The organism is Mesorhizobium sp. M0159, from assembly GCF_040322295.1.
Taxonomy (GTDB): Bacteria; Pseudomonadota; Alphaproteobacteria; order Rhizobiales; family Rhizobiaceae; genus Mesorhizobium.
Window position 1 is genome coordinate 280,931 of record NZ_JAMYTF010000001.1, and the last position, 53,463, is coordinate 334,393.

62 protein-coding genes and 1 pseudogene (2 of these 63 only partly in view) are annotated in these 53,463 nt (G+C 63.2%); 30 read left to right on the top strand and 33 right to left on the bottom strand.

All coding sequences use genetic code 11. The features are described 5' to 3' along the window. Positions 1–491, bottom strand: the beginning of a protein-coding gene (locus tag NKJ32_RS01365) for a citrate/2-methylcitrate synthase (protein WP_352826660.1). 658 nt of this gene lie to the left of the window's left edge; only the first 491 of its 1,149 coding nucleotides appear in the window; the start codon lies at positions 489–491; the stop codon falls past the left edge of the window. A gap of 92 nt (positions 492–583) precedes the next feature. On the opposite strand from NKJ32_RS01365, the gene NKJ32_RS01370 reads away from it, so the two are divergent. The 6 genes from NKJ32_RS01370 to NKJ32_RS01395 all read left to right on the top strand — a co-directional run bounded on the left by NKJ32_RS01370 (position 584) and on the right by NKJ32_RS01395 (position 8,724). Next, the gene (locus NKJ32_RS01370) at positions 584–1,672 is read left to right on the top strand and encodes a citrate synthase/methylcitrate synthase (RefSeq protein WP_023678451.1); all 1,089 of its coding nucleotides are present in this window, start codon (positions 584–586) and stop codon (positions 1,670–1,672) included. A 184-nt stretch (positions 1,673–1,856) separates the two neighbouring features. Continuing rightward, on the top strand, positions 1,857–2,639 hold the full coding sequence (locus NKJ32_RS01375; RefSeq protein WP_023678452.1) for a 3-hydroxybutyrate dehydrogenase: 783 nt from the start codon (positions 1,857–1,859) through the stop codon (positions 2,637–2,639). A gap of 26 nt (positions 2,640–2,665) precedes the next feature. Continuing rightward, on the top strand, positions 2,666–3,796 hold the full coding sequence (locus NKJ32_RS01380; protein WP_023678453.1) for a patatin-like phospholipase family protein: 1,131 nt from the start codon (positions 2,666–2,668) through the stop codon (positions 3,794–3,796). A 279-nt stretch (positions 3,797–4,075) separates the two neighbouring features. Next, complete coding sequence (locus tag NKJ32_RS01385) at positions 4,076–5,287, top strand: efflux RND transporter periplasmic adaptor subunit (RefSeq protein WP_023678454.1); 1,212 nt, start codon at positions 4,076–4,078, stop codon at positions 5,285–5,287. A gap of 2 nt (positions 5,288–5,289) precedes the next feature. Next, positions 5,290–8,466 (top strand): efflux RND transporter permease subunit, encoded by a 3,177-nt coding sequence (locus tag NKJ32_RS01390; protein WP_023678455.1) that lies wholly within the window; start codon positions 5,290–5,292, stop codon positions 8,464–8,466. A gap of 99 nt (positions 8,467–8,565) precedes the next feature. After that, on the top strand, positions 8,566–8,724 hold the full coding sequence (locus NKJ32_RS01395; protein WP_023678456.1) for a DUF3309 family protein: 159 nt from the start codon (positions 8,566–8,568) through the stop codon (positions 8,722–8,724). A 66-nt stretch (positions 8,725–8,790) separates the two neighbouring features. Here NKJ32_RS01395 and NKJ32_RS01400 read toward each other — a convergent pair whose 3' ends face one another. After that, complete coding sequence (locus NKJ32_RS01400; RefSeq protein WP_023678457.1) at positions 8,791–9,750, bottom strand: NAD-dependent epimerase/dehydratase family protein; 960 nt, start codon at positions 9,748–9,750, stop codon at positions 8,791–8,793. A gap of 93 nt (positions 9,751–9,843) precedes the next feature. Between NKJ32_RS01400 and NKJ32_RS01405 the strand changes: the two genes are divergently transcribed. Continuing rightward, positions 9,844–10,755: a LysR family transcriptional regulator gene (locus NKJ32_RS01405; RefSeq protein ID WP_023678458.1), complete on the top strand. Its 912-nt coding sequence runs from the start codon at positions 9,844–9,846 to the stop codon at positions 10,753–10,755. On the opposite strand, the gene NKJ32_RS01410 is transcribed toward NKJ32_RS01405, so the two are convergent. From NKJ32_RS01410 to NKJ32_RS01425, 4 genes are all read right to left on the bottom strand, one after another. Continuing rightward, on the bottom strand, positions 10,713–11,894 hold the full coding sequence (locus NKJ32_RS01410; RefSeq protein WP_023678459.1) for an MFS transporter: 1,182 nt from the start codon (positions 11,892–11,894) through the stop codon (positions 10,713–10,715). The genes NKJ32_RS01405 and NKJ32_RS01410 overlap by 43 nt on opposite strands. 146 nt (positions 11,895–12,040) lie before the next feature. Beyond that, the gene (locus tag NKJ32_RS01415) at positions 12,041–12,502 is read right to left on the bottom strand and encodes a cupin domain-containing protein (RefSeq protein WP_023678460.1); all 462 of its coding nucleotides are present in this window, start codon (positions 12,500–12,502) and stop codon (positions 12,041–12,043) included. A 63-nt stretch (positions 12,503–12,565) separates the two neighbouring features. Then, the gene (locus NKJ32_RS01420) at positions 12,566–12,874 is read right to left on the bottom strand and encodes a DUF1244 domain-containing protein (protein WP_023678461.1); all 309 of its coding nucleotides are present in this window, start codon (positions 12,872–12,874) and stop codon (positions 12,566–12,568) included. 26 nt (positions 12,875–12,900) lie between these two features. Continuing rightward, the gene (locus tag NKJ32_RS01425) at positions 12,901–13,698 is read right to left on the bottom strand and encodes an N-formylglutamate amidohydrolase (protein ID WP_023678462.1); all 798 of its coding nucleotides are present in this window, start codon (positions 13,696–13,698) and stop codon (positions 12,901–12,903) included. A 285-nt stretch (positions 13,699–13,983) separates the two neighbouring features. Here NKJ32_RS01425 and NKJ32_RS01430 point away from each other — a divergent pair, with 285 nt between their 5' ends. Together NKJ32_RS01430 and pyk are read left to right on the top strand one after the other, a co-directional pair. Continuing rightward, positions 13,984–14,430, top strand: a complete 447-nt coding sequence (locus NKJ32_RS01430) for a DUF1036 domain-containing protein (protein ID WP_502894514.1) — start codon at positions 13,984–13,986, stop codon at positions 14,428–14,430. Next, a complete protein-coding gene (gene pyk / locus NKJ32_RS01435; protein ID WP_023678464.1) occupies positions 14,427–15,857 on the top strand; it encodes a pyruvate kinase in 1,431 nt (476 codons plus the stop codon). The genes NKJ32_RS01430 and pyk overlap by 4 nt, the downstream gene beginning before the upstream one ends. Positions 15,858–16,091: 234 nt before the next feature. Here the strand turns inward: pyk and NKJ32_RS01440 are convergent, their stop codons facing one another. Continuing rightward, positions 16,092–16,691, bottom strand: a complete 600-nt coding sequence (locus NKJ32_RS01440) for a tetratricopeptide repeat protein (RefSeq protein WP_352571998.1) — start codon at positions 16,689–16,691, stop codon at positions 16,092–16,094. 94 nt (positions 16,692–16,785) lie between these two features. Further along, on the bottom strand, positions 16,786–16,911 hold the full coding sequence (gene ykgO, locus NKJ32_RS01445; protein WP_006203764.1) for a type B 50S ribosomal protein L36: 126 nt from the start codon (positions 16,909–16,911) through the stop codon (positions 16,786–16,788). A gap of 237 nt (positions 16,912–17,148) precedes the next feature. On the opposite strand from ykgO, the gene NKJ32_RS01450 reads away from it, so the two are divergent. Beyond that, the gene (locus NKJ32_RS01450; RefSeq protein WP_352571997.1) at positions 17,149–17,571 is read left to right on the top strand and encodes a lysozyme inhibitor LprI family protein; all 423 of its coding nucleotides are present in this window, start codon (positions 17,149–17,151) and stop codon (positions 17,569–17,571) included. A gap of 91 nt (positions 17,572–17,662) precedes the next feature. Here the strand turns inward: NKJ32_RS01450 and NKJ32_RS01455 are convergent, their stop codons facing one another. The 12 genes from NKJ32_RS01455 to NKJ32_RS01510 all read right to left on the bottom strand — a co-directional run bounded on the left by NKJ32_RS01455 (position 17,663) and on the right by NKJ32_RS01510 (position 27,035). Next, positions 17,663–18,739, bottom strand: coding sequence for a 5-(carboxyamino)imidazole ribonucleotide synthase (locus tag NKJ32_RS01455; protein ID WP_352571996.1), 1,077 nt, complete (start codon positions 18,737–18,739; stop codon positions 17,663–17,665). Next, entirely contained in the window at positions 18,736–19,233 is a 498-nt protein-coding gene (gene purE / locus NKJ32_RS01460) for a 5-(carboxyamino)imidazole ribonucleotide mutase (protein WP_023678468.1), read from the bottom strand. Before purE ends, NKJ32_RS01455 begins: the two co-directional genes overlap by 4 nt. Positions 19,234–19,357: 124 nt before the next feature. Further along, on the bottom strand, positions 19,358–20,191 hold the full coding sequence (locus tag NKJ32_RS01465; RefSeq protein ID WP_352571995.1) for an anti-sigma factor family protein: 834 nt from the start codon (positions 20,189–20,191) through the stop codon (positions 19,358–19,360). Continuing rightward, complete coding sequence (locus NKJ32_RS01470; RefSeq protein WP_352817726.1) at positions 20,188–20,748, bottom strand: sigma-70 family RNA polymerase sigma factor; 561 nt, start codon at positions 20,746–20,748, stop codon at positions 20,188–20,190. The genes NKJ32_RS01465 and NKJ32_RS01470 overlap by 4 nt, the downstream gene beginning before the upstream one ends. A gap of 25 nt (positions 20,749–20,773) precedes the next feature. Beyond that, complete coding sequence (locus NKJ32_RS01475; RefSeq protein ID WP_352571994.1) at positions 20,774–21,121, bottom strand: cupredoxin domain-containing protein; 348 nt, start codon at positions 21,119–21,121, stop codon at positions 20,774–20,776. A gap of 11 nt (positions 21,122–21,132) precedes the next feature. Beyond that, positions 21,133–22,080 carry a metallophosphoesterase family protein gene (locus tag NKJ32_RS01480; protein WP_352754635.1) on the bottom strand — a complete coding sequence of 316 codons (948 nt, stop codon included), beginning with the start codon at positions 22,078–22,080 and terminating at the stop codon, positions 21,133–21,135. Between the two features lie 165 nt (positions 22,081–22,245). Continuing rightward, entirely contained in the window at positions 22,246–23,451 is a 1,206-nt protein-coding gene (locus tag NKJ32_RS01485; RefSeq protein ID WP_352571993.1) for an aminotransferase class V-fold PLP-dependent enzyme, read from the bottom strand. Between the two features lie 23 nt (positions 23,452–23,474). After that, positions 23,475–23,936: a RidA family protein gene (locus NKJ32_RS01490; RefSeq protein WP_023678474.1), complete on the bottom strand. Its 462-nt coding sequence runs from the start codon at positions 23,934–23,936 to the stop codon at positions 23,475–23,477. A 34-nt stretch (positions 23,937–23,970) separates the two neighbouring features. Further along, positions 23,971–24,765 carry an amino acid ABC transporter ATP-binding protein gene (locus NKJ32_RS01495; protein ID WP_023678475.1) on the bottom strand — a complete coding sequence of 265 codons (795 nt, stop codon included), beginning with the start codon at positions 24,763–24,765 and terminating at the stop codon, positions 23,971–23,973. 4 nt (positions 24,766–24,769) lie between these two features. After that, positions 24,770–25,420: an amino acid ABC transporter permease gene (locus NKJ32_RS01500; protein ID WP_023678476.1), complete on the bottom strand. Its 651-nt coding sequence runs from the start codon at positions 25,418–25,420 to the stop codon at positions 24,770–24,772. A 1-nt stretch (position 25,421) separates the two neighbouring features. Then, positions 25,422–26,087: an amino acid ABC transporter permease gene (locus NKJ32_RS01505; protein ID WP_023678477.1), complete on the bottom strand. Its 666-nt coding sequence runs from the start codon at positions 26,085–26,087 to the stop codon at positions 25,422–25,424. 66 nt (positions 26,088–26,153) lie between these two features. Beyond that, entirely contained in the window at positions 26,154–27,035 is an 882-nt protein-coding gene (locus NKJ32_RS01510) for a transporter substrate-binding protein (protein ID WP_031212143.1), read from the bottom strand. Between the two features lie 128 nt (positions 27,036–27,163). Here NKJ32_RS01510 and NKJ32_RS01515 point away from each other — a divergent pair, with 128 nt between their 5' ends. Continuing rightward, positions 27,164–27,967, top strand: coding sequence for an IclR family transcriptional regulator (locus NKJ32_RS01515; RefSeq protein ID WP_352589863.1), 804 nt, complete (start codon positions 27,164–27,166; stop codon positions 27,965–27,967). A gap of 34 nt (positions 27,968–28,001) precedes the next feature. Here NKJ32_RS01515 and NKJ32_RS01520 read toward each other — a convergent pair whose 3' ends face one another. Continuing rightward, on the bottom strand, positions 28,002–28,205 hold the full coding sequence (locus tag NKJ32_RS01520) for a YdcH family protein (RefSeq protein ID WP_023678480.1): 204 nt from the start codon (positions 28,203–28,205) through the stop codon (positions 28,002–28,004). 239 nt (positions 28,206–28,444) lie between these two features. Between NKJ32_RS01520 and NKJ32_RS01525 the strand changes: the two genes are divergently transcribed. From NKJ32_RS01525 to NKJ32_RS01555, 7 genes are all read left to right on the top strand, one after another. Further along, the gene (locus NKJ32_RS01525) at positions 28,445–28,624 is read left to right on the top strand and encodes a YdcH family protein (RefSeq protein ID WP_023678481.1); all 180 of its coding nucleotides are present in this window, start codon (positions 28,445–28,447) and stop codon (positions 28,622–28,624) included. Positions 28,625–28,824: 200 nt separating this feature from the next. Further along, entirely contained in the window at positions 28,825–30,078 is a 1,254-nt protein-coding gene (ispG, locus tag NKJ32_RS01530; protein WP_352589860.1) for a flavodoxin-dependent (E)-4-hydroxy-3-methylbut-2-enyl-diphosphate synthase, read from the top strand. Between the two features lie 4 nt (positions 30,079–30,082). After that, positions 30,083–30,937 (top strand): lytic transglycosylase domain-containing protein, encoded by an 855-nt coding sequence (locus NKJ32_RS01535; RefSeq protein WP_023678483.1) that lies wholly within the window; start codon positions 30,083–30,085, stop codon positions 30,935–30,937. Positions 30,938–31,097: 160 nt separating this feature from the next. Continuing rightward, positions 31,098–32,294, top strand: coding sequence for a phosphoglycerate kinase (locus NKJ32_RS01540; protein WP_023678484.1), 1,197 nt, complete (start codon positions 31,098–31,100; stop codon positions 32,292–32,294). 140 nt (positions 32,295–32,434) lie between these two features. After that, positions 32,435–33,460 carry a class I fructose-bisphosphate aldolase gene (locus tag NKJ32_RS01545; protein WP_352644525.1) on the top strand — a complete coding sequence of 342 codons (1,026 nt, stop codon included), beginning with the start codon at positions 32,435–32,437 and terminating at the stop codon, positions 33,458–33,460. 150 nt (positions 33,461–33,610) lie between these two features. After that, positions 33,611–34,351, top strand: coding sequence for a DUF899 domain-containing protein (locus NKJ32_RS01550; protein WP_023678486.1), 741 nt, complete (start codon positions 33,611–33,613; stop codon positions 34,349–34,351). Positions 34,352–34,433: 82 nt separating this feature from the next. Further along, the gene (locus tag NKJ32_RS01555) at positions 34,434–35,165 is read left to right on the top strand and encodes an SGNH/GDSL hydrolase family protein (protein WP_023678487.1); all 732 of its coding nucleotides are present in this window, start codon (positions 34,434–34,436) and stop codon (positions 35,163–35,165) included. 13 nt (positions 35,166–35,178) lie between these two features. Here NKJ32_RS01555 and NKJ32_RS01560 read toward each other — a convergent pair whose 3' ends face one another. Beyond that, positions 35,179–35,340 carry a hypothetical protein gene (locus NKJ32_RS01560; RefSeq protein ID WP_352454847.1) on the bottom strand — a complete coding sequence of 54 codons (162 nt, stop codon included), beginning with the start codon at positions 35,338–35,340 and terminating at the stop codon, positions 35,179–35,181. Between the two features lie 202 nt (positions 35,341–35,542). On the opposite strand from NKJ32_RS01560, the gene NKJ32_RS01565 reads away from it, so the two are divergent. The 3 genes from NKJ32_RS01565 (at position 35,543) to NKJ32_RS01575 (ending at position 36,997) form a co-directional block, all read left to right on the top strand. Then, a complete protein-coding gene (locus NKJ32_RS01565; RefSeq protein ID WP_023678489.1) occupies positions 35,543–35,710 on the top strand; it encodes a hypothetical protein in 168 nt (55 codons plus the stop codon). 141 nt (positions 35,711–35,851) lie between these two features. Further along, positions 35,852–36,259, top strand: a complete 408-nt coding sequence (locus tag NKJ32_RS01570; protein ID WP_023678490.1) for a hypothetical protein — start codon at positions 35,852–35,854, stop codon at positions 36,257–36,259. A gap of 18 nt (positions 36,260–36,277) precedes the next feature. Next, positions 36,278–36,997, top strand: coding sequence for a helix-turn-helix transcriptional regulator (locus NKJ32_RS01575; RefSeq protein WP_023678491.1), 720 nt, complete (start codon positions 36,278–36,280; stop codon positions 36,995–36,997). Positions 36,998–37,055: 58 nt separating this feature from the next. Here the strand turns inward: NKJ32_RS01575 and NKJ32_RS01580 are convergent, their stop codons facing one another. The 3 genes from NKJ32_RS01580 to NKJ32_RS01590 all read right to left on the bottom strand — a co-directional run bounded on the left by NKJ32_RS01580 (position 37,056) and on the right by NKJ32_RS01590 (position 39,388). Next, complete coding sequence (locus NKJ32_RS01580; protein WP_023678492.1) at positions 37,056–37,751, bottom strand: DUF1013 domain-containing protein; 696 nt, start codon at positions 37,749–37,751, stop codon at positions 37,056–37,058. 353 nt (positions 37,752–38,104) lie between these two features. After that, positions 38,105–38,245 carry a DUF1127 domain-containing protein gene (locus tag NKJ32_RS01585; RefSeq protein ID WP_023678493.1) on the bottom strand — a complete coding sequence of 47 codons (141 nt, stop codon included), beginning with the start codon at positions 38,243–38,245 and terminating at the stop codon, positions 38,105–38,107. A gap of 132 nt (positions 38,246–38,377) precedes the next feature. Further along, complete coding sequence (locus tag NKJ32_RS01590) at positions 38,378–39,388, bottom strand: NAD(P)H-quinone oxidoreductase (protein WP_036238914.1); 1,011 nt, start codon at positions 39,386–39,388, stop codon at positions 38,378–38,380. 124 nt (positions 39,389–39,512) lie between these two features. Here NKJ32_RS01590 and NKJ32_RS01595 point away from each other — a divergent pair, with 124 nt between their 5' ends. The 3 genes from NKJ32_RS01595 (at position 39,513) to NKJ32_RS01605 (ending at position 41,370) form a co-directional block, all read left to right on the top strand. Beyond that, positions 39,513–39,707 (top strand): DUF1192 domain-containing protein, encoded by a 195-nt coding sequence (locus NKJ32_RS01595; RefSeq protein ID WP_023678495.1) that lies wholly within the window; start codon positions 39,513–39,515, stop codon positions 39,705–39,707. A 96-nt stretch (positions 39,708–39,803) separates the two neighbouring features. Beyond that, the gene (locus tag NKJ32_RS01600; RefSeq protein WP_023678496.1) at positions 39,804–41,051 is read left to right on the top strand and encodes an MFS transporter; all 1,248 of its coding nucleotides are present in this window, start codon (positions 39,804–39,806) and stop codon (positions 41,049–41,051) included. A 31-nt stretch (positions 41,052–41,082) separates the two neighbouring features. Further along, positions 41,083–41,370 carry an ArsR/SmtB family transcription factor gene (locus tag NKJ32_RS01605; RefSeq protein ID WP_023678497.1) on the top strand — a complete coding sequence of 96 codons (288 nt, stop codon included), beginning with the start codon at positions 41,083–41,085 and terminating at the stop codon, positions 41,368–41,370. A 143-nt stretch (positions 41,371–41,513) separates the two neighbouring features. On the opposite strand, the gene NKJ32_RS01610 is transcribed toward NKJ32_RS01605, so the two are convergent. Both NKJ32_RS01610 and NKJ32_RS01615 read right to left on the bottom strand, forming a co-directional pair. Next, positions 41,514–42,170, bottom strand: a complete 657-nt coding sequence (locus NKJ32_RS01610) for a glutathione S-transferase family protein (RefSeq protein ID WP_352457946.1) — start codon at positions 42,168–42,170, stop codon at positions 41,514–41,516. A 61-nt stretch (positions 42,171–42,231) separates the two neighbouring features. Next, a pseudogene (locus tag NKJ32_RS01615) lies at positions 42,232–43,082 on the bottom strand (alpha/beta fold hydrolase). A 97-nt stretch (positions 43,083–43,179) separates the two neighbouring features. Here NKJ32_RS01615 and NKJ32_RS01620 point away from each other — a divergent pair. From NKJ32_RS01620 to NKJ32_RS01630, 3 genes are all read left to right on the top strand, one after another. Then, complete coding sequence (locus tag NKJ32_RS01620; protein ID WP_352451127.1) at positions 43,180–43,704, top strand: winged helix-turn-helix transcriptional regulator; 525 nt, start codon at positions 43,180–43,182, stop codon at positions 43,702–43,704. A 75-nt stretch (positions 43,705–43,779) separates the two neighbouring features. Then, the gene (locus tag NKJ32_RS01625) at positions 43,780–44,010 is read left to right on the top strand and encodes a hypothetical protein (RefSeq protein WP_023678501.1); all 231 of its coding nucleotides are present in this window, start codon (positions 43,780–43,782) and stop codon (positions 44,008–44,010) included. Positions 44,011–44,107: 97 nt separating this feature from the next. Next, positions 44,108–44,539, top strand: coding sequence for a GlcG/HbpS family heme-binding protein (locus NKJ32_RS01630; protein WP_023678502.1), 432 nt, complete (start codon positions 44,108–44,110; stop codon positions 44,537–44,539). A 10-nt stretch (positions 44,540–44,549) separates the two neighbouring features. Here the strand turns inward: NKJ32_RS01630 and NKJ32_RS01635 are convergent, their stop codons facing one another. The 3 genes from NKJ32_RS01635 to NKJ32_RS01645 all read right to left on the bottom strand — a co-directional run bounded on the left by NKJ32_RS01635 (position 44,550) and on the right by NKJ32_RS01645 (position 46,231). Further along, on the bottom strand, positions 44,550–44,951 hold the full coding sequence (locus NKJ32_RS01635) for a hypothetical protein (protein WP_023678503.1): 402 nt from the start codon (positions 44,949–44,951) through the stop codon (positions 44,550–44,552). A gap of 199 nt (positions 44,952–45,150) precedes the next feature. Further along, entirely contained in the window at positions 45,151–45,333 is a 183-nt protein-coding gene (gene rpmF, locus NKJ32_RS01640; protein WP_006203806.1) for a 50S ribosomal protein L32, read from the bottom strand. A 139-nt stretch (positions 45,334–45,472) separates the two neighbouring features. After that, entirely contained in the window at positions 45,473–46,231 is a 759-nt protein-coding gene (locus NKJ32_RS01645) for a biosynthetic peptidoglycan transglycosylase (protein WP_031212144.1), read from the bottom strand. Positions 46,232–46,310: 79 nt separating this feature from the next. Here NKJ32_RS01645 and NKJ32_RS01650 point away from each other — a divergent pair, with 79 nt between their 5' ends. Further along, positions 46,311–47,228 carry a polyprenyl synthetase family protein gene (locus NKJ32_RS01650; protein ID WP_352457948.1) on the top strand — a complete coding sequence of 306 codons (918 nt, stop codon included), beginning with the start codon at positions 46,311–46,313 and terminating at the stop codon, positions 47,226–47,228. 169 nt (positions 47,229–47,397) lie between these two features. On the opposite strand, the gene NKJ32_RS01655 is transcribed toward NKJ32_RS01650, so the two are convergent. The 3 genes from NKJ32_RS01655 to tkt all read right to left on the bottom strand — a co-directional run bounded on the left by NKJ32_RS01655 (position 47,398) and on the right by tkt (position 52,665). Then, complete coding sequence (locus NKJ32_RS01655) at positions 47,398–49,287, bottom strand: potassium/proton antiporter (protein ID WP_352696829.1); 1,890 nt, start codon at positions 49,285–49,287, stop codon at positions 47,398–47,400. Positions 49,288–49,504: 217 nt separating this feature from the next. Further along, entirely contained in the window at positions 49,505–50,515 is a 1,011-nt protein-coding gene (gene gap / locus NKJ32_RS01660; protein WP_023678507.1) for a type I glyceraldehyde-3-phosphate dehydrogenase, read from the bottom strand. Positions 50,516–50,673: 158 nt separating this feature from the next. Beyond that, positions 50,674–52,665 carry a transketolase gene (gene tkt / locus NKJ32_RS01665; protein WP_352696827.1) on the bottom strand — a complete coding sequence of 664 codons (1,992 nt, stop codon included), beginning with the start codon at positions 52,663–52,665 and terminating at the stop codon, positions 50,674–50,676. A gap of 260 nt (positions 52,666–52,925) precedes the next feature. Here tkt and NKJ32_RS01670 point away from each other — a divergent pair, with 260 nt between their 5' ends. Together NKJ32_RS01670 and NKJ32_RS01675 are read left to right on the top strand one after the other, a co-directional pair. Beyond that, entirely contained in the window at positions 52,926–53,198 is a 273-nt protein-coding gene (locus NKJ32_RS01670) for a DUF4164 domain-containing protein (RefSeq protein ID WP_006200774.1), read from the top strand. A gap of 4 nt (positions 53,199–53,202) precedes the next feature. Beyond that, on the top strand, positions 53,203–53,463 hold the 5' portion of the coding sequence (locus NKJ32_RS01675) for a cell division protein ZapA (protein WP_254816554.1). The gene runs 105 nt beyond the window's last position; the window shows 261 of its 366 coding nt (coding positions 1–261); the start codon lies at positions 53,203–53,205; the stop codon falls past the right edge of the window.

Consider the following 53,463-nt stretch of genomic DNA (forward strand, 5'->3'; position numbering starts at 1 on the left):
GCCGCATCGTGGTTGAGCGAAGCCGATCTTCGGCCGAGCGAAGGCCGGCCGTTGGCGGCCAACGCGGCCAATTCCGCGAAGGCAGCCGGCCGGCCAGTTGCGCCGTTGCCATGGCGGCTCGCCGAGACGAACGACACTGGTGCGCCAGATGCCCAAAGCAGGTTTGCCGTCTGCTCCAGCGTGGCAGCCTCGCAGAGAGCAACCGCATCCTGGCCGCGATAGACAAGGCGGCCATGCAAAACGGTCGAGATCGTGGTGGCGATCGCCGGCTCACCCCAGGCAATTGCACTTTCGGCGATTGCCTGGGGATTTCGGCCACGAGCCCGGCGGCTCGCCAGCGCCGCGATATCGTCGGCGCGATACTGGCTGCGGCGTGGATCCGCCCGGTCCGGCCGCACGCCGATGCGTCCGCGGCTGACATAGGCATAGAGGGTCTGGGCTCGCACCTTGAGACGCTCCAGGGCTTCGTCCCGCGTCAGCCACTCCGTCATGTCAGCCTTGTCATGTTGATTCCGTTGATCAAGATTGATGGTCCAGTCACCAACCCTTATCTTCCACCCGGAAAGGGTCAAGGAGAAAACCAATGGCGAATGGGCTCGATGATGTGGTGGCGGCGGAAACGGTGCTCTCCGATGTTGACGGTCTTGGTGGCCGCCTGACCATCCGGGGCCATTCGTTGCCCGAACTGGCAGGCCGCTGGAAATACGCCGAGGTGGTTCATCTGCTGTTCGACGGCTTTTTCGACGATCTTCCCGACGGCAGGGAGCTGGCGAACGCGATCGGTCGGGCGCGCAGCGAAGTGTTCGAGCAGATCAAACCCTTGCTGCCGTTTCTCGCATCCGTCGATATCTACAGCGCGATGCGCGCCGGTATTGCCCTGCTGCCGGATGGTGACAAATTGTCGGACGCGCTGCGGCTGGTTGCGGCACCTGCCGTGCTGACGCCGGCCTTGCTGCGCTTGCAGCGCGGCGAAAGCCCGATTGCGCCCGATAGCAAGGCCGATCATGCAGCCGACATGCTGCGGATGCTGACCGGCATTGTGGCCTCGCCTAAATTGGCGAAGGCGCTCGATGCCTATCTCGTGACGGTTTGCGACCACGGCCTCAACGCATCGACCTTCGCCGCGCGCGTGGTCGCTTCGACGCAGGCCGGGCTTACTTCGGCGGTGCTGGCCGGGCTCGGAGCGCTCAAGGGGCCGCTGCATGGCGGCGCGCCAGGTCCGGTGATCGAGATGCTGGATGCGATCGAGGTGCATGGCGACGCCGCCGGCTGGCTGCGTGGCGAGATCGCGCGTGGCGGCCGCATCATGGGCTTCGGCCATCGCATCTATCGCGTGCGCGATCCGCGTGCCGACGTGCTGAAAGCCGTCGTGCGCCAGCTCGGCGCCGAGGGCGAAAGCGGCCACCGGCTGGCCTTCGCCGAAAGCGTGGAGCAGGCGGCGCTCGAAGTGCTCCGCATCGCCAAGCCGTCACGCTCGCTCCAGACCAACGTCGAGTTCTTCACAGCGCTCCTGCTGGAAGCGGCGGGCTTTCCGAAAGAGGCGTTCACCAATGTCTTTGCTGCCGGGCGCGTCGCCGGCTGGATTGCCCATGCGCGCGAGCAGCAAACGAGCGGACGGCTGATCCGGCCGCAGTCGCGCTATATCGGGACGGTGCCGGACCTCGTCGCCTGACGAGCTTTCAGCGCATGCTTTGCGAAACGAGGCGACGACCTCTCTTAGGGGACGAGAGAGGTCTACATGACAAAAATTTCATGTCATTGCTCCACACATCCGCTGTTCTTGGGTGACAGAGAGCCTATATGCTGCAGTGCAGCATGGTTCCACGGGAGCCCGCCTCGAAAGGAATAAAGCCGCCTTGACCGCCAGAAAAACCGCCATCGTCACCGGTTCCACCTCGGGCATCGGCCTGGCCATTGCCCACGCGCTCGCGGCCGAAGGCTGCAACGTCGTCGTCAATTCCTTTTCCGACACCGCCGACGACCGCGCCATCGCAGACGCGATCGCGAAGCACCACAAGGTGAAGACCGCCTATGTCAAAGCCGACATGTCGAAGCCGGCCGAGTGCCGGGCTTTGGTGGCGAAGGCAGCCGAGGCATTCGGCTCGGTCGACATCCTGATCAACAATGCCGGCATCCAGCATGTCGCGCCGGTGGAAAGCTTCCCGATCGAGAAGTGGGATGCGATCATCGCCATTAACCTGTCATCGGCCTTCCACACCATCGCAGCCGCCATCCCGTTGATGAAACAGGCCGGTGGCGGCCGGATCGTCAACGTCGCCTCGGCCCACGGCCTTGTCGCCTCGCCGTTCAAGTCGGCCTATGTCTCGGCCAAGCATGGCATTATGGGCTTGACCAAGACTGTCGCCCTGGAACTGGCGCGCGACAAGATCACCTGCAATGCCATTTGTCCGGGCTATGTGTTGACGCCGCTGGTCGAGGCGCAGATCCCCGACCAGATGAAGGCCAACAAGATGGACCGCGAGACGGTGGTCCGTGAGGTAATGCTCGAAAAGCAACCGACCAAGGAGTTCGTCACCGTCGAGCAGGTTGCGGCGGCCGCGGTGTTCCTATGCTCGGATGCGGCGGCGCAGATCAACGGCGCGCACATCTCTGTCGATGGCGGCTGGACCGCTCAGTGAGGCTTCCAGCGGTCAAGGGCCACGCCATGCCGAAAAATGGCAAGGCGGAAGAGCCAAAGAAGATCAATGTCGCGCTGCAAGGCGGCGGTTCGCACGGGGCGTTTTCCTGGGGCGTGCTCGATCGGCTGCTCGAGGACGGGCGCCTCGACATAACGGCGGTTTCGGGCACCAGCGCCGGCGCCATGAATGCCGTGGCGCTGGCCGACGGCTTTGTCCGCGGCGGTGTCGAGGGCGCGCGGCGGAAGCTCGACGATTTCTGGCGTGCGGTGGCGGCAAAGGGCCGCTTCAGCCCGGTACAGCGCATGCCTTGGGACGTCGCCTGGGGCAATTGGTCGATCGAGAACACGCCCGGCTATTTCCTGTTCGATACGATGTCTCGGGTATTTTCGCCCTATGTCGCCAATCCGCTCGCCATCAATCCGCTGCGCGACGTGGTCGAACGTGAGATCGATTTCGACAATGTGCGCGCCTGCAAGTCGATGGAACTGTTCATTTCCGCTACCAATGTCGAGACCGGCCAGTTGCGGGTCTTCTCGGACGGCGAGATCGACCTCGACACGGTGATGGCGTCGGCCTGCTTGCCGCAATTGTTCCGTGCCGTCGAGATCAAGGGCGTGCCCTATTGGGATGGCGGTTATGGCGGCAACCCGGCACTGTTCCCGTTCTTCAAGACGGCGGCCACCGAGGACGTGCTTTTGGTGCAGATCAATCCGGTGGTCCGCGAGGGAACGCCGAAGAGCGCCAATGAGATCCAGAACCGCATCGACGAGATCACCTTCAATGCCGGGCTGTTGCGCGAATTCCGCTCGATCGCCTTCGTCAAGGAACTGATCGCCGCCGGCCGATTGCCGCACGGCGAATATCGCGACATCCGCATGCACCGCATCGATGCCGACGAAGCGTTCAAGGATCTGTCGGCATCGTCCAAGGTCAATGCCGAATGGGCGTTCCTTGCCTATCTGCGCGACCTCGGCCGCACCGCAGCCAGTGATTGGCTGGAAGAAAATTATGACGCCGTCGGCAAGCGGCCGACGATCGATCTGTCCGGCGAACTCGACGACGGCTTGAAGCCGGTGACCGGGCCGGCGCCGGGCCGGCGGGTCAAGGAATTTCTTGCGGCGCGCAAGCAGCCCGAGGCCGCCCGCCGTCCGGCCTAGCTGCTTCGCAAGCAGATGGCATTCGCAATCCGTCAATCATCCTGACACTTGCTGCCATACCGCTGTTTTGGCGATCAACAGCCGATGCTGCAGCCGCATCTTTGCGGACAAAGCAACAACCCATCAACTTTTCTGACTATATTGCGCTGCAACTTTGAGGTAGAAGCGCGCTTCGCCGATCACGGCAATTTGAATACGGCCTCGCGCGCACCCATATCGGCGACGCGCCCCAAGTAGAAGATGCGGCCTGGCCGAACCCCGCGCACTGGAAAAATGACGATGCCGAAATTCAGGTTTCACAAGCTTGCAGCCATTGTTGTGCTCATCGGGTTCGCCGGCTGGATGGCGACAGGCGAGTTCTCGTCCGTCGGCAGCGCGTCCGCCGACAACAAGCCCAAGGCAGGAGAGGTCGAGCAGCCCAAGGCAGCCGACGCAGGCAAGCCCCAAGCTGGCGAACAGGGGGCTGCCAAACCGGGGACTGCCGAGGCGGAACAGCCCAAGGCGCCGTTGCGCACGGTCGCGGTCATAACCCCGCCGCGGCGCACCTATGCACGCGCTATCCGCATTTCCGGACTGACCGAAGCCGACAAGCGCGCCGTCCTGGCGACACGCGTCGCCGGCGTCATCGACAAGCTGCCGGTCAAGCAGGGCCAGCACGTCAAGACCGGCGACCTGATCCTGATGCTTGCCGCCGAGGAAAAAATCTCGGCGGTCGACAACGCCAAGCAGCTTGTCGTGCAACGTGAGGCAGAGCTGGCAGCTGCCCTGCGGCTGATGAAAACCGGCAATCTGCCCAAGTTGCAGCTCGATACAACCCGCTCCAACCTGACGCTGGCCAAGTCGCAACTGGACGCAGCGCAAGCCGAGCTCGACCGCAACGAGGTGAAGGCGCCCTTCGACGGCGTCATCGACCGGGTGCCGGTGGAGCTTGGCAGTTCCGTGATGCAGGGCGGCGAGGTGGCGACCATTCTCAAGCTCGATCCGGTGATCGCACGCGGCGAAGTCAGCGAACGCGATCTCGGCTATCTGAAGATCGGTGACGAAGCCAATGTGCGCCTGGTCAGTGGCCAGACCGTCAAGGGTACGGTGCGCTACATCAGCCGGGATGCATCTTCGGCAACCCGTACCTTTCGGGTTGAAGTCGCTATCCCCAATGCCGATGGGTCCGTACCGGCCGGCATGACGGCAGAAATCGCGCTCAGCGCCCAGCCGACCGACGCCGTGATGCTGCCGCGCTCGGTGGTGACGCTCGGCGACAAGGGCGACCTCGGCATCCGCGCCGTCGACAAGGATGACAAGGTCGTGTTCTTCCCGATCGATCTGGTCGACGACACGCCAACCGGCCTGGTGCTCGGCGGCATTGCGGCCGACGCCCGCATCATCGTCGCCGGCCAGGAGCTGGTGAAGGAAGGCGAGGTGGTCAAGCCGGTCGCAGCCGACCAGGCGACCATCCAAAAGCTGTTGGGCGAAGCGACGGCCGGGACGCAGTAATCATGGACATCGTCAAACTTGCTATCAGCAATGCCCGGCTGACCATTGCGGTCCTGGTCTTTCTCATCCTTGCCGGTGCGGTCGCCTACCAGTCGACGCCGAAGGAAGCGGAACCGGACGTTCCGATTCCGATGATGTATGTCAGCCTGATCTACCAGGGCATCTCGCCGGAAGACTCCGAGCGCCTCCTGCTGCGGCCGATGGAAGCCAAGCTGAAGAGCCTGAAAGGCCTCAAGGAGATGCGCTCGGCCGCCTTCCAGGGCGGCGGTTATGTGCTGGTCGAATTCCAGCCACAGACGGATCTCGCCACCGCGCTGCAGGACACACGCAGCAAGGTGCAGGACGGCAAGGCCGACCTGCCGCAAGCGGCTGAGGAGCCCGTGGTCTCCGAGGTCAATATCTCCGAGTTCCCCGTCCTGGTCGTGACGCTGTCGGGCGAGGTGCCCGAGCGCGTGCTGACGGCGGCGGCGCGCGAGCTGCGCGACCGCATCGAGGAAGTGCCTGGCGTGCTCGAGGGCTCGCTGCAGGGTGCGCGCGACGACCTCGTCGAAGTGGTCATCGATCCGATGAAGCTGTCTTCCTACGGGCTGCAGCTCGACCAGTTGATCGGTGCGGTCGGCGCTTCCAACAGTCTTGTCGCCGCCGGCAACATCGAAGGATCCGAGGGCAAATACGCGGTCAAGGTGCCCTCGCTTATCGAGACACCGGAGGATGTGGCGGCGCTTCCGGTCGTCGCCGGCCCCAATGCGGTGGTGCAGGCCAAGGACATTGCCACCATCCGCTCCACATTCAAGGACGCCGAGACGGTCACCCGCCTCGACGGCAAGCCGGCGATCGCCATCGAGGTGAAGAAGCGCATCGGCTCCAACCTGATCGATACGATTGGCAAGGTCAGGGAGGTGTCCGACGCCTTCATCAAGACGATGCCGGAGGGCATGCACGTCACCTACACGCAAGACAAGTCCGTCTTCGTGAACCAGTTGCTCGGCGACCTGCAGAACCACGTGATGATCGCCGTCATCCTGGTGTTCATCGTCATTCTCTACGCGCTGTCTGGCCGTGCCTCGCTGCTGATCGGATTGGCCATCCCCTCGTCCTTCCTGATCGGCATCCTGTTGCTGGCAATGATGGGCTACACGATCAACATGATCGTGCTGTTCAGCCTCATCCTGGCGGTCGGCATGCTGGTCGACGACGCCATCATCGTCACCGAATTCGCCGAGCGACGCATGAGCGAGGGCATGCCGAAGGAGCAAGCGTTCGCGCTTGCCGCCAAGCGCATGGCCGGCCCGGTCATCGCGGCGACGATGACGCGCATTGCCGCCTTCTCGCCGCTGTTGTTCTGGCCGGGCATTATCGGCGACTTCATGAAATACATGCCGATCACGCTGATCGTGACGCTCTCGGCCTCGATGCTCTATGCGCTGGTCTTCGCGCCGACGCTGGGCGCGATATTTGCCAAGGCGCCGGCCCATCACCCCGACGACAATCGCGACGGCTGGTACATGGCCGTGGTCAAGCAGGCGGTGCATTATCCCATCACCGTGCTTGTCCTCACTGTGGCGCTGTTGTTCGGCGTCGGCTACGCCTATTCGAAATTCGGCGCCGGCGTCGAATTCTTCCCGAATGTCGAGCCTGACTACGGCCTGCTCTATGTCCACGCCCGCGGCAATCTTTCGCTTGCCGAAATGGACGCGGCCACCAAGACCGCGGAAAATCGGCTGCTCGGTTGGCCGGGCGTGAAGTCTGTCTATACCCGTGTCGGCAAGACGCAGGGCGGCGGCCAGGATGTTCCGGAAGACGTGGTTGGCGTGATCCAGTACGAATTCGTCGACTGGCGCGAGCGTAAATCGGCGAACTCAATCCTGGACGAACTGCGCGGCGTGATGGCTGGCATTCCCGGTGTCGACGTCGAGGTTCGCGTGCCGGAAGCCGGCCCGCCTACAGGCAAGCCGATCCAGATCAGGCTTTCGGCCGTAGATCCGAAGGGCCTTGACGACAAGGCCCGCGCGGTCGCCGCGCGCATTGCCAAGGTGCCCGGCGTCATCGATATTTCCGACGGTCTGGCGCCGCCCGGCGTTGACTGGGCGCTCGAGGTCGATCGCGCCAAGGCGGCGCAGTACGGCATCAGCCCAACCGCGGTCGGGACGGTCGTGCAACTGGTGACCAACGGGCTGAAGCTCAGCGAATACCGGCCCGCCGGCGCCGACGATGCAGTCGACATCAGGCTGCGCCTGCCCGAGGATCGGCGCACGCTGTCAACGCTCGACGAACTGCGGGTGCAGACCGCGCAAGGCTCGGTGCCGATCTCGAACTTCGTCGTGCGCAAGCCGGAGCCGACGGTCGGTATCCTCAACCGCATCGACGGCGCGCGAACTGTGGTCGTCCAGGCCAACGTCGCTGCCGGCGCCCAGGTGGCAGCCGTCCAGCAGGAGGTCACCAAAGCTGTCGCCGACATGAACCTCGGCAGCGGCATTCGCTGGAAGCTTGCCGGCTCGAATGAGGACAGCGCGGAGGCCGGCGCCTTCCTCAGCAAAGCCTTCGGTGCGGCGATCTTCCTGATTTTCATCGTGCTTCTGGCGCAGTTCAACAAGTTCACCAGCGTCTGGCTGGTGCTGTCCTGCGTGGTCATGGCGACGATCGGCGTGTTCCTCGGGCTGCTGCTGACGGGAGAGGCATTCGGCATCGTCATGTCGGGCATCGGTGTCATCGCGCTGGCCGGGGTGGTGGTGAACAACAACATCGTGCTGATCGACACCTATGACCGGTTGCGCGAAGAGGGCTGGGACAAATACGAAGCCGTGCTGCAGACCTGCCGCGAGCGTGCCCGCCCGGTGGTGCTGACGGCGGTATCGGCGATCCTCGGCGTGCTGCCGATCGCCTTCGGCCTCGGCCTCGAAATCTTCCATCACGAGACGACGATCAACGCGCCGTCGACGCAATGGTGGATTTCGCTGTCTTCGGCGATCGTCTTCGGGCTGTCCTTCGCCACCGTGCTGACGCTGGTGGTGACGCCGTCGATGCTGATGGTGTTCACTCGCGCCAAGGTCAAACCCGGTGCGCGTCGTGGCTGGTTCAGTCGCCTGTTGGGGCGTCGAAAGGCCGAAATCCCGTCGAAAGGCCTGGACGCCGATCTGGGCGCCGAACCGGCGATCGCCTTCCCGAAGGCCGCCGAATAGAGTCCGGATCGCCGTCCTGATCAAGCAAAGGCCGCCCGGGAACAATGGGCGGCCTTCTGCATTGTTCCGTCATTGCAACCTCAAAGCGAGGATTTTCTGATGACGATCAGCACCATTCTCATCATTATCCTTATTCTTATTCTGATCGGCGCGGTTCCGGCGTGGCCGCATTCCCGGTCCTGGGGTTACGGACCATCCGGCATCGTCGGCGTCATTCTGATCGTTGTCCTGGTGCTGCTGTTGATGGGCCGGATCTGACCGCAATCATTGGTCGTGACAAGCGGCGGATGACCATCTGGCCATCCGCCTTTTTTTGGTTTGTTGTTAGGCAACTTTTTGCGTCGTCTTGAGCGTGGCGATGCCGATATCCTCGAGCGCTTCCGACACTGCATTTTCCAGCGGCGTGTGCGGGATCGTACCGATAACGCTTTCCAGCCTGCCTGAAACCAGCCGGTGCGGCTCGAAGCGGAGATAGGACATCGAAACGATCTCGCGCCACATCGCCACGAACGGGCCGCCGGCACGCAGCACCCACCACGGCATCGACGTCAGTTTCAGCGTGCGTCCGAGCGCCTTCTCCGCGGCCGCCTTGATGTCCAGATCGGTCACCGCATGGCCAGGAAAGTTCAGCGCCTCGTAGGAGCCGAGCTTGTCGAGATTGTCAGCCAGCCCGACGAAGGCCTTGGCCAGGTCGGGCAGATAGGCCCATTCATGCACGAGATCGACCGGCCCTGGGGCGGTATAGACACCCTTGGTTATCTTGGCGGCAACAACCAGATCGAACCACGATCCGCTGCCGCTGCCGCCGAAGAAATCACCAGCGCGCAGCAGGATCGTGCGCACCCGACCCGCATCGGCCTCGCGGCGAAACAGATCTTCCATGGCGACGCGGATGCGGCCCTTTTCCGTTGTCGGGCGAAACGGCGTGTCTTCGGCGATCACCGCCGGCATCGGCGAGCCGTAATTGTAGACGGTGCCCGGGAAGAGATGCAGCGCGCCGTTCGCCCGGCAGGCAGCCATCACATTCTCGGCCATCGGCAGGCATTTGCTCCAGTCGGTGTAGAGCGGGTTGAGGCCGTTGAAAATGATATCGACGCCTTCGGTCGCGCGGATCAGCGCAGCACGGTCGAGCGCGTCGCCGGCGATCGCCGTGGCGCCTTTGAGCTCGGCCGGCACCTTGCCGCTGCGGGTGATGGCACGGACATCGTAGCCGGCATCGAGGAAGGCCTTGGCGACCGTGCGGCCGAGGCGGCCATTGGCGCCGAGAATTGCGATCGTGGTCATTGTTCGTCTCCGTGTTGCGTTACGACCCCAATATTGTCTCTTCGCAAACGAATGAAAATTGACTACGATTGGCGATATGATATTCAATTTTGAATGGATATTGACTGGAACCTGATCAAGAGTTTCGTCACCGTGGCGGAGACCGGCAGCCTGTCGGCCGCCGCGCGAAAACTTGCCGCGAGCCAGCCGACGCTCGGCCGCCACATCACCGAGCTGGAACAGGCGCTCGGTGTCACGCTCTTCCGGCGCGGGCGGCGTGGCTACGCGCTTACGGAAGCGGGCAACACGCTCTTTGAACGGGGCCGCGCGGTGAGCGAGCAGGCGAGCGCCTTTTCGCTGCTGGCGCTGGGATCGGTCGAGGCGATAGAGGGTACGGTGCGCATTGCCGCCAGCGAAGTGGTGGCGGCCTATGTGCTGCCGGAAATCACAGCGAGGCTTGGGTTCGAGGAGCCGGGCATCGAAGTCGAGATCGTCGCCTCGAACCAGGTCGAGAATCTGCTGCGTCGCGACGCCGATATCGCCATCCGCATGGTCAAGCCGGCGCAGAATGAACTGGTCGCGCGCAAGGTGACCGACATTCCGCTCCGCGCCTGCGCGGCAAAATCCTACCTCGACCGGCGTGGCCGTCCGCGCGAGGCCCGCGATCTTGCCGGCCATGATCTGGTCGGCTTCGACCGCAGCGATGAAATCATTCGCGGCTTCGCCCAGTTCGGCGTCGCGCTCGCCCGCAATGCCTTCCGCTTCAGGACCGATAATCAGATCGTGCTGTGGGAAGCGGTGCGGGCGGGAAACGGCATCGGCTTTGGCCAGGAGCCGCTCGCCGACCGTGATCCGCTGGTCGAGACAGTGCTGCCGGGTCTCCCGCTGCCGACGCTGCCGGTGTGGCTGGCCATGCACCGCGACGTGCGTACCAGCGTCCGCATCCGCCGCGTCGCGGATTTCCTCTACGAAGAGTTCAAGCGCTATTCAGCCGGTGCAGGCTCGGCAGCGAATTCGGCGCGGTGAGCGAGGCCGGCCATCAACAGCACGACGACCAGCAGCCCGGACAGTGCGACGAAGATCGGGCCGAAGCTCGAGTGTTCGGCGATGAAGCCGATCGCCGACGGCGCCACCAGAATGCCTGAGTAACCCATTGTGGTGACGACGCTCATGCCTGTGCCGGACGCCATGCCTTCCTGGTTGCCGCCGGCCGAAAAAATGATCGGCACCATGTTGGCAATGCCGAGGCCGCAAAAAGCGAAGGCGGCAATGGCCAGCCAAGGCGAGGGAGCCAGCCCGGCCACCAGCATGCCGGCAGCAGCGGCAAGGGCCGAGGCGCGCAACGTCGTAACGGCACCGAAACGGTTGCGGACGCCATCGCCGAGGAAGCGCATGATGGCCATGACTCCGGAAAAGGCGGCATAGGCCAGGCCTGCGATGGCAAGATCGGCGCCGAGCTCCTGCCTGAGATACAGCGCCGCCCAGTCGAGTACCGCACCTTCGGAGATCATCGTCAGCAGCGCCATCAGCCCAACCAGATAGACCAGCGGGTTTGCCGGCAGCGCGAATTTGTGGTGCTCGGCGACTGGGTGCTTGTCCTCGGCGATCAGGTAGCGGACCGCTACGGCGATTACGGCAAAGGCAAGAGCCGTCACCACCGTCGCATGGGCGAGGTGACCGTAGTTCTGGATGGCGAAACCGCCCAAAGCGCCGCCGGCGAAACCGCCAAGGCTCCAGAAGCCGTGCGAGGACGACATGATGGCACGGGACAGCCGCCGTTCGACTGCCACTGCATTGGCATTCATGGCGACGTCCATGCCGCCGATCGAACCGCCGAAGATGAACATGGCGACGGCCGCAAGGGGCACGTTGGGGGCCAGAGCCACAACCAAAAGGCCGAAGCTGCCGGCAAGTCCGAACCAGCGCAGCACCGTGCGCGAGCCATGCTTCGAGATCAGATGGCCGCACCAGGTCATGGCAGTGACGGCGCCGGCACCGAACAAAAGAATCAGCAAGCCGAGCGTGAACTTCGAAATGTCGAGTCGCGTCAGGAACACCGGGATCTGCGGCGCCCAACTGCCGGTCAAGAAGCCGTTGGCGAGGAAGATGCCGGCCACTGCCCAGCGTCCACGAATCGCGATCTGCGTGATTTTCTGCGCGTCCATCGGGTAGAATCCGGTCCGGAAATGGCGTTGCGCGGCAAATTAGATCGATTCAATTCACAGTCAAGCGCTCTTCGCCGAAAGTGCTTGGACCAGACGCTACGTCCTCTCGCGTCGGCCAACCATCTCGGCGGTCCACTCCGAAATCCCTATGGCTCGGGATAAGGCGCGCCATCCTTGTGCACAAACCGGCCGTCAGCGTTGGTGCCCATCATGTCGATGTCGGAGCAGGTGGCGACGTCGTCGGGCCAGCGCGAACCGACTTCGAGATAGATCGCCATCGCGCCCGATTTATTGATCATGTGATGGCCGTTGCCTGATCCTTTCGGAAAGGCCGCGCAATCACCGGCGCGCAGCACCGTCTCGCCGGCATCTTCGACGAGCGTCAGCTCGCCTTCAAGCACGTAGACGAATTCGTCTTCGTGCGAATGCCAGTGGCGCTGGCTCGACCAGTTGCCCGGCGGCAGGCGCATGAGATTGATGCCGAAGTCGGTGAGCCCGCCTGCGTTGCCTAGCCGCTGCCGCACGCGTTCGGCACAGGGTGCATCGAACGGCGGTGGATAGGATGAGCCCTTGCGTCCGGGCACGTCGGCAACGTCAATCTTAGGCACGGCAGTCCTCCCATTTGGCGGCAAACCATTCGTGAAGGTCGTTCAGCGCGATGGATTGTGACCCTAGTGGTCCCTGGGGCGCCTTGCCTCGAACTCGGCCTTCTTGGCGTCGGAGGCCTCGATCTGGTTCAGGGCCTGCCACTCGGCATAGGGCATGCCGTAGATGATTTCGCGCGACCGGTCCTTGCTGAGTTCGACACCCTCGGCTTGCGCCGCGTCGCGGTACCAGTTGGACAGGCAGTTGCGGCAGAAGCCGGCGAGGTTCATCAGGTCGATGTTCTGTACGTCGGAACGCTCGCGCAGATGCGCGACCAGCCGGCGGAAGGCAGCGGCTTCGAAATCACGCTTTTGTTCGTCGCTGAGTTCGGTCATGTCATGTTGGCCTCCCTTGGGCCTCATCATACCGGCCCGGTGCGCGAGCCGAATATTTTCACCGCATGTATATCGGCACGTCGATCTATCGCGTCAACGATCGGCGCCAGCCGTTCGGCCCAGGCGAGGGCACCCTTGTGGTCGGCGATCAGGTCCTGGCGGACCTCGAGCAGCGCATGGGCAAAGCCGTTGACGATGGCGTGCCTGAACATGGTATCGCCGCGCAGTGCGCCGTCATAGGGTTCGTTGTCGCCGACGATGAGGCTCTTGTCCTCGGCGAGCATGTCGATCAGCGGCCGCGCAACGCGGTCGTCCAGGTCCCACAATATGCCGACGTGCCACGGCCGCACGAATCCCTGCATGGTCGGTGTGAAGGAATGCACCGAAAAGATGAAGGGTACCCGCGCGGATGCTCGCGCCACAGAGGCGATCATGGCGCCGACGGCATCATGATAGGGGCGGTAAAAGCGGCCCAGCCGTCTTTCGCGCTCCTCCGGGGCCATGGGATAATTTCCCGGGATGACGGTGCCGTCATAGAGCTGGCGAATCAGCGTTGGATCGTCTTCGCCGCGATTGGGGTCGATCAGCAGTCGCGAAAAATTGGCAAGCACCGCCGGAACGCCGAGCAGACTTGCGAGTTCGCGGGTTACAGTCTCGACGCCGATGTCGTAGGCGATGTGGCGGTCGAACTCCGCCGCCGGCAGGCCGAGACTGCCATACTCCTCCGGCAGGTCGCGGCGGGCGTGATCGGCCAGAAGCACCATGCCGCGCTTGCGATCGCCTTCGACGATATCGAAAGGCGCGAAAACTGTGGATCGGGTCATTGGCGGGAAAGGTCTGTTCGCTGGCTTTCGGGGAGGTGGTATCGTCATTCCACGAAGAGAACGCTTGCGCAATGCCGTTGTTTGGCCACGGTTTCTGCCAAAAAAATGAGCAGGGGCGACCGCAAGCGCGCCAGAGCCTTCTAAATCGATTGGAATTGGACAGATCGGCGCGTTGACATGCGTACGGACTTTTCCGAAAAGGGGCGTTGAGAGATGCAAATGTGGTTCTTGAGGGGTTTCAGGATGGGTTTCGCCGGCAGGCTGCGTGTGCGCCACGCCTTGGCCATGCCGCTCCTGGTACCGGCCATGGGTCTTTTCGCGGTGATTTCGGCCTCGCCGGCACGGGCCGATTTCCGGGTCTGCAACGCCACGCAGAACCTGGTCGGTGTCGGCATCGGCTATCGCGCCAAAGCCGGCTGGATCACCGAAGGCTGGTGGCACATCGAAGGATCGAGCTGCAAGACGCTGATCGAGGGACCGTTGTCATCAAGGTTTTACTATCTTTATGCAGAAGACGCCGAGCGCGGCGGACGCTGGGATGGCCCGATCAACATGTGCGTGGCCGAAAAAGAGTTCAAGATCGCCGGCGTTACCGATTGCGTCGCCCGGGGCTTTCAGCGCGCCGGATTCCAGGAATATGACACGGGCGAGCAGGCAAGCTGGATGGTCCAGCTGACTGACGAGCCCGCAACGGATGGCGCTCCAGCCGCCCCGGGAACAAACAGTCAATGAGACGCAGCCGCAAGGTCAAGATCCTCGCCACCATCGGTCCGGCCTCCTCGTCCGAGGAGATGCTGAAGAAGCTGTTCGAAGCCGGCGCCGACGTGTTCCGCATCAATATGAGCCACACCGACCATGAATTGATGCGTACGCTTGTCGGCCGCATTCGTGCCGTCGAGGAGGCGGTCGGCCGGCCGATCGGCGTTCTCGCCGACCTGCAAGGGCCAAAGCTGCGCGTCGGCAAGTTCGCCAACGGCAAAGAGGTGCTGACCGCCGGTCAGACCTTCACGCTCGACGACAATGCCGAGCCCGGCAATTCGACGAGGGTCTACCTGCCGCATCCCGAAATCCTGCGTTCGGTCGAGGCTGGTCATCGCCTGCTGATCGACGACGGCAAGCTCGAGCTCAAGGCGGTCAGCAGCAACGGCAAGGCGATCGTCTGCACCGTCGTCGCCGGCACCACCATTTCCGACAAGAAGGGCGTCAGCCTGCCCGACACCGACCTGCCGGTCGGCGCGCTGACGGAAAAGGACCGCCGGGATCTCGACGCGGTTCTGGCGACCGGCGTCGACTGGGTGGCGCTGTCCTTCGTGCAGCGGCCCGAGGACCTGGCCGAAGCGCGCAAGATCGCACGCGGCCGGGCGCTGATCATGGCCAAGATCGAAAAGCCGCAGGCCGTCGCCCGGCTGGCCGAGATCATCGAGCTTTCGGATGCGCTGATGGTCGCCCGCGGCGATCTCGGCGTCGAGATGCCTCTCGAAGCCGTGCCTGGCATTCAGAAGCAGATTACCCGCGCCGCGCGCCGTGCCGGCAAGCCGGTGGTGATCGCCACGCAGATGCTGGAATCGATGATCACCGCGCCGGTGCCGACGCGGGCCGAGGTGTCGGACGTGTCGATCGCCGTGTTTGAAGGCGCCGACGCGATCATGCTTTCGGCGGAGTCCGCCGCCGGCGCCTATCCGGTCGAGGCGGTGGCGATGATGAACCGGATCGCCACCAAGGTCGAAACCGACCCGACCTATGCCGGAATTATCAACGCGCAGCGCTCGGAACCGGAAGCGACCGGAGCCGACGCGATTTCGCTCGCCGCCCGCGAAATAGCCGAGACGCTGAAGCTGTCGGCGATCATCACCTATACCGCGTCCGGCACGACCGGCTTGCGCGCCGCGCGCGAGCGGCCGCAAGTGCCGATCGTGGCGCTGTCGCCGATCCTCAACACGGCGCGGCGGCTGTCGCTGTTGTGGGGCACGCATTGCGTCGTTTCCCCCGACGCCAGCGACCTCGACGACATGGTCGACCGCGCCTGCCGCATCGCCTTCGATGAAGGTTTCGGCAAGCCGGGCGACCGCGTCATCATCACGGCCGGCGTGCCGCTGAGGACGCCGGGCTCGACCAACATGTTGCGCATCGCCTATGTCGGATCGGAAGTCGGCCGCTAATGTCGGCCGCGGCTGCCGGATAGGCCGGCTGCATGGCGCGTCGTAAACACGGCGCCAGCCGGGCGCATCGACGGCAGTCGGGTTAGGATAGACGCCGAACTCCGCCAGCTTGCATCAGCCTGTGACCGGTTCAGGAGTAGGGGAGTAGGGCGCATGTGTTCCACAGTGCAATCTGCACCTCTCACATACTACCTTGCTACCTTGCTCCCCTATTCCCCTACTCCCTTACTGGTCTCAAATGCCTTCGCCGGCAAGCTCCTCGGAAAGTGCGGCGACCTGGTCCTGGGCGCTGCGCATCATCGGATAGATGCCGAGCACGCGCTGCCAGGCCTCGAGTGCCGACTGCTTGTGGCCGGTTTCGGCCATGATCTGAGCCAGGCCGGAAAGCGCGCCGAAATGGCGTGGTTCGAGCTGCAGGGTGCGGTCGATGTCCGCCATCGACTTCCCGTAGTTCTTCATCATGAAATGAACAGTGGCGCGGCGGTTCCAGCCTTCCGCATAGGTCGGCTGCAAAGTCACCACCTGATCGAGGAAATCGAGTGCAACATCGAATTTCTGGTTTTCGATCGCCTTCTGCGACCATTGCATCATCAGGTCGATAGAGGCGCTGCCCGACTGGGACCACTCGCTGCCGATCCGTCCGGCGATGCGCTCGGCCGCCCTTTCATTGCGTTCGCGCTTGAGATCGGCAAACAGCTGATCGAGCCGCGCCTGTTTCGTCTTGACGACCGGAGGTGCTGTCGGCGGTGTTGTGGTCGGATCTTCAGCCCACGCCGGCAGCGAGACAGCGCCGGAAACGAGGAAAGCCGTGAAAAATGCAAAAAGAATCCGCATCGCGGGAATCTAGCCCCCGACGCCGGATCGTCAAACTGAATTTAGCGTGAGAGTCGTATCATGCGGACGGAGGCGCGCAGCCTCCGTCGAAAACTCAACCCTGGCGCGCCTTGTAGCGCGGCGCGGTCTTGTTGATGATGTAGATGCGGCCCTTGCGACGAACCAGCTGGTTGTCGCGGTGACGCGCCTTCAACGCCTTGAGCGAATTCTTGATCTTCATGGTCTTGCCCGTCGGTCTGGGCCCGGTCACGGGCCGAATTATTAAGGCGCGCCCACAGACGCGCGCCTTTGAACTGTGCGTGGCTCATAGACGAGGAGCGTTGCCCGTGTCAACCGCAAGCGCGTTGCCTAAACGATACGGACCGTTTCGTATCATCAAATATCCGCCACTGGCGTCTTGCGGCGTTGCGCAGGCTTGAGACGGCTGGAATGATGCGGTTGCGAATTGGAGATCGTCATGCGCCGAATTCTTGTGTCCGCCTGTCTTGTCGTCCTCGCGGCAGGTTCTGTTGCCTATGCGCAGGAATGCGACCGCAACGACGACAGCCAGCAGATGATGAACATCTGCGCCGACGCGGACTACAAATCCGCCGACGCCAAGCTCAACAAGGCCTACCAGGATCTCATCGGCGGAAGTGACGCAAAAGCCAGGAAGCTGTTGCAGACGGCGCAGCGCGCCTGGATCGCTTTTCGCGACGCGGAATGCAGCTATTCCGCCGCGGACAGCGAAGGCGGCTCGATCTATCCGATGCTGATATCGGAATGCCTGACGCGGCTGACCGACGATCGCACCAAGCAGCTCACCGTCGATTCGACCTGCGCGGAAGGCGATGTGAGCTGCGCCAGCCCCGACGAGGACGAGAGCGGCGAAATCCAGTAAGCGTAGGTTCTAACTTGTGTTTGAGCATGATCTTTTCCGAAAACCGGATTCCACTTTTCGCTAGCGCGGACCTTCGGTTCGGGATCATGCTCTAGCTGCGGCGGCTCACGCGCGTAAAATGGCCCATCTTGCGGCCGGGCCGCGCCTCGGCCTTGCCATAGAGGTGCAGCATCAGATCGGGCTCGGCGAGCAGCTCAGGAACGCGCCTGACATCGTCGCCGATAAGGTTTTCCATGACGCAGTCGAACCGCCGGGCGGGATTTCCCAGCGGCAGGCCGGCGACGGCGCGGATGTGCTGCTCGAATTGCGAGACGGTGCAGGCGGCCTCCGTCCAGTGGCCGGAATTGTGGACGCGCGGCGCTATCTCGTTGGCCAACAGCGAACCGTCGGCAAGGACAAAGAATTCGACGCCGATGACGCCGACATAGTCGAGCGCTGCAAGGATCTCTGCCGCCGCCGTTTGAGCCGCAGCCGCCGTCTCGGATTTTACTCCGGCCGGCAGCGTCGAGCTGTGAAGAATACCGTTGCGATGGACATTCCACGCTGGATCGTAGGCGGCGAGCGAGCCGTCGCTGCCGCGCGCGGCGATCACCGAAATCTCGCGCTCGAAGGTGACGAAGGATTCCAGGATCAACGGCACGTTGCCCATCGCCTCGCAAGTGCCGGCAAAGCCGCCTGTTTCTATGTTGCGGAAGACACGCTGGCCCTTGCCGTCATAGCCCATGCGGCGCGTCTTCAATATGCCGCTGCCGTTGAACTGTTTCAGCGCAGCCGTCAGTTCCTCGTCATTGTCGACGGGGCTGAAATCCGCGGTCGGTATGCCGATGCCGTTGAGGAATTTCTTTTCCGCTAGCCGGTCCTGCGCCACTTCCAGTGCGCGTGCCGGCGGATAGACCGGCACCGTAGAGGCAAGTGCCGCGGCGGCCGCGACCGGTACGTTCTCGAATTCATACGTAACGACGGCACTGGCCGCAGCCAGCTCGCTAAGCGCGGCCGCGTCGTCATAGGCGGCGACGATCTGCCGGTTGGCGACCTGTGCCGCCGGGCAATCCGGCTGCGGTTCCAGCACGACGATGCGGTAGCCGAGGCGGGCCGCGGCCATCGCCAGCATGCGGCCAAGCTGGCCGCCGCCGATGATGCCGATGCTCGATCCCGCCGGCAGGCTCACGGCGCATCCGTGGGCTCGGCGGCCACCTTGGCGGTCTGCGCGGCGCGCCAGCTATCCAGCCGGGCGGCGAGCTTTTCGTCGCTCAGCGCCAGCACCGCGGCGGCCAGAAGGGCAGCGTTGGCAGCGCCGGCCTTGCCGATGGCCAAAGTGCCGACCGGAATGCCGGCCGGCATCTGCACGATTGATAGCAGCGAGTCCTGGCCCGACAGCGTCTTTGATTCCACCGGCACGCCGAACACCGGCAGCGGCGTCATCGCCGCCGTCATGCCGGGCAGATGCGCCGCACCGCCGGCACCGGCGATGATCACCTTGTAGCCGGCCGCCTTGGCGCCCTTGGCGAAGTCATAGAGCCGGTCGGGCGTGCGGTGGGCCGAGACGATCAGGCGCTTGTGCGGAATTCCAAGCGCCTCAAGCGTTTCGGCGGCGTGGCGCATCGTCGCCCAGTCGGACTGGCTGCCCATGATGATGGCGACGTCGGCGCGGTGATCGTCCAAGCTTCTGCTCTCCGGCGGCAAAAGCGCGCATTAGCTGAAATCGAGGGGAGCCGCAAGGATGGCCGGAAACGGCAAAGCCGCTTGTGCCGTCTCCGTGGCTACGCACATGGACAGGGGCGGTCTGTCATCGGGCGGCCGCTGCTCGGAAGCGGTTGACGAAGTCGTCAAGTTCAGGCCGTTCGGTATCGGAAATCGCCCAGTAGGAAAAGGCGCTGTCGCTCCAGTGGACCAGCGAGAAGCCACCAGCAGAAAGATCGACCGGTCCGGCTGTCGAGCCGGTTTCCTCGGGCGCGGCGACGAGAGTGATCAGGTGCTCGCGGTGCCTGTAGACCAGTGCCGGCACTGGCTGGTCGGCGATCACCTCGACCCGACCGCCGAGCAACGCGAAGCCGTCACTGGCAAGATCAGGTGCCGGCGGCGACAGGCCGACCCTGCGATCCAGCCAGGGTTTGACCGTGTGCCGGTCCGACGAGACGACGTCCACGGGGCTGGCTGCCAGCAGGCTGCGGCGATGGCCGCTGGCGACCGCGGCGGCAAAGCTGTCGGGCGCCCTGCTCAGCATCATCCATTGCGTCGCGCCGCTGGCCAGCACGGCGGTAACGATGATCGACGCCGCCAGCGCGCGCCAGTCGAACGCGCCAAATCGGTGCACCGCTCTGTGTGCCGGCGGCACTCGAGCGGCGGGCGCCGGCGCCGGCAGCACTTTCTCCGTACCGGCTGTCCCGATTGCAGCGATGCGAGCCTTGAAATCCTCACGGACATCGAGCCTCGGCAGCCCGCTGACGACCGTCTGCAGCGCAGCGATGCGGGCATGCTCGGCGGCGAGCGCCGGATCGGCCGCGATGCGTCGCTCGACAGCCAATGCTGCTGCTGCGTCGAGCTCGCCATCGACCAAGGCATGGATCATCAGCTCCACGCCCGCCGGGTCATCGGGCAGTCCATCGTTGTGCGCGATCATGGCGCCCTCCCAAGTTGGGATATCAGCAGACCGCGCGCCCTCGCCAGCCGCGACATCACCGTGCCTAGCGGCACGCCAAGCAGCGTCGCGATCTCGCGATAGCTGAGGCCGTTGATGTCGCGCAGCACCACAGTCTCGCGAAATTGGTGCGGCAGCGCGGCGATCGCCGCCTCGAGTGCGGCCGTGTCGGCCTTGGCGATCAGGCTTGCCTCAGGACTATCCGTATCCGGCAGGCCGGCGCCATATGCAGCCGTCATGTCATCGAGGTCGCTCAGGTCGCCGACGGCGACGATACTGCGCGGCCGGTTGCGCGCCAGCCAGGAGTAAGAGGCGTTGCGCACGATCGCCAGCAGCCAGGCGCGCGCATTGCCGCCGGCATAGCCGGCGATGCCCGCATGCGCCTTCAAACAGGCCTCCTGCACCACATCCTCCGCGTCGGCGGCGTTGCCGGTCAGCCAGCGGGCAAGCGCAAGCGCATCCGCGAGATGGGGCAGAACCACCTCGCGAAAGCGCTCGGTCGCGGCCTCTTGGTTCAACACCGTCGCATCGCCCGGCATCCCGGGCAGAACCGTCCGAAAATCCTCACGGAGCGACGGTGATCCTGCCCTGCATGTGCGGGTGAAGCCCGCAGAAATAGGCATAGTCGCCCACTTTGGTGAAGGTGAAGGCATATGTGTCACCGGTGTCAAGCGCCTTGGAGCGAAACGAGACATCGTTGGCGACCACCAGATGCGGGATGTCGTCGTCATTCTCGAAGGTCACGGTAGTGCCCTGCTTTACCGTCAGCACCGCCGGTGTGAAGGCAAAGTTCTCGATCTTGACCATTGGCTGGTCAGCTGCGTTCAGTGGCATGGCAACCATTATCAGGATCGCCGCCAAACCGAACGTGACAGAGGATACGACCAAGACGCGGGATGGGAAGCGGATCATCGCATTTCCCCTCAGGCCAGCGTGCTGTCGATGATGGCGAGGTCCTGCCCGCCTTGCTTGACTGTCACGCTGCTTGTGCCGAGCAGGCTGCGCAACTGGCCGGCAGGTGCCGTCATCGGCCCGGGTGAGGCTGCGGTGCCCGGCGCCGGTTGCGGGAAAGCGGTCGAGCGCGCGGTATGAAAGGTAACGTTGCCTTCGACCTTCTGCATGATCTGGTGGATATGGCCGTTGAGTACGGTGACAGAGCCGAAGCGCTTGAGCAGGGCCAAGGCCTGCGCCGCGTCGTCGGTGCCCCAGCCCCATTCGGGATAAACAGCCCATAGCGGAATGTGGGCAAAGACGACGATTGGCGTCGAGGCGGTGACCGCCTTCAGATCATCGGCCAACCATGCCAACTGGTCGGCGCCGAGATTGCCCAGCCCGCCAGCCTTCAGGTTGACGACGTTGACCAGCCCGATGAAATGGACGCCGTTCTGGTCGAACGAATACCAGCCAGCGCCCTTGGTGCCCTTGCCGTAGCGGTCGAGATAGGCCTGGCCATTGCCGTCATCGATCAGGTCGTGCTCACCGGGCACATAATGCACGTCGAAGCCTGCGCCGCCGATGATCTGGGCAGCGTTGTCGAACTGCGCGGCTTTCGACAAATGGGTGATGTCGCCGGTGTGGATCATGAAAGCGGGCTTTTGCGGCAACGCCTGGATCTTGCCGATGGCCTCCTTCAGCGTGTCGATGGCGTGCGGGTTGGCAGCCTTGTCGAAGCCGATGTGGCTGTCGGAGATCTGGAGGAAAGTGAAGCCGGTGGCCAAGGCCTCGGCGGCTTGCGACGCACCGAGCAGGCTGAGCGAAACCGGCACGCCGGCCGAAATTGTCCACAGCACTCCCGTGCCGGCCCAGATCATGCATTCCAGTGCATGACGGCGGCTGATGCCGTCAGCTTCATTGTCGTGGTGGTGGGTCATACCGGTCTCCTGCACGCCGGAAATGGCGTCTGTTTGGGAGACCAATGGGCGGGGTGGTTTATTCCGCCCGAAGACTAAAAGTTCATTCACACTGCCGTGATGGCGCACTGGCCCGATGCGAAGCCGGCGCTGGAAGGCACTGGCTCGACCACGCTCTGGCGATGTCTAGTCCGGCCAGCGCAGCGCTCCGGCGGACTGCTTGCGAGCGGGTTTCATCGCATCCGCGGGCCGATCGGCAGCACTCAACACCGCCCGCAGGCGTTCGGCAACGATCTCCGCCTCGCCGGGATGGAGATTGCACGGATCAAGGAAGAAGTGACCGCGCTCGACCTCGTGGTTGCGCACGAGCACGGGCGGCGAACCCGCCGCAAGCGCCGAGGCGAGGCCGGCGGCGGTGAAGCGGCTTTCCGGCGCAACAAACACCTGCAGGCGGTCGAGAGGATTTCCGGTCGGATCTGGAATGACACGTGCCTCGATGCCAGGCAGGCCCTGCAATGCGGTTTGCCACAGATGCAGTGCGGCTTCTTCCCGCTGGCGAATGCCGGCATGGTCGCGCCGCTCCCAGGCTTCCAGGGCCGCCATAGTGCCGGCAATGCTCTCCTTGCCGACTTTCATGGCGCGCGCAACGCCCCGGTTCTGGAGATAGGCGGCCCGTACCAGATCCTTGCGGCCGGCAACGATGCCGCTTGTCGGCCCTGAGAGAAATTTGTGCCCGCTGTAGACAACAATGTCGGCGCCGCGCGCCAGAAAGCCACGCAAATCGTATTCCGAGGCGGCGTCGACGATCACCGGCACGCCCTTGGCGTGGCAAATCTCGCAGAACTCCTCAAGCGAGAGCATGCCGTATTGCACGGTGTGGTGCGCAACGACGTAGAGGGCTGCCGCCGTCCGGTCCCGGATCGCCTCGGCAACATGATAATCCTGGGTGACGCTGACCGTGCCGGCAGGCACTGCCTTGGCTCCGGCAAGCCGGATCGACTGGTCGATCGGCGCGCCATAATTGACGATGTGACCAAGCTGAACGATGACCTCCGATTTGAGGCCCTCGGTGTCGTCCGGCAGCCGCTCGATCGCAAGAAGGCTGGTCCCGGTCATCGCGCCGGCAATCGCCATTGTTATGCCGCTGGCGCAGCATGCGGTGATGAAGCCGGCCTCGCCGCCGGTAAGGCGTGCAATCACCCTACTTGCGGCGCGCTGCAGATCGTCCATCTCGACCCATTGCGAGGCCATTTCCGACATTGCGGCAATCGCTTCTGGCACGATGATCGAAGCACCGAGTGCCGTCATCGTGCCGGAGACATTGATGATTGGGCGAAGGCCAAGCCGTTCGCGGATTGTCGTGTTGGAACGGTCAGCGGCATAGGTCGTCATCTCTGTAGATCCTGTTTAAGATTTCAGGCGGCGATCTCGACGACCGCCTCGATTTCAACTGTGATGTTGCCCGGCAGCGAGCCGACACCGATCGCGGAACGGGCATGTCCGCCAAGCGTATCAAAGACGGCCGCGAAAAGATCGGAACAGCCGTTCACCACCTTGGGGTGCTCGCTGAATGTCGGCGTCGCATTGACAAAGCCAAGCAGCTTGACGACGCGCACGATGCGGCCGAGGTCGCCGGCCGCCGCATGCATGACGGCGAGCAGGTTCAGGCCGGTCAGACGCGCATGCCCGTAGGCCTCTTCAACGCTGACATCCTCTCCGACCTTGCCGGTGCAGAGCGCGCCATCGGCGCGCAACGGCCCCTGGCCGGAGAGGAAGATCAGCCGTCCGCTCTCGGCATAGGTGACGAAGTTGGCGATGGGCTTCGGCGGCTCGGGCAGTGTCAGGCCCAATTCCGCGAGCCGGATGTAAGGCGTCATAAAAGCTCCTTGCGACAGCTTTCGCCGTCCGATGTCAAAAATGCGAGGCGCGAAACCGCGCCAGGAAACTGCGAAGGCGTTCATTGTCGAACCCCGCCGCCAGAATCTCGGCGGGTGGTCCGACGGCACTGACGCCGCCATCCGCCATGAAAACGATGCGGCTCGATGCGTCGCGCGCAAAAGCCATTTCATGCGTGACCATCAGCATCGTCATGCCGTCTTCGGCGAGGCTGCGCACGACCTCGAGCACCTCGCCAACCAGTTCGGGGTCGAGCGCCGAGGTTATCTCGTCGAGAAGCAATATCTTCGGCTCCATCGCCACGGCGCGGGCGATGCCGACGCGCTGCTGCTGGCCGCCGGAAAGCTCGGCCGGCAGACTGTCGGCTTTGTGGGCGAGGCCTACGCGGCCGAGCCAGTGCTCGGCAATGGTGCGGGCCTCGGCATTGCTCTTGCCGCGCACCTTGCGCAGGCCAAGCATGATGTTGCCGGCCGCAGTCAAATGCGGAAACAGATTGAAGCTCTGGAACACCATTCCGGTCTCGGCTCGCATCGCCGCCAGGTCGCGCTCGCTGCGTCGCTGGCGTGTTCCCGTCTCGCGATAGCCGACTTCTTTGCCGTCGATACGGATCGAGCCGCTGTCGTAGCTCTCCAGGAAGTTGACGCAGCGCAGTAGCGTGGTCTTGCCGCTGCCGGAGGGGCCGATGATAGTCACGACCTCGCCGCGTGTCACTTGCAGGCTGACGGAGCGCAGGACCTCGACGGATCCAAAGGCTTTGGAAACCTCGGTGACATCGAGAAGTGCCGGATTCTGGTGCGAGGCGTTGGACATCGTGCTATTCCCGGATGAAGGAGAAACGCCGCTCCAGGCGCCGGCTGGCCAAGGAGAGGGCGTAGTTGACGGCGAAGTAGACGAGCGCACCGAGAATGTAGAGTGGCATCGCCTCATAGGTGCGGCCGATGACCTGGTTGATTGCCTGCATGAGGTCGGTGATGCCGAGCAGCGAGACCAGCGCGCTGCCCTTCACCGCGTCGGTGACGCCATTGATCCAGGGTGGCAGGAAGCGCCTGAACGCCTGCGGAAAAATGACGTAGACCAGCCGCTGGCGAAAGGTCAGTCCGATCGCCATCGCCGCCTCGGACTGACCCTTGGGAATCGAGCCGACGGCGCCCCTGAGATACTCGACGACTTGTGCGGTCTTGAAGAGGGTGAGGGCGAACACGGCCGCCCAAAAGGATTCCAGATGCAGCCCCACCGCGGGCAGGCCGTAATAGACGAAGAAGATCAGCACCAGGATCGGAATGCCGCGTATGGTGTCGCTGAAGATGCGCACTGCCCAGCGCAGCGGAAAAGGACCATAGACAAGGCCGACGCCCATCAGCACGCCGGCGATGAGCGATAACACCACGACCAGCAGCGACACCCACAAGGTTACGGCAAAGCCTTCGGCGAGGAACGGCAAGGCGTAGATGATCTGGCTCAGCATGTCAGCGCGCCGCCTTGAACCGGCGCTCGACGAGCCGCAGCGCGAAAAGCAGCGTGTAGCCGGTCAACAGGTACATTGCCGTCACCACCAGATAGACTTCGACAATGCGGAACGTGTTGAAGTTGATCCACTGGGCGCCATAGGTGAGTTCGGGTACCGAGATGACCGACGCCACGGACGTATCCTTGAAGAGCGATATGAATGTGTTGGAAAGCGCCGGCAGGGTTATGCGCAGCATCGTCGGCAGGCGCACATCGAGCAGCCTTTGCCATGGCGTCAGGCCGATTGCCTTGCCGGCGTCGAGTTGACCGCGCGGCACCGCCTCGAGCCCCGAGCGAAACACCTCGACCAGGTAGGCGCCGCTGTAGAGCGACAGCGTGGCAATGAATGAGGTTTGCGCGCTGTAGGCAATGTCGACCACCGTCGGCAAGCCGTAGAAGACCAGATAGACGAGCAGGATCAGCGGCACGTTGCGGATGAACTCGACATACCCCGCGATGATGGTCCGCACCGCACGTCCGGCCGACACGTACCAGACCGCCAGAACGAGCCCGATGACGATGCCGATCGCGATCGAGATGACGGCCAGTTCGAGGCTTAGCAGCAGTCCGCCCCAGAGCTTGTCGAAATGCCGCCAGATAAGGTTGAAGTTGAGAGTATAACCCATGCGTCCTCGTCATGGAGGGCTGTGATGAGAGAAGGCGGAAGGACGTTGTCCTTCCGCCTGCTTGCATCAAATGACCGGGAAACCGGGATGGCGCGCCGGCGGCTCCTGTCCGAAATAATCCTTGAACGCAGCGTCGTAGAGTGCCGTTTCATGGCCGAACATGGCGATGGTGAAGGTCTGGTTGACGAAGGTCAGCCAGTCGAGGTCGCCCTGCCGCAGCGCGGCACCATAAAGCATCGAGAACCAGCTCTTGCCGGCATCGAAGTACTTATCCGGATTGCGCGAGGCGAGCCAGCGCACCGTTGACAGATCGACCGCGGCGGCGTCGACGCGCTTCGATTCCAAGGCCTGCAGCACGTTGGCCTGCGTGTCTATCTGCATCACCTGCGACTCCGGCAGGACGATATGCACGTTAGCCTCGGCATCGACATTTTGCAGGATGGAAATCCGCGTCGCCGAACCGCCGGCAAGCAGCTTGTCGAAGGTCTTGTTTTCGGCGTTCGGAAGGGTCAGCAAGGCGATGCCTTCGACGTAGTAGGGTCGGGAGAAGTGGATCAGCTGCGAGCGCTGGGCGGTCATGGTCATGAACTGGATGGTGATGTCGACCTTGTTGGTGGTCACGTTTGGAATGCGCTGAGCCGGATCCTGCATGACGAATTCCACTTTGGTCGGATCGTCGAAAAGCCCCTTGGCGAGAATGCGACCCATGGTGATGTCCATGCCCACCAGTTCGCCGGCGTCGTTCTCGAAATGCCAGGGCGCATTGGTACTGCCGGTGCCGACGATTACCTTGCCGCGCTCGAGGACGGTGCGCAGCAGGCTGTCCGGCGCTGCCTGGGCCGCCGCTTTCTGAACGTCGACCGCGGTAGCGGCGCTCATCACTCCGGCCGTTGCAAGCCCGGCCATTCCCAGTTTCAGAAATTCACGCCTTTTGGATGTGTCGTTCACGGCGACCTCCTTTCGTGTTGTGTTCCCCTTTGGATCAGCAGTACAGGCATCGGTTGCAACTGACGTCATTGTCCCTTACAAGAGACGCCTGTACTCTGTACAAGACAGATTAACATCAGGAATCGATAATGCAAGATGGCAATGCCTTGGCCGCTCGACCGGACGCCGGTCTGGACGAAGACAAGAACTCGGGTTCTCGGGAGAAGGGCCTCAACCGGGTCCTCCAGATTCTGGAGTTTCTCCACACGACCCAGCGTGCGATCGGCATTGGCGACCTTGCCAGAGGGGTGAATGCACCGCGGTCGACGACCTATACGCTGGTGCGCTCGCTGGTCGACGCAGGCCTGCTGGAAATGGCCGGGGACGGCAATCGGGTCTATTTCGGAAAGAAGCTCTACCTCTACGGAATGGACTATGTGCGGGGCAACGACCTGCTCAGGCGAGGGCGCCAGGAAGTCGACCATCTGTCACGCGAGACCGGCGAGACCTCGGAGTTGTGCATGCTGCAAAGCGGCCGCTACACCATCGTCCATTCAAGCCCGGGAACGAGGCCATTCCGGATCAGCTCGGCGACCGGTCTGCAAATACCGCTCCCCTGGACAGCTTCCGGGCGACTGCTCCTCGCCGGCTTCGACAGGGCAGCGATTGAGGATATGGTCTCCGAGGACGATCTCGTGCTGCCGGACGGCCGCAGATTGCAGCTCGACGATTTCATAGACGACATCGCCGTCGCCAAGTCGGCCGGCTACTGCGTCACCTCCGGCCTTGTCGATGCCTACACGAAATGTCTGGCCGCGCCGGTCTTTTCAGCGCCGGGCAGGGTCGAGGCGACGATGTGCCTGGTGGTTCCCATCGATACCTCGACCGAAAAGACCGATGACCTGATAGAGCTGTTGCTCGAGCGCGCCGCGCGGCTTTCGATCGCGGCATAGGCCGCCTTTCCAGCAGGCCAGCGCCGGCGTCCGTTCAAGCGATAATGTCTGGAATGATCTTGTCTTCCAGCGCCATCAGCCTGTCCTTAAGGAAGAGCTTCTTTTTCTTCATGCGCTGGATCTGCAGCGGGTCGCAATTCATGGCAATCATCGCATTGATTGCCGCGTCGAAATCGGCGTGTTCCTGCTTCAGCCGGGAATATTCGAGGCGGATATCTGCCTGTTCCTGATCGGACATTTTTACCGTCTGCACGTCTGCGGCGCCCAAACTATGGGCCTGATTGGGCGGGACCGGGTCTTCTTGCACCGGCGCGCAGCCCATATCACATTTCATATTGGCGTGGAATGCTACCACGCAGCATTCGACATCGGTGCGCGATGGTGGCACACTGTCATTATGCCGTCACAGAAGCGAGCCTGCGGTGGACGTGCCATGACGGCTGCAATCCGAGGAAATCATGAACGGGAGAACCAATCATGTCTCTTGCATCCCATCTTGATGAGCTGCAGCGGAAACACGGCGACATCGAACGGGAAATCGACGATGCGATGACCCATCCGTCGGTAGACGACCTCGAAATCGTGAATCTCAAGCGGCGCAAGCTGGCGCTCAAGGACGAGATTGAAAAACTGAAGGCGAAACCGACGACCCACTGAAGCCCTTCCAGGACTAGAAGCGCCGCCCGGCGCGCGATCTTTCCGGTGGCATCGCTATGCTGCCGGAAACGCTCGCGGATTTGCGGCAAGCTGCCGTCTTGTTGTTTCCGATTTGCTGGGCCTGCGCGCCAGTCGCCATTGACAAGCCATCTTTGCTCCTCCACCTCATGCCCGGACCTTCAAGATTAAAGGCAGCCGGCATGACCGGATATTTTTCCTCACCCTTCCCGCGCCGCAGGTCGGTCGGTGTCGACGTCGGCGGCGTGATGGTCGGCGGCGGCGCCCCAGTCGTCGTCCAGTCGATGACCAACACCGACACGGCCGATGTCGACCAGACGGTCGCGCAAGTGGCGGCCCTGCATCGCGCCGGCTCCGAGATCGTGCGCATAACGGTCGATCGCGACGAAAGCGCTGCCGCCGTACCGGCCATCCGCGAGCGACTGGAGCGGCTCGGCATCGACGTGCCGCTGGTCGGCGATTTCCATTATATCGGCCACAAGCTCCTGGCCGATCATCCGGCCTGCGCCGCGGCCTTGGCCAAGTACCGCATCAACCCCGGCAATGTCGGTTTCAAGGACAAGAAGGACCGGCAGTTCGCGGCAATCGTCGAGATGGCGATCCGATACGACAAGCCGGTGCGCATCGGCGTCAACTGGGGTTCGCTCGACCAGGAGCTGCTGACCCGGCTGATGGATGACAACCAGGCCCAAGGCTTTCCGCTGACCGCGCAGGAAGTGACGCGCGAGGCAATCGTGCAATCGGCGATCCTGTCGGCCGAAATGGCCGAAGAGATCGGCCTTGCGCGCGAGAAAATCATCCTGTCGGCCAAGGTCAGCGGCGTGCAGGATCTGATCGCCGTCTACACCGAGCTTGCCACCCGATCCGACCATGCGCTGCACCTCGGCCTGACGGAGGCCGGCATGGGCTCGAAAGGCATCGTCGCCTCGTCCGCTGCCATGGGCATCCTGCTCCAGCAAGGCATCGGCGACACCATCCGCATCTCGCTGACGCCGGAGCCGAACGGCGACCGCACGCGCGAGGTGCAGGTGTCGCAGGAGCTGTTGCAGACCATGGGCTTCAGGCAGTTCGTGCCGATCGTCGCCGCCTGCCCTGGTTGCGGCCGCACGACCTCGACCGTGTTCCAGGAGCTTGCCCAGAACATCCAGGCCGACCTGCGCAAGAACATGCCGGTGTGGCGTGAACAATATCCCGGCGTCGAGAACCTCAAGGTCGCGGTGATGGGTTGCATCGTCAACGGTCCGGGCGAATCCAAACATGCCGATATCGGCATTTCGCTGCCCGGCACCGGCGAGATGCCGACCGCCCCGGTATTCGTCGACGGCAAGAAGGCGGCGACGCTGCGCGGCCCATCGATTGCCGCGGATTTCGAGAAGATGGTCGCCGACTATATCGAACGGCGGTTCGGGCAGCACGACAAAGCCGCGGCGGAGTAGTTGAATGCGGCGTTTGCTCGGCGCGGCGCTGGTTCTCATTTGCGGGCTGATCTGGGCGACAGCCGTTCAGGCCGATCCACCACGGCCCGCCAAAAAGAAGCTGATCGACCAGGTTTGCAACCTGATCGAGGCCCATGCCGACCGGAACGGGCTGCCCAGGGATTTCTTTGCCCGGCTGATCTGGAAGGAAAGCCGTTTCGATCCCAATGCGGTCAGCCCGGTCGGCGCCGAAGGCATTGCCCAGTTCATGCCGGGCACCGCCAGGATGCGCGGGCTCGCCAATTCCTTCGACATCGAACAGGCGATCCCGGCCTCGGCAAAGTACCTCGCCGAAATGAAATCCGGTTTCGGCAATCTGGGCCTCGCCGCAGCCGCCTACAACGCTGGCGAGACCCGGGTGTCGCGCTGGCTGAATTCCGGCGGCTTCTTGCCGATGGAGACCGAAAGCTACGTTCTGGACGTCATGGGCGAGCCGGCCGACAACTTCACCAATACCGCCTACGCCGGCGTCATCCGGCCGCTCGACAAGAAGGCGAGTTTCGCTGCCGCTTGCCGCGAGCTGCCGGTGATCATGTCCAGAACCGTGCCGATGTCGTCGATCAACATCAAGCCGTGGGGGGTGCAGGTGGCCGGCAATTTCCGCCGCGCCGCGGCGCTCAACCAGTGGCTGAGAGTGAAAAGCCGGTTCCCGGCACTGCTTGCCGGCCACGATCCGGTGGTCAGCCGGGTACGTACCCCGATCGGTAGGCGCGGCATCTATGCCGTGCGGATCGGCGCCGATAGCAGAGCCAAGGCCGACACGATCTGCGACAAGCTGCAAAGCGTGGGCGGCGCATGCATCGTGGTGCGCAATCGGTAAGCCATATGTCGGTGCGTTTCGCGCCATTGCTGCCATCTTGCTCCCCGTGGGCACTTCGTCCTCGACACGTGAATCATATTTTCGGCGAACCGTTAGCCAGGTCTTGCATCGTCGTCGATGCGGGGTAAGGTCCCCGCGATTTTTCGCGAAAGGGATCAGCATGGCCGGCTTCAAGACACTGGACGACATCGGCAATATCAGCGGCAAGCGTGTGCTGGTGCGTGTCGACCTCAACGTTCCCGTCACCGAGGGCAAGGTCACCGACGCCACCCGCATCGAGCGCATTGCGCCGACCATCGCCGAGCTCTCCGGCAAGGGCGCCAAGGTCATCCTGCTTGCCCATTTCGGCCGGCCCAAGGATGGACCGGCGGCGGAATTCTCGCTCGAGCCGATCGCCAAGGCGACGGCGGACGTGCTCGGCCGTCCGGTTGGCTTTGCCTCCGATTGCATCGGTGACAAGGCGGCAAATGCCGTTGCTGCCATGAATAACGGCGACGTGCTGCTGCTCGAGAACACCCGCTTCTACAAAGCTGAGGAGAAGAACGACCCGACCTTCACCGAAAAGCTCGCCGCCAACGGCGACATCTTCGTCAACGACGCCTTCTCGGCTGCGCACCGCGCCCATTCGTCCACGGAAGGCCTGGCGAATGTGCTGCCGGCGTTCGCCGGGCGCACCATGCAGGCCGAGCTCGATGCGCTGGAAAAGGGTCTCGGCAATCCTGTCCGTCCGGTTGTCGCCATCGTCGGCGGGGCCAAGGTCTCGACCAAGATCGACCTGTTGATGAACCTGGTGAAGAAGGTCGATGCGCTGGTCATCGGCGGCGGCATGGCCAACACGTTTCTCGCGGCACGCGGCACCGACGTCGGGAAATCCTTGTGCGAGCATGATCTCGCGACCACCGCCAAGCAGATCATGATCGAGGCGGCCGAGGCCGGCTGCGCCATCATCCTGCCCGCCGACGGCGTTGTCGCCAGGGAGTTCAGGGCCGGCGCCGTCAGCGAGACCGTCGCCATAGCAGACGTGCCGGCCGACGGCATGATCCTCGACGTCGGCGCAAAGACCGTGAAAACCATTGCCGAATGGATCGACCGCGCCGCGACGCTGGTCTGGAACGGGCCGCTCGGCGCCTTCGAGATCGAGCCATTCGACCACGCAACGGTGGCGACGGCCAGGCACGCGGCAGCGCGCACCAGGGCCGGCAGACTGATCTCGGTCGCTGGCGGCGGCGACACGGTGGCGGCGCTCAACCATGCCGGCGTCAGCGATGATTTCACCTATGTCTCGACGGCCGGCGGCGCTTTCCTCGAATGGATGGAAGGCAAGCCCTTGCCCGGCGTCGACGTATTGAAGCGCTGAGCGCGGCCGCAAGAGCAGCGCGAAGGAGTGCGCCCGCGACTTTCAATCGATTCGCGCTTGTTTGACGAAATGGTTCGACTTGAACCTGCGTTGCTCTGGTGGTCTGCTGGGCGCGGATCAATTCTTTCAGGAGAAGCACGATGAGCGAACGTCTCGAGGACATTGCCGCCGCGATGGTGGCCAATGGCAAGGGCCTGCTGGCTGCCGACGAGAGCTCCGGCACCATCAAGAAGCGCTTCGACGTCATCGGTGTCGAGTCGACCGCCGACAGTCGCCGCGACTATCGCGAGATGATGTTCCGCGCCAGCGATGCAATGACCAAGTACATTTCCGGCGTCATCCTCTACGACGAGACCATTCACCAGAAGGCCGCCGACGGCACACCGCTGGTCGACATCATCAAGGCATCAGGCGCTATCCCCGGCATCAAGGTCGACGCCGGCGCCAAGCCGCTGGCCGGCTTTCCCGGCGACACCATCACCGAGGGCCTCGACGGCCTGCGCGAACGCCTTGCCGACTATTACAAGCTCGGCGCCCGCTTTGCCAAATGGCGCGCGGTGATCGACATCGATGTTGCCAAGGGCGTGCCTTCCGCCACCTCGATCGGCTCGAACGCCCATGCGCTCGCCCGTTACGCCGCGCTTTGCCAGGAGGCCGGCATCGTGCCGATCGTCGAGCCGGAGGTGCTGATGGACGGCGCCCACGACATCGACACCTGCTACGAGATCAGCAAGGCGACGCTGACAAAGTTGTACACCGAGCTCTATGCGGCCCGCGTCGTGCTCGAAGGCACCATCCTGAAACCGAACATGGTCCTTGCCGGCAAGAAATCGGGCAAGGTCAGCAGCCCCGAGGAAGTCGCCGAAAAGACCATAAAACTGTTCCGCGAGACGGTGCCGGCGGCGATTGGAGGCATCGCCTTCCTTTCGGGCGGACAATCGGACGAGCAGGCGACCGCCAACCTCAATGCCATCAACGCCATCGGCCCGCATCCGTGGAAGCTGACCTTCTCCTACGGCCGCGCCTTGCAGGCCGCTCCGCAGAAGGCCTGGGGCGGCAAGGCAGCGAACGTCGCCGCCGCGCAGGCCGCCTTCGCCCATCGCGCCCACATGAACCATCTGGCAGCGCTTGGACAATGGCAGCCGACGCTTGAGCAAGCCGCCTGACGGAATTCAGGTTGCGTTCCCTCCGACCCGGGCCATGTGCCCGGGTTCGTTTGAAAGCAGCAAGGTCTGCAATTTCCTGCTACTGAAAATGCAGCTCGGTGTCGGTATTCCTCGCTGCCGAACGTCCTCCGTGAAAAGAGGAGCAGACCGATGCCAAACAACAAGACCGTTTCGCAGGAAGAGTGGTTTCAGGCGCACAAGGCGCATCTGGCGCGCGAAAAGGAATTGACGCGCTTTCGCGACCGCGTCGCCGCCGAACGCCGCGAACTGCCGTGGCTGAAGATCCGCAAGGACTATGTCTTCGAGACCGAGCAAGGGCCAAAGAAACTGCCCGACCTGTTCGGCGGCAACAGCCAGCTGATCGTCTACCATTTCATGTTCGGGCCGGGCGCCGATTATCGTTGCGAGGGCTGCTCGTTCCTTGCCGACCACATTGACGGTGCCAACCAGCATCTCAGGCACCACGACGTCTCGCTCGTGGTGGTGGCGCGGGCGCCGCTGGCCGAGCTTCTGCCCTACAAGCAGCGCATGGGCTGGAAATTCGACTGGGTGTCGTCGTACGCTTCGGACTTCAACTTCGACATGCAGGTGTCATTCACCGACAAGCAGATCGCGGCCGGCGACACGACCTACAATTTCGAGCGGCGCGCGCGGCAATCGAAGGATCTTCCCGGCACCAGCGTGTTCTATCGCGACGAGAAAGGCGACATCTTCCTGACTTTTATCTCGCGCTCCAGAGGCGGCGATCCGCTGATCGGCGCCTATCACTATCTCGACCTGACGCCGAAGGGTCGCAACGAAACCGGTCCCCACCATAGCCTGGTGGACTGGGTGCGGCTGCACGACGAATATGCGGATACGCCCGAAATGCAGGACAGCTGCTGCCATTGACGACAGGCGGTCACCCAAGGTCTTTCGTCTTCGGCCCGACATGCGCTAAGTGCTGTTCGCTATGCCCTAAAAGGGACTTGCCATGCGGCGCTTTCCGACCCTTCTCACCTGGCTCGCCTTTCCGGTCTATGTCTGGCAAGGACTTGGCGTGCGTCGCCGCACCGCCCGCATGCTGCCGGCACAAGGTCCGGTCATGCACGAGATATCTGGCCTGGCGCCAGCAATCTCGGTTCTGGTGCTTGGCGATTCCTCCGCCGCCTCGGTAGGCATCGGCAATTCCGAAAACGGATTGGCCGCGCAACTGGCAGTTCTGATTGCGCAACGCACCGGCCGCACCGTGCGCTGGCGGGCGGCCGGCTTCAACTCGGCAACCTCTGGCCAGATCCGCGATCATGTGCTGCCCAATCTATCGGCCGATCCGTGGACGCATATCGTGCTGGCCATCGGTACCAACGACACCAAGAATTTTCATTCGGTACCGCGCTTCAAGCGCGAGTTTGGCGGCCTGCTCTACGCGCTGCGCGCCAAATGGCCGGAAGCGCGCGTCGTGTGGTCGCCGGTGCTGGAGTTCACCCGGGCTCCGGCAATGCCGCCGCTGCTCGGCAAGATCCTCGAAATCCGCGCCGTCGAAATGAACCGGATGGGCGAGCGCCTTTGCCTCGAACGCGGCGCCATACCGGCGCCCCGGCTGCCGATCACGGATGCCGATGCCGGCTTCGCATCGGATGGATTTCACGCTTCGGAAGCCGGCTACCGAGCCTGGGCGGAACATCTGGTCAGCCTGGTGCTCGCCAACGAACCGGGCGTCGCGTAGCGGGCCGCCCGCACTACGTCCAGTGCCCGAGCACCGCCGTAATCGAAATCGCCGCCATCGCCAGCAGCGCCAGCTTCCAGAAATCGCTGCGCCGCTTCAGCCCGGGCCAGCCGAGCGGCTTGATGAGCTGGATGACCATCATGAGGATGATGACGAGCGCGAGAAGTTTCGACATGCAGCCTTTGATCAGCATCGCGGCTGGCTGTCAAAGCGGCTCCGGGATCGCCGGCTTCCACTGCGGCAAGCCTCTTTTCAGCACTGCCTTGTCACTTCGATGGATAAATCGGAACGCCGGTCATGAGAGCCGCACCCTCCTGACAGACTGCTGTCAGCAGGGGTGTGCGATAGTGCCTGCATCGAAAGAGAGGAGACCAGCCATGAACGGTATTACCATTCTGCGTAGCGTGCAGCACTATGTCGGCAAGATCCGGACGATCCGCAATGAGATCCGCACCCAGCGATTCATGAACACCCTGCCGGCGGACATCCGCAAGGATATTGGTTGGCCGGACATGTATGGCGACCGCCGCAATGGCGGCAATTGAGGCAAGCTTTCTGCGTGGCGTTTGGATGCGACCTGGCGACGAGCTGAAATGGGCATGCTGAAGCCTCCTGACAGTATGGTGTCAGGAGGCTCGTGCCATAGTGCGATGGCCGCCGGAGCCGGATGGCCGAGAGGACGATCGATGAAAAGCTGGAACGACAGGCTGAACACGCCTGGCATCAACGGCATAAGACCGTCGCCACGCACCATCGGCGACGTCGTCGAAGGCCAGCCGATGCTGGTTCCTACAGCTCGCCAGGTCCATGCATTCATCCGCTCCATCCCCGAAGGCATGGACATGAATATCCGCGCTTTGCGCACCGCTCTCGCCATCGAGCACGATGCCGAGATGACATGTCCGGTCACCATCGGCTATCATCTGCGCACCGTCGCCGAGGCCGCCAACGAGGATCTTGAGCGTGGTATGGCGCTGGGCGACGTTGCGCCGTTCTGGCGGGTGGTCGACGCAAACACGCCGACAACGAGGAAATTGTCCTTCGGCGCGGCCTTCGTCGCCGCGCAGCGCAAGCGCGAAGGGCTGGAACGATAGACGCCGAGGGACCATACGATGCGCCGCGCCGACAGGCTCTTCCAGATCGTGCAGCATCTGCGTGGTGGTCGTCTGGTCACCGCTCAGAAGCTGGGCACGTGGCTCGAGGTTTCCGAGCGGACGATCTATCGCGACATCGCAGACCTGCAGTCGACCGGCGTGCCGATCGACGGCGAGGCCGGTGTCGGGTACATGATGAGGGAGGGTTTCGACCTTCCGCCGCTGATGTTCACGCGTGACGAGATCGTCGCGCTGGTCGCCGGCGCCCGCATGGTGCGCGCGTTTGGTGGCGCGGCCATGGCGCGAGCCGCCGACGAGGCGCTGGTCAAGATAGGCGCCGTGTTGCCCGACGCCGAAAAGGACCGCATCGCCCGTACCGAGATCCACACGCCGATGTGGGTGGTAAGCGATGCCGCCCGCGAAGCCATCGACCTGATCGAGCGGTCCATCGAGAAACGTCAGGTGCTGACCATCGACTATTCGGATGAGGCCGGCCGCAGCACCGCGCGCGACATCCGCCCGCTCGGCCTGTGGTTCTGGGGCAAGGTGTGGACCTTGGTCGCCTGGTGTGAGATGCGCGGCGATTTCCGCGCCTTCCGCATCGACCGCATCGCCTCGGTGGTCATCGCCGGCCGCACCTTCAAGCCGGAGCGCGGCAAGCAGCTCGCCGATTTCTATCGCGCGGTGGAGCGCAGCGAGGATTACGGCATGGCGCCGGACCGGGCGGCGCGAAGCTGACACGGAAGATCACAAAAAAGCCCGCTTGAAAGCGGGCTTTTTGTTTTGGATGCCAGACCTACTCCTCTTCGTCGGCGTCCTTGTCCTTCGACTTCAGCGCCGAAAGCTTGGCGAAGACGGCGTTGGCGTCAAGTTCGCGGTCCTCGTCCTTCGGCTTTTCGGGCGCCGGCACCAGCCGTTCGGTCAAGGCGGCCGGCAGCAGCGTATCGCCGACCGGCTGCGCCTGCTCGCGGCCGCGCGAGGCGCGGTTGATTTCCATATCGAGGTCGATCTGCGACGTCAGGCCGAGCGTCACCGGATCCATCGGCTGGAGATTGGCGGAGTTCCAGTGCTTTCTGTCGCGGATCTGGTCGATCGTCGACTTCGTTGTGCCGACAAGGCGGGCAATCTGCGCATCCTTGAGCTCGGGATGGTTGCGCACCAGCCAGAGGATGGCGTTGGGCCGGTCCTGGCGCTTCGACAGCGGCGTGTAGCGCGGACCCTTGCGTTTGGATTCCGGCACCCGCACCTTGGGATCGGAGAGCTTCAGCCGGTGGTTGGCGTCCTTCTCGGCGCGCGCGATCTCGTCGCGAGTGAGCTGGCCGGTCATGATCGGGTCCATGCCCTTGATGCCTTGCGCCGACTCGCCGTCGGCGATCGCCTTGACCTCAAGCGGATGCAGTCCGCAGAACTGCGCGATCTGCTCGAAGGAAAGCGCTGTGTTGTCAACCAGCCAGACGGCGGTCGCCTTTGGCATCAGCAGCGTATTGGCCATTACAAAAATCCTTCTCGTTCGCCCGCGTTCCCGCGCGGGCGGTGGTTTAGAGCCACCAAAATGGGAAAATCGCGGTCTATATAACCGCTCGCTCGCCGTTTCGCAATCTTTTTGGCAGGCGCGCGTCAAGGACGGCACGGCAGCGCGACCAGCAGACCGCGAAGGTCGGCAGATGACGCCATACAGTCGAAAGCTTCAAAAAGACAAAGCCCGCCAGACCAAGGTCGGGCGGGCTCGGAACCGGCGACGGAAATCCGTCTGCTGCGGCTCTGGCTTCTAAAGCTTGATCCCGAACCGCGGCTCGGCGTTGCCGAAAAGCAGCGCCCGGTCTTCGAGCGGGATCGTGCTCGAGATCAAAGCCCTTTGCGGGCGATTCTCTCGATGTCGCCGCGGTTGATGCCGAGGTCGTTGAGCTGACGAGCATTCAGCCGGTTCAGTTCGCGCACGGTTTCGTTGTACATGCGCCAGTTACGGAAAGCGCGGATCGGGTTCATGATAGTCCTCCATCGTTTTGATGCCGCGTAAATAGGCATCGGCGATGAAAAATTGAACAGACGCTTTTGCATGGCCGCAATGCGTTTGTTGCATTGCACCATTAAGCTTTCGTTCAGCCTGTTTGCGGGCCGTCAGGCGACATCGAGCACAATCTTGCCGATGTGCTCACCCTCCTCCATCCGCTCATGCGCCCGCCACGCTTCCTTGAGCGGGAAGATCGTATCCATCACCGGCGCAACCTTGCGCGTGCCGAGCAGCGGCCAAACCTGCGCCTCGAGCGCAGCCGCAACTGCCGCCTTGAACTCCACGGTGCGTGGCCTGAGCAGCGATCCTGTGTGCACGAGCCGCTTGGCCATGATCTTGAAGAAATCGGCGCTCGCCACCGTCCCGCCCTGCGTCGCGATCTGGACGATGCGGCCTTCCATGGCTGCAGCCTCATAGTTTCGCGCCACATAGTCGCCGCCGACCATGTCGAGGATGACATTGGCACCCTTGCCGCCGGTTGCCTCCTTGACTGCGGCGACGAAGTCCTCCTCGCGGTAGTTGATCGCCCGGTCGGCGCCGAGCTTGAGGCAGGCGTCGCATTTCTCCTTGTTGCCGGCGGTGGTGACGACATAGGCGCCGAAAGCGGCAGCAAGCTGGATCGCCGTGGTGCCGATACCCGACGAGCCGCCATGCACGAGCAGGGTCTCGCCGCTCTTCAGGCCGCCGCGCTCGAAGACATTGTGCCAAACAGTGAAGTAGTTTTCCGGCAGCGCCGCCGCTTCGGTGTAGGTAAAGCCGGCGGGCAGCGGCAGCACGCTGCCGGCGTGCACTCTGACATATTCGGCATAGCCGCCGCCCGCCGTCAGCGCACAGACCCGGTCGCCGACGCGCCAGCGCGATATCTCGTCACCAAGGGCAGCGACTTCGCCTGCTGCTTCCAGGCCCGGCAGATCCGACGCTCCCGGCGGTGGCGGATAGGCGCCCTTGCGCTGTTGCACGTCCGGCCGGTTGACGCCGGCGGCCCGCACCCGGATCAGGATCTCGCCGGGACCGGGAACCGGTACGTCGCGGGTTTCCGGTTTCAGCACCCGCGGCCCGCCCGGTTCCGATATGGCGATCGCCATCATCTTCGCCGGAATTTTCTGTGCGTTCGCCATGAATTTTCCCGTCGTGCTCCGCCGGTTTCTCGTGCCAGCTCTTGCCCGCCATTTGCATCCATACCCTTGCCCTATGTATGCTCATTGGCAAATCAGGCAAATGGGCAATCACGGAGGAGCGACGATGGCGATCTTCGACGACGAACCCAAGAAGAAAGCGCGCCCGCACGAGATCGGGCAGGATCTGTCGCTGCTTTCCGTCGACGAATTGTCCGAACGGATCGGCATCCTGCGCGACGAGATCGCCCGGCTGGAAGCCGAGCTCAAGACCAAGGGCTCGACCAAGTCGGCGGCAGAGGCGCTGTTTCGCCGCGGGTAGTTACTGCGGGTAATGCCAAAAGCTCGGGCACGCCGCCGAAAAGCCCGAATGCCGCTGTCTGCAGACTTGTGCCCTAAACCCCAGCCGGATTGAAAAATGTTCGCAAGCTACAGACCGATCCTCTCGCTGCTGCGCGGCACCGCGTTCCTGTTGGCGGCATCCGGACTGCACGGTCTGCTGTTGCCGCTGCGCGGCCAGGTGGAGGGCTTCTCGACGGCATCGCTCGGCCTGATGGGCACGGCTTGGGCCGGCGGCTTCGTCACCGGCTGCTTCTTTGCGCCACGCATCGTGCGCCGCGCCGGTCATGTCAGGGCTTTCGGCGCCTTTGCCGCATCGGGAGCGATCGTCGCACTGCTCACCGGCCTGATCATCGACGAATATACCTGGATCCTGCTGCGCGCCTTCACCGGCTTCACCATGGCCGGCGCCTTCATGGTCATCGAAAGCTGGCTCAACGAGAAGGCCACCAACGAAAACCGCGGCACCGTCTTCGGCCTCTACATGATGGTCACCTATGCCTCGATCATGGGCGGTCAGATGATCGTTGCCGGCGGCGATGTGAGATCGGCGTCGCTGTTCATGATCACCGGCATTCTGTTCTGCCTGTCGCTGATCCCGACGGCGGTCTCGACGGCGTCTCACCCCAAGCCGCTGCAGGACGTGTCGCTTGACGTCAAGGGGCTCTACGTCAATTCGCCGGTGTCGGCGATCGCTTGCGTGCTGATCGGCATCGCCAACGGCGCCTGGGGTACACTTGGTGCCGTCTATGGAGCGCGCATCGGCATCTCGACAGCCGAGATCGCGCTGATGATGAGCCTCGTGGTCATCGCTGGTGCCGCCATGCAGCTTCCGGCCGGGCGGCTCTCCGACACGACGGACCGTCGTTTCGTGCTGGCGGGCGCGGCCTTCGGTGCTGCGCTGTTTGCCATCGCCATCTTCCTGTTCGAACCGCGCTCCGGCGTCTTCGTCATCGTCTGCACCGCCGCCTACGGCGCCTTCGCCTACACGCTCTATTCGATCGCGGTGGCGCATGCCAATGACCATGCGCGATCGGAGGACTTCGTCAAAGTGTCGGGCGGCCTGCTGCTGCTTTATGGCTTCGGCACGATGATCGGTCCGCTGGTGGCCGCCGGCCTGATGGGCTGGATGCGCCCTGAGGGGCTGTTCCTGGCCACTGCGCTCGCGCATCTCAGCCTGGCTGGCTATACGCTGCTGCGCATCAGCCGTCGCGCGCCGGTGCCGATCGAAGGCCGCGATGCCTTCAAGACCCAGCCCGCCGATCGCTCGGTGACGCCGGAAGCGTTGCGGCTCGACCCGCGCAGAAAAGCTGAAGCCGACAGTTGAGATTCGAGGCGCTTTGCCCCACAAATAAGGCATGATGCTTTCCGACGCCTTCATGGCGATTGCCGATCCCAACCGGCGCCATCTCTTGGAAGAGCTCCGGCGCGGACCGAAGACCGTCAACGAATTGGCATCCGGCTTGCCGGTGTCCCGCCCGGCCGTTTCGCAGCACCTGAAGGTGCTGCTTGATGCGGGGTTGGTCAACGCCAAGCCGGAAGGCACCAGGCGCGTCTATACGGTCAGCAATGCCGGCTTCCTGAAGCTCAACATCTGGCTTGACCAGTTCTGGGATGCGGAGCAGCTCGGTTCACCCGGAAGCTGAGGGGCATCGTCAGCGCGTCGAGCAACTATGCAGCATCGGGCCTAGAGCAATTCCAGGAAAAGTGTGAAACGGTTTTCCGTACGGAATTGCGCAAAAACAAAGAGATAGAGCGGTTCGGCGTTTCCGTGAAACGATGAACCACTCTAGCCATTGTTGTAGGGGAAGAGCTTGAAATACGGCTGCGCTTCCTCGATCACACGGGCAACCGAGGGGCGTTGCAGCAACCGGTCGTGATAGCGCCTGACCGCAGGATATTCGTCTCCGAACGGCTCGACCTTGTTGGCGTAGAACAGCGCGGGGGCGGCAGCGCAGTCGGCCATGGTGAAGCTCGCACCCACCGCCCATGTCCTCGACTGCATGTCCTGTTCAATGATGGCGTAGGAGCTGCGCAGCTGGGCGCGGGCCTGCTCGACGCCGAACGGATCGGTCTTGCCCTCCGGCCGCAGCCGGTCGCCAACGATCTTCTGCATCGGTTCCTGGACGTAGAAGTCATAGAAGCGGTCGGCAAGCCGGGTCTGACGGGCGAGATCGAGATCGCCGGGGATCAGCTCGACCGGTCCGGGATAATACGCGTTGAGATATTCGATGACGATCGTCGATTCCGGCACGGTCCGGTCCAGCGCCTCATCGCGCAGCACCGGCATCTTGCCGGCCGGCCACAATTTCAGGAACGCCGCGCGCGACTGTTCGTTGCCGAGATCGACGACGACCGATGTGAATGGCGTGCCGTTCTCATAGAGCGCGATCAGCGGTTTCCAGCAGAAGGAGGCCAGCGGATGAAGATGCATCGTCAGGGACATTTTTGCTCCTATCTTTGGTGCTTCGTCTCGCGGGCATCCGGTGTCAAGGTTCGGCCCGCTGCTACGTGGCCCGGCTGTGGGCGACGATCGCATCGATGATCGCGGCCCAATCGTCGGGATGCAGCTCGTGGCCGCCGCCCTCGATCCGGACCAGTCTTGCACCGGCGACCGCGTCGGCAAGAGCGGCGCCATGCTCGGCTGGAAAGATCGGATCGTCGGTGCCGTGGATAACGAGGAGCGGAATCTTCATCTCGTGCAGCCGCCCCGTCCAGTCCTCGCCGCTCCGATCTTCGCCGCCCTTGAGCATGAAGTGATTGGTCGCGCTGAGAAAGCCGCCGGACCGGTCGTAGTCCTGTTCCACGAACGCTCTCGTCCGCGCCTCATCGAACGGATGCGCGGTGCCGGCGAGCGCACGCGCGTTTTTGACCATGAAATCGACCGCTTGGCCACGGTCAGACCAGTCGACCTTGGCGCCTTCGGCCGAATGTTTCCTATAGGCCTCGGTGGTTCCGGGCAAATGCGACGTATCGATGCCCAGGGGCGAGCTGCTGATCACCGTCAGCGAATTGACACGCGGCGGGTATTTCAACGCAACGAGCTGCGCGATCATACCGCCCATCGACATGCCGACCACGTGCGCCTTTCGGATTCCCTGGTCGTCAAGGACGCGGACGGCATCGTCCACCATGTCGTCGAATGTATAAGGCGGCTCGCCCGGCGCGTATTTGGTCGAACGGCCGGTATCGCGATTGTCATAGCGGATCACGAAGCGACCCTCGCCGGCCAGCTTCCGCAAAACGCTTCGGGCCACCAAAGCATGGAAGCCATCGCGCCCATGATCAACAACACCGCCGGATGGGCCGGATCGCCGAACGTCTGGGATACGATTTCGGGGTGTTCGGCGTTTCTCATGACTTTCCTCCTTGGGCTGCAAATCCGATTGCAAGTTGCAATCAGTTGCACGATATTAAAACCGATACGATAGTGCAACCGGTTTTTGGAGATTCGCATGAACATCGATCGTCGGTCCGGATGCCCCATCAACCTGTCGCTCGAAGTGTTCGGTGACCGGTGGAGCCTGATCATCCTTCGCGACATCATCTTCGGCGGCAGACGCCACTTTCGCGAACTGCTCAACGGCTCGATGGAGGGCATCGCCTCCAACATCCTCGCCGACCGGCTGAAGCGGCTGATGGAGCTCGGCATGCTGACCAAGGCGGACGATCCCTCCCACAAGCAAAAGGCGATCTACAGCCTGACCGAAATGGCGATTACGCTGGTGCCGATCCTGGCGCATCTCGGCGCCTGGGGCCGCGTCTGGCTGCCGGTCAGCGAAGAGCTCTCTATCCGTGCCGAGCTTCTGGAAAAAGGCGGCCCGCCGATGTGGGATAAGTTCATGAACGAGTTGCGCCACGAGCATCTGGGTGCGTCTCCCGCCCCATCTGGACCCACCGTCCGCGCGACTTTGCAGGCCGGATACGATGCGGTAGTCGCCCGCAAGGCGGAGCGAGTCGGCTGCGATCCGGCGCCATGACCAACTTATTTTCCCAATTGCGGGCTGGCTCTGCTATCAAGGGACTGAAGATAATTTACGGATTGGATAACGCTCTTGGTCGAGAACTCTAAGGACACTGCCCGTGCGCGGGCCGATTTGCGTTTCAAGAAACAGGAAGAGGCAGCCACGGTTCGCCAGAAGGCGATGGCGGAATATGTCGCCGAGAGCGACGCTCGCCAAGCCAAGACCAACAAGCTGCGGGCGCTGCGCCTCGCCAAGGAAGCGGAAGACCTGGCCAATGCGCCTCCGGCCCCGGTGAAGAAGCCTCGCGCCAAGAAGAAATAGGCCGGCGCTCCCAGAATGCATGCTTCCTTTCGCACGCGAAACAGTTCACTCGGAGTCTGTTCTGCCGGTTGATAACTGGCGCGTTTAGGAGACGGCCATGACCGCACTGACGCTCGACAAAGCCCTTGAAATCATCGCCGCCGCCTTTGCCAAGGGTGCCGAGCTCAAGCTCAGGCCGCTTGGCGTCTCGGTGCTCGACGCCGGCGCCCATCTGGTCGCGTTCCAGCGTCAGGACGGCGCCTCTTTCCTGCGTCCGCAAATGTCGGCCGGCAAGGCCTATGGCGCGCTCGCTATCGGCATGGGCTCGCGCCGGGTGGAAGCTTTCGCCAAGGAGCGCCCGCATCTGATCGCCGGCGTCTCCGACGTGTCGGGCGGGCGCGTCCTGCCGGTCGTCGGCGGCGTGCTGATCCGCGACAACGCCGGCACGATCATCGGCGCCATCGGTATTTCCGGCGACACGTCCGACAATGATGAAACGGCAGCCATCGCCGGCGTCGAGGCGGCTGGCTTCACCGCTGACCCGGGCTGAGTCGGGATCCTTAACTCATATTGATGTCGCGGGTGGCCGACCGCATCGACACCGAAAAGCCGGCCAGCACGTCGATCAGCGCTATGACCATCAGTGTGAAGAAAACGGAATGGGCGGCGCCCTTCACCAGCAGGAACTCGACCAGATAGGCCACAAAGACGAAGGTCGACAAAAGATGGTCCATGATCGAGGCATTTGTCGTGCGCGTCGACTTCACCACTTCGACGAACAAGAAGATCAGTGCGATCAGCACGATGAGGTCGCCGAGGGTCATCGAGAACACGCCACCCGACATCATCCGGACCGAAAACATTTCGGTGGCCCACGGATCGTCGCCGCTGCCGAATATTCCCAGAAGCCCGAGATTGTAGAGGATGAAAGGCACGATCAGCAGCGGGATGGCACCGAACATGTGGCGGCTCCGGTTGGACTGATCTTTGTAGAGTGCGCCCGGCGTTCGCCGTCAAGAATTTTCGTGCGGCCGATAAACACGGACAAAGACGGCGTGAAACAACAATGTCAGGCCCGGCTGATACGATCAGTTGTCGCAAACGCAAAAAGACCGGCCAATGGCCGGTCGTTTCGCAACCCATAAACCGTCGAAAGCTCTCTCAGCTTTCCTTCGGCTCCAGAACCTGGCGACCGCGATACATGCCGGTCTTCAGGTCGATATGGTGCGGACGGCGCATCTCGCCGGAGTTCTTGTCCTCGACATAGGTCGGGGCCTTCAGTGCGTCGGCAGAACGGCGCATGCCGCGCTTCGACGGAGAGGTTTTTCGTTTCGGAACGGCCATGGATATGCTCCACTACATGGTCAAAACGCCCCGGCGGCCCTCGTGAAAGGGCCACATCAGGGGCCGGAATCTGAGAAAGTCGGGTGCCTATACACGCCCGACGGCGTTTTGGCCAGCGTCGCCGTGTTTTTTTTTGACACTATCGCAGGCAACCGACATAGGCGCCGGCGCGGCCGGCGCGCCGTTCGATCAACGCGGCAAGCCGCCTCAGTCCCGGCCCGGGCTTCGCCGGATTGCGCACGATCGGATTCGGCAAGGTGACGGCAAGCAGCGCTGCCTGCCGGCGCGACAGCTGTTTTGCCGAGACGCCGAAATGATGCTGGGCGGCGGCCTCGATGCCGTAGATGCCCGGTCCCCATTCGGCGATGTTGAGGTAGATCTCCATGATCCGCCGTTTCGACAGCACCGCATCGAAATAGACGGCCAGCGGCAGTTCCACGACCTTACGGACCGAGCCCAACGGCCGCGACCATAGATAAAGATTCTTTACCGTCTGCATGGTGATGGTCGAGGCGCCACGTGTCATCTCGCCGGCGAGCGCATCGTCGACGACGCCGCGCAACTCGCCCAGATCGACGCCGCGATGGAAACAGAACTGCCCGTCCTCCGACATGATGACCGAATATGCCAGCACCGGCGCGACATCGTCGATGGAAACCCAGCGCCGATCGTAGCCAGAAAACGTCGCCAGGTCCTTCAGCATCAATGTCGACACCGGATGCACGAATGTCGGCAGGTACAGGAAGGTCAGCACCACCGGCACCAGCGCCAGCACGACCGCGACGGCGATGCCGCGCCGGACCCAGCGTTGAAGACCGATGCGGCTGCCGCGTCTCGGTCTCGCCATGTCCAACCCTTCGGTTTCGTGATCGACGATCGGTTCCGCCAAGCCACCCAGTCCGCGCTACTCCCTGCCCCCGGCATAATGGCGCTTGGCTTCTTGCGCAACGTCTGAGTGTCGGCTACCGCTCCCGACCATGACGAAAGACGACCAAATGGCGTTCGAAGCTGCACTTATTGCCCGGGCAGTTCCGCTCGAGGCGCTGCTGAGGCGGTTGCTCGACGGACGGACGCTTTCGGGCGAGGTCGCGCGGCCCGAACGCCTGATGGCGGCAATGCGACATGGCGTGCTGAACGGCGGCAAACGACTGCGTCCCTTCCTGGTCATGGAAAGTGCTGCACTGTTTTCAGCCGACGGCGAGGCGGCGCTGCGCGTCGCGGCGGCGCTCGAATGCGTGCACTGCTATTCGCTCATCCATGACGATCTGCCGGCCATGGACGACGACGATTTGCGCCGCGGCCAGCCGACCGTGCACAGGGCTTTCGATGAGGCGACCGCCATTCTTGCGGGCGACGCCTTGCTGACACTTGCCTTCGACATCCTTGCCGACGAGGCGACAATGCTGCCGGCCGAGCGCAGGGCAACGCTGGTGCTGGCACTGGCCCGCGCCGCCGGGGCGGGAAGCATGGTCGGCGGCCAGATGCTCGATCTCGAAGCCGAACAAAGCCGGCCGGACGAGGCCGGCATCATCCGGCTTCAGGCGATGAAAACCGGTGCGCTGATCCGCTTTGCCTGCGAAGCGGGCGCTATCCTTGCCGGCGCGCCGTCGGGCGACCGCGAAAGGCTGGCCGAGTTCGGCTCGGCGATCGGGCTTGCCTTTCAGCTTGCCGACGATCTGCTCGACCTGACCGCCGACGCGCATCAGATGGGCAAGGCGACCGGCAAGGATGCCGCGGCCGGCAAGGCGACGCTGGTCGCGCTGCACGGACCGGACTGGGCGCGGGGCCAGCTCCATGGCCTCGTTGACCAGGCTCATGCGTTGCTCGAACCTTTTGGCGAGCAGGCTGCGCTTCTGAAACAAGCGGCGCAGTTCGTAGCGGCCCGCAACAATTAAGCGCGCCCCTATGGCGCGCCGGAGAATTGGCGACTGATCGGCCGGACGCCCTCGCAACCGGCCGATCGGGATCATTTCCGGCGATGTCGGACCACATGGACCCGCCACACCAGTTGCCGAGCCATTCTTCAGCCTCGCGGCAGGGTTCCGCGGCTCGGGTGGACAGCGGTCAGCCGTCGCCAGTTGTCTTTTCCACCACGGGCTGCGGAACCGGTTCCATCTCGGCCGCCGCCTCGACCGCCTGCGCCTCGGCCGGCTTGCGCCGGTTGCGGATGATGGCGGCGATGCGATCGCGGATTTCGCCGGCGCTGAGGAACACCGGAACGCGCGCCACCGGCGCGGTCGGCTCAAAGGACAGGCCAAGGCCGGTGATCCTGCCCTTGTCGTCGACGTCGCGGACGATCAGCTCGATCGGACCGAGCAGCACGCGGTCGGCGTATTCGGCGTGGCCGCCGAGCCGCGTAGTGACCAGGTCGCCAATGCTGAGCTTGCGTTCCGCTTCGGTCAGGCCCGGCGCGTAGGCGGTCTCCAGTTCCTCGGCGGGGCGTGACGGATCGACGGCGAAGGCCCCGAAGAAATCCGCGTCCTCGGGATCGACCACGGCACGGCTGGCGAACAGCTTGTCGAGCAGGCGCGGATAGCGGTCCGGCACGAAGATGTAGACATGGTCGCCGGCCGCCAGCCGGCCCATATCCTGGAAGCGCATCGAGCGTCCGTCGCGCAGCACCAGCGACGGCCGCGCCCAGCGCGGAATGCGTTCGCCGCGCGCCACCGGGCTGCCAGGTGCCACGCGGTAGGCGAGAAGCTCATGATGGGCGGAGCCCGGCAGTTCCAATTCGACCTTGTCGAGCGGTCCCAGGCGGGCCGGCACGATAAGGCCGAGACGGCGCGCCAGCGGCCCGACGGTCCATCCCTGGATGATCAGCGAGACCAGCACGATGATGAAGGCAGTGTTGAAGATGAGGCGGCCGTTCTCAAGACCGCCGAGCAGCGGCGTGATGGCAAGCAGGATCGACACGGCACCACGCAGGCCAACCCACGAGACGAAGGCGACTTCCGGGCGTGGCAGACGGAACGGCACCAGGCAGAGCCAGACGGCGATTGGCCGTGCCACAAATACCAGGAACAGGCCGAGCAGCACTGCCGGCACCAGGATCGCCGGAAATTGCGAAGGCGTCGCGAACAGGCCGAGGATCAGGAACATGATGATCTGCGCCAGCCACGACATGCCGTCCTGGAAGCGCTTGAGGATGGTGACGGCCCGGATATCGGAATTGCCGGCAATCAGGCCTGCGAGATAGACCGCCAGAAAGCCGGAGCCCCCGACGGCACCGGCGGCAGCGAACACCATAAGCGACAGCGTCAGCACGAAGATCGGCAGCAGGCCGTGATCGAGATTGAGGCGATCGACAAGGCGCACGATGGCCATGCCGCCGAGAATGCCGATGACCGCGCCGAGCCCCATGTTGACAAGGAAGCCGACGGCAAGATCGGTGACCAGCACCTTGGCCTCGGGGTGGGTATTGGCGGCGATGACCTCGACCAGCGTGATGGTCAGGAAGATGGCGATCGGGTCATTTGTGCCGGATTCCACCTCGAGCGTGGACCGCACGCGCTCGCGCAAATTAATCTCGCCGGCGCGCAGCAGGAAGAACACCGCCGCGGCGTCGGTCGAGGCGACGGCGGCACCGAGCAGGAAGGATTCCAGCCAGGTCAGGTCGAGCAGATAATAGGCGGCGGCGCCGAAGAGTCCGGTGGTCAAAAGGACGCCGAATGTGGCCAGCGACAGCGCCGGCCCGGCCGCCTGCCGCAAGGCGTTGAGCGGCGTGCCAAAGCCGGAATCGAAAAGGATGACCGCCAGCGCCAATGAGCCGGCAAAATAAGCAACTCGGGCATTGTCGAAATGGATGCCGAGACCGTCGGTTCCGGTGGCGAGGCCGATGCAGAGAAACAGCAGCAGGAGAGGGGCGCCGAAACGGAAGGCGATCAGGCTTGAAAACGCGGCGGCAACGACAAGTGCTGCGCCAACGAGCGTCACAAGATAGATACCATGCTCCATTCGTTGGTCGCCCCTAGTCGATATGCTCCGGCATCACGGGAGAGTGGGGCGAAGACATGGCCGCTGCAAGGCAGCAGCGTGGCTTTTTGCCCCACGCTGCCGATCGTCGAAAGTTTTGGCACCCCCGAGCAGCGGAGCGTGCCTCGGCGGTTCGTGCTGCAATGAAAAACGCCCGGACTGAGCCGGGCGTCTCCAGGTCGAGAAGCTGGCTCTGCGATCAGGCGATGGTCTTGCCGAAGGCGACGGCGGTATCGCCCATGCGGTTGGAAAAGCCCCACTCATTGTCGTACCACGACAGCACCGAAACGAAGTTGCCGTCCATGACCTTGGTCTGGTCGAGCGCCACGATCGAGGAATGCGGATCATGGTTGAAGTCGATCGAAACATTGGGGTGACGGGTAACGGCGAGGATGCCCTTCAGCTTGCCGTTCGAGGCGGCGATCACCGCGTCATTGATCTCCTGGACGGTGGTCGGCCGCTTGGCGATGAACTTGAAATCGACGAGCGAGACGTTCGGGGTCGGCACGCGGATGGAGATGCCGTCGAGCTTGCCCTTGAGTTCGGGCAGTACCAGGCCGATGGCCTTGGCAGCACCGGTCGAGGTCGGAATCTGCGACAGCGCGGCGGCGCGGGCGCGGTAGAGGTCCTTGTGCATGGTGTCCAGCGTCGGCTGGTCGCCGGTGTAGGAATGGATCGTCGTCATCATGCCCTTCTCGATGCCGACCGCCTCATTCAGCACGGCCGCCAGCGGCGCCAGGCAGTTGGTGGTGCAGGAGGCGTTCGAGATGACGATGTGGTCCTTGGTCAGCTTGTCGTGATTGATGCCATAGACGACGGTGAGATCGGCGCCCTCTGCCGGAGCGGAGACGAGAACGCGCTTGGCACCGGCGGTCAGATGGGCGACGGCCTTGTCGCGGGCGGTGAAGATGCCGGTGCATTCGAGCGCGATGTCGATGCCAAGCTCCTTCCAGGGCAGTTGCGTCGGATCCTTGATCGCGGTGACCTTGAATTTTTCCTTGCCGACGATGATCTGGTCACCGTCAACCGTCACCTCGTGCGGAAAGCGGCCATGGACGCTGTCGAAGCGCAGCAGATGCGCGTTGGTCTCGACCGGGCCGAGATCGTTGACCGCGACGACGTCGATATCCTTGCGGCCGGATTCATGGATGGCGCGCAGGATGTTGCGGCCGATGCGGCCGAATCCGTTGATGGCAACTCTGACGGTCATTGTTCTCTCCCTGGGAGTTGGAGGCCGAAGATCAAGTCCGCAGCTTCATAACGGCGGACGGGCAAAGAATCCAGCCGCCGAGGCGTGGATTTAAATCGATTAGTGCTCCACCGCCCGGCAAAACCGCTATGCCAGCCTTTGCCGGGCGGGGCTCACTTTCATTTGCCATGCAGACGGGCTTCCGCCGCCTTCACCGTTGCCTCGGCTGTGATGCCGAAATGCGGGTAGAGCTGTTCGATGGTGCCGGAGGCGCCGAAGCCGGTCATGCCGACAAAGATGCCGTCGGTGCCGATGAAGTGATCCCAGCCCTGACGGATGCCGGCTTCGATGGCAATCTTGAGCGGCGCATTGCCGATCGTCCTGCTGCGATAGTCGGCGCTCTGCTTGTCGAACAATTCGAAGCACGGCACCGAGACGACGCGGGTCGCGTGGCCGTGCTTTTCCAAGGCCTCGCGGGCGGCCAGCGCGATCTCGACCTCGGAGCCCGAAGCGAAGATCGTCACCGCCGCCTCGCCACTGGCGGCGGCAAGTTCATAGGCGCCGCGGCTGGAGAGGTTTTCCGCAACGAAGTCGTTGCGTACCGTCGGCAGGTTCTGCCGGGTCAGCGCCAATGTCGAAGGCGTCTTTTCCGACTCAATGGCCAACTGCCAGCATTCCGCGGTTTCCACCGCGTCGGCCGGGCGGAAGACATTGTGGTTCGGAATGGCGCGAAGTGCTGCCAGATGCTCGACCGGCTGATGGGTCGGGCCGTCTTCGCCAAGGCCGATGGAATCATGGGTCATGACGAAGATCGAGCGGATGCCCATCAGCGAAGCAAGCCGCATCGCCGGACGGGCATAATCGGAAAAGCACATGAAAGTGCCGCCATAGGCGATAATGCCGCCATGCAATGTCAGCCCGTTGAGCGCGGCCGCCATGCCGTGCTCGCGAACGCCGTAATGAACGTAGCGCTGGCCGTAATCGTCGGCGGTGATGTTCTTGGTCTGGCTAGTCTTGGTGTTGTTGGAGCCGGTCAAATCGGCCGAGCCGCCGATGGTTTCGGGCACGGCGCCGTTGATGACCTCCAGCGCCATTTCCGATGACTTACGGGTGGCGACCTTCGGCTTGTCGGCGACGAGCTTCTTCTTGTAATCGCCAATGACGGCGTCGAAGTTGGCTGGCAGCGTGCCACTGATGCGGCGTTCGAACTCTGCGCGCAATTTGGCATCAGCCTTGGCAAGCCGGCTTTCCCAGTCGGTGCGCGCCTTGACGCCGGTCCGCCCGGCGATACGCCATGCGTCGAGGATATCGGCCGGAACCTCGAAGGGCGGATAATCCCAGCCGAAGAATTTTCTGGCGCCAGCGATTTCCTCGGCGCCGAGCGGCGAGCCATGCGCCTTGTTGGTGCCGGCCTTGGTCGGCGCGCCGAAGCCGATGGTCGTCTTGCAGGCGATCATCGTCGGCTTGTCGGAGTGGCGGGCCGCTTCGATGGCATAGGCGATCGCTTCCGGGTCCTGGCCGTCGATATGGCTGGCATTCCAGCCGGACGCCTGGAAGCGGGCGACCTGATCGGTGTTATCGGCGAGCGACACTGGGCCATCGATCGAGATGTTGTTGTTGTCCCAGAAGACGATCAGCTTGTTCAGCTTCAGATGCCCGGCAAGCGCGATGGCTTCCTGGGATACGCCTTCCATCAGGCAGCCGTCGCCGGCCAGCACATAGGTGTAGTGGTCGACGAGATCATTGCCGAAAGCGGCATTCATGATGCGCTCGCCGAGTGCGAAGCCGACCGAATTGGCAAGGCCCTGGCCGAGTGGGCCTGTCGTCGTCTCGATGCCGGCGGCATGGCCGTATTCCGGGTGGCCCGCGGTCCTCGACCCCAATTGGCGGAACTGCTTGATCTGGTCGATGGTGATGTCTTCGTAGCCGGTCAGATAGAGCAGCGAGTAAAGCAGCATCGAGCCGTGGCCGGCCGACAGGATAAAGCGATCGCGGTCCGGCCAATGCGGGTTCTTCGGATCGTATTTGAGAAAGCGGGTGAACAGCACCGTGGCGATGTCGGCGCAGCCCATGGGCAATCCGGGATGGCCGGAGTTTGCCTTCTCCACAGCGTCCATGGCGAGAAAACGGATCGCATTGGCCATCCGGTCATGTTGTTCGCGCGAAGTCATGCTTCCTCCAAAATGGGGGTTTGGGCCTTGGGAAAGCCCTTGAAAAGGGTGCGCGACACATAGCAGGCGCGGCCTTTTAGTCAACAAATCGGTGTGCTTTTGCCGGTCTTGTGATGGCCATGCGCGACTTACATTAGCGTTAGCAGGGGACAGTCGCGACAGCTTTATTGACGTGCGGTTCACACGACGCGTAATGTTTCAGGGATAACGCGTTCTGAACGTGGATGATTCGGTGATGGGCAGGGCGCAGGACGAAAGCCATGACCGGGGAAACGACCCTCAAGGAAGTCATTGCCAGGCTGGGTAAGGCCATCGAAGGGCTGGAAAACGCCGTCGCGGCCAAGCTCGAGCACGAGCGGGACTATTCGGAAGCCGAGGCCGAAGTGCAGCGGATGAACGCCGACCGCTCGCGGCTGGCGCAGGAGCTCGACAATTCCGAGGCCCGCGCCGAACGGCTGGAAGATGCCAACAAGGAAGTGTCGCGAAGGCTGGTGACAGCCATGGAAACCATCCGCGCGGTACTGGACAGGTAGGCCAATGGCACAAGTCACGGTTTCCATCGACGGCAAGCAGTATCGGATGGCCTGCGACGAGGGCCAGGAAGAGCATCTGATCGATCTTGCCGAGCGCTTCGACCGCTATGTCTCGCATCTGAAGGATTCTTTTGGCGAGATCGGCGACCAGCGGCTGACCGTGATGGCCGGCATCATGGTCATGGACGAGCTTTCGGAACTGCAGAAGCGGGTCAAGGGCATGGAAAGCGAAGTGCTGACGCTGCGCAAGACGCGCGACGACGCA

Bases quoted from the DNA above. Each gene is read 5' to 3' on its own strand.
- NKJ32_RS01370 (WP_023678451.1), top strand. From the start codon at position 584: ATGGCGAATGGGCTCGATGATGTGGTGGCGGCGGAAACGGTGCTCTCC.
- NKJ32_RS01380 (WP_023678453.1), top strand. From the start codon at position 2,666: ATGCCGAAAAATGGCAAGGCGGAAGAGCCAAAGAAGATCAATGTCGCG.
- NKJ32_RS01385 (WP_023678454.1), top strand. From the start codon at position 4,076: ATGCCGAAATTCAGGTTTCACAAGCTTGCAGCCATTGTTGTGCTCATC.
- NKJ32_RS01390 (WP_023678455.1), top strand. From the start codon at position 5,290: ATGGACATCGTCAAACTTGCTATCAGCAATGCCCGGCTGACCATTGCG.
- NKJ32_RS01395 (WP_023678456.1), top strand. From the start codon at position 8,566: ATGACGATCAGCACCATTCTCATCATTATCCTTATTCTTATTCTGATC.
- NKJ32_RS01400 (WP_023678457.1), bottom strand. From the start codon at position 9,750: ATGACCACGATCGCAATTCTCGGCGCCAATGGCCGCCTCGGCCGCACG.
- NKJ32_RS01405 (WP_023678458.1), top strand. From the start codon at position 9,844: ATGGATATTGACTGGAACCTGATCAAGAGTTTCGTCACCGTGGCGGAG.
- NKJ32_RS01410 (WP_023678459.1), bottom strand. From the start codon at position 11,894: ATGGACGCGCAGAAAATCACGCAGATCGCGATTCGTGGACGCTGGGCA.
- NKJ32_RS01420 (WP_023678461.1), bottom strand. From the start codon at position 12,874: ATGACCGAACTCAGCGACGAACAAAAGCGTGATTTCGAAGCCGCTGCC.
- NKJ32_RS01425 (WP_023678462.1), bottom strand. From the start codon at position 13,698: ATGACCCGATCCACAGTTTTCGCGCCTTTCGATATCGTCGAAGGCGAT.
- NKJ32_RS01430 (WP_502894514.1), top strand. From the start codon at position 13,984: ATGCCGCTCCTGGTACCGGCCATGGGTCTTTTCGCGGTGATTTCGGCC.
- pyk (WP_023678464.1), top strand. From the start codon at position 14,427: ATGAGACGCAGCCGCAAGGTCAAGATCCTCGCCACCATCGGTCCGGCC.
- NKJ32_RS01440 (WP_352571998.1), bottom strand. From the start codon at position 16,691: ATGCGGATTCTTTTTGCATTTTTCACGGCTTTCCTCGTTTCCGGCGCT.
- ykgO (WP_006203764.1), bottom strand. From the start codon at position 16,911: ATGAAGATCAAGAATTCGCTCAAGGCGTTGAAGGCGCGTCACCGCGAC.
- NKJ32_RS01450 (WP_352571997.1), top strand. From the start codon at position 17,149: ATGCGCCGAATTCTTGTGTCCGCCTGTCTTGTCGTCCTCGCGGCAGGT.
- NKJ32_RS01465 (WP_352571995.1), bottom strand. From the start codon at position 20,191: ATGATCGCGCACAACGATGGACTGCCCGATGACCCGGCGGGCGTGGAG.
- NKJ32_RS01470 (WP_352817726.1), bottom strand. From the start codon at position 20,748: ATGCCGGGCGATGCGACGGTGTTGAACCAAGAGGCCGCGACCGAGCGC.
- NKJ32_RS01475 (WP_352571994.1), bottom strand. From the start codon at position 21,121: ATGATCCGCTTCCCATCCCGCGTCTTGGTCGTATCCTCTGTCACGTTC.
- NKJ32_RS01480 (WP_352754635.1), bottom strand. From the start codon at position 22,080: ATGACCCACCACCACGACAATGAAGCTGACGGCATCAGCCGCCGTCAT.
- NKJ32_RS01485 (WP_352571993.1), bottom strand. From the start codon at position 23,451: ATGACGACCTATGCCGCTGACCGTTCCAACACGACAATCCGCGAACGG.
- NKJ32_RS01490 (WP_023678474.1), bottom strand. From the start codon at position 23,936: ATGACGCCTTACATCCGGCTCGCGGAATTGGGCCTGACACTGCCCGAG.
- NKJ32_RS01495 (WP_023678475.1), bottom strand. From the start codon at position 24,765: ATGTCCAACGCCTCGCACCAGAATCCGGCACTTCTCGATGTCACCGAG.
- NKJ32_RS01500 (WP_023678476.1), bottom strand. From the start codon at position 25,420: ATGCTGAGCCAGATCATCTACGCCTTGCCGTTCCTCGCCGAAGGCTTT.
- NKJ32_RS01505 (WP_023678477.1), bottom strand. From the start codon at position 26,087: ATGGGTTATACTCTCAACTTCAACCTTATCTGGCGGCATTTCGACAAG.
- NKJ32_RS01515 (WP_352589863.1), top strand. From the start codon at position 27,164: ATGCAAGATGGCAATGCCTTGGCCGCTCGACCGGACGCCGGTCTGGAC.
- NKJ32_RS01520 (WP_023678480.1), bottom strand. From the start codon at position 28,205: ATGTCCGATCAGGAACAGGCAGATATCCGCCTCGAATATTCCCGGCTG.
- NKJ32_RS01525 (WP_023678481.1), top strand. From the start codon at position 28,445: ATGTCTCTTGCATCCCATCTTGATGAGCTGCAGCGGAAACACGGCGAC.
- ispG (WP_352589860.1), top strand. From the start codon at position 28,825: ATGACCGGATATTTTTCCTCACCCTTCCCGCGCCGCAGGTCGGTCGGT.
- NKJ32_RS01535 (WP_023678483.1), top strand. From the start codon at position 30,083: ATGCGGCGTTTGCTCGGCGCGGCGCTGGTTCTCATTTGCGGGCTGATC.
- NKJ32_RS01540 (WP_023678484.1), top strand. From the start codon at position 31,098: ATGGCCGGCTTCAAGACACTGGACGACATCGGCAATATCAGCGGCAAG.
- NKJ32_RS01545 (WP_352644525.1), top strand. From the start codon at position 32,435: ATGAGCGAACGTCTCGAGGACATTGCCGCCGCGATGGTGGCCAATGGC.
- NKJ32_RS01550 (WP_023678486.1), top strand. From the start codon at position 33,611: ATGCCAAACAACAAGACCGTTTCGCAGGAAGAGTGGTTTCAGGCGCAC.
- NKJ32_RS01555 (WP_023678487.1), top strand. From the start codon at position 34,434: ATGCGGCGCTTTCCGACCCTTCTCACCTGGCTCGCCTTTCCGGTCTAT.
- NKJ32_RS01560 (WP_352454847.1), bottom strand. From the start codon at position 35,340: ATGTCGAAACTTCTCGCGCTCGTCATCATCCTCATGATGGTCATCCAG.
- NKJ32_RS01565 (WP_023678489.1), top strand. From the start codon at position 35,543: ATGAACGGTATTACCATTCTGCGTAGCGTGCAGCACTATGTCGGCAAG.
- NKJ32_RS01570 (WP_023678490.1), top strand. From the start codon at position 35,852: ATGAAAAGCTGGAACGACAGGCTGAACACGCCTGGCATCAACGGCATA.
- NKJ32_RS01575 (WP_023678491.1), top strand. From the start codon at position 36,278: ATGCGCCGCGCCGACAGGCTCTTCCAGATCGTGCAGCATCTGCGTGGT.
- NKJ32_RS01580 (WP_023678492.1), bottom strand. From the start codon at position 37,751: ATGGCCAATACGCTGCTGATGCCAAAGGCGACCGCCGTCTGGCTGGTT.
- NKJ32_RS01585 (WP_023678493.1), bottom strand. From the start codon at position 38,245: ATGAACCCGATCCGCGCTTTCCGTAACTGGCGCATGTACAACGAAACC.
- NKJ32_RS01590 (WP_036238914.1), bottom strand. From the start codon at position 39,388: ATGGCGAACGCACAGAAAATTCCGGCGAAGATGATGGCGATCGCCATA.
- NKJ32_RS01595 (WP_023678495.1), top strand. From the start codon at position 39,513: ATGGCGATCTTCGACGACGAACCCAAGAAGAAAGCGCGCCCGCACGAG.
- NKJ32_RS01600 (WP_023678496.1), top strand. From the start codon at position 39,804: ATGTTCGCAAGCTACAGACCGATCCTCTCGCTGCTGCGCGGCACCGCG.
- NKJ32_RS01605 (WP_023678497.1), top strand. From the start codon at position 41,083: ATGATGCTTTCCGACGCCTTCATGGCGATTGCCGATCCCAACCGGCGC.
- NKJ32_RS01610 (WP_352457946.1), bottom strand. From the start codon at position 42,170: ATGTCCCTGACGATGCATCTTCATCCGCTGGCCTCCTTCTGCTGGAAA.
- NKJ32_RS01620 (WP_352451127.1), top strand. From the start codon at position 43,180: ATGAACATCGATCGTCGGTCCGGATGCCCCATCAACCTGTCGCTCGAA.
- NKJ32_RS01630 (WP_023678502.1), top strand. From the start codon at position 44,108: ATGACCGCACTGACGCTCGACAAAGCCCTTGAAATCATCGCCGCCGCC.
- NKJ32_RS01635 (WP_023678503.1), bottom strand. From the start codon at position 44,951: ATGTTCGGTGCCATCCCGCTGCTGATCGTGCCTTTCATCCTCTACAAT.
- rpmF (WP_006203806.1), bottom strand. From the start codon at position 45,333: ATGGCCGTTCCGAAACGAAAAACCTCTCCGTCGAAGCGCGGCATGCGC.
- NKJ32_RS01650 (WP_352457948.1), top strand. From the start codon at position 46,311: ATGACGAAAGACGACCAAATGGCGTTCGAAGCTGCACTTATTGCCCGG.
- NKJ32_RS01655 (WP_352696829.1), bottom strand. From the start codon at position 49,287: ATGGAGCATGGTATCTATCTTGTGACGCTCGTTGGCGCAGCACTTGTC.
- gap (WP_023678507.1), bottom strand. From the start codon at position 50,515: ATGACCGTCAGAGTTGCCATCAACGGATTCGGCCGCATCGGCCGCAAC.
- tkt (WP_352696827.1), bottom strand. From the start codon at position 52,665: ATGACTTCGCGCGAACAACATGACCGGATGGCCAATGCGATCCGTTTT.
- NKJ32_RS01670 (WP_006200774.1), top strand. From the start codon at position 52,926: ATGACCGGGGAAACGACCCTCAAGGAAGTCATTGCCAGGCTGGGTAAG.